The organism is Mycolicibacterium flavescens, from assembly GCF_001722335.1.
In the GTDB taxonomy this organism is placed as follows: Bacteria; Actinomycetota; Actinomycetes; order Mycobacteriales; family Mycobacteriaceae; genus Mycobacterium; species Mycobacterium flavescens.
The window spans coordinates 113,694-169,739 of sequence record NZ_MIHA01000006.1; the positions used below are offsets into that span (position 1 = coordinate 113,694).

Here is a 56,046-nt window from a genome sequence, read left to right on the forward strand (position 1 = left end):
GCCGACGCAACGCCACCTCCCGGCCAGTGGTGCGCCACCGGGCGCGCTGAACTGGCGTTGTTAGGCTGACCGAATGGCCGAGAGCACGTCTGAGGGGAAGCCGACGCCGACGGCAACCAGTTGGGCGCTGCTGGGCATGCTGTCCTACGAACACGAATTGTCGGGATACGACATCCGCAAATGGATCGAATGGAGCATGCGGTTCTTCTACGGCAGCCCCGCATACAGCCAGATCTACTCCGAGCTGAAGAAGCTGGAGCGGCTGGGACTGCTGTCCTCGCGGGTGGAGAACACCGGCGCGACCCGCAACCGGCGGCTGTACAAGATCACGCAGACCGGTCTGGACGCGGTGCGGCGATGGGCCAATGAGGCGCCCGTCGATCCGCCCGTGCTCAAGCACAACCCGATGCTGAGGGTCACGTTCGGGCACATGACGGATCCGGCCCGGCTCAAAGAGATTCTCCAGGAGCACATCGCCTACGCCGACGACATGGCGCGCCAGGCGGCCAAGGATGCGAAGTGGGCGGGCGTCGAACCGTCGTGGGCGTACGCGAAAGTGGCACTGCGGTGGGCGGAACGGTACTACGCCGCCGAGCGCGAGTTGGCGACGTCGATGCTCGAGGAACTCGACGAGGCCGAAGCCGCTTTCGTCGCCGCGGGAATCGAGCCGGGCACCCAGATCCCGTGGCCGGCGCTCGACTACTGGTACGAGATCGAGAAGAAGGCCGACGCCGACGACTGACCGGCTGTCGCGACAGTCCTACTTCTGCTCGGCGGCATCGTTGGCGGCGATGTAGCCGTACACCAGGCCCTGCGCGATGGTGGCCCCGGCGCCGGGATAGGTGGCGCCGAAGGCGTTGCCGGCGTTGTTGCCGACCGCATACAGGCCCGGGATGGCGCTGCCGTCCTCGCGGAGCACCCGCGCGCGGTCGTCGGCACGCAGACCGCCGCAGGTTCCCAGGTCGCTCAACACCATCTTCACGGCGTAGAACGGACCACGGTCGAGCGCGCGCAAGTTGGGGTTCGGTGTGACGGTCGGATCGCCGTAGTAGCGGTCGTATGCGCTCGCGCCTCGCTGGAAGTCGAGATCAACTCCGGCAGCCGAACTTTCGTTGAGTCGTTGGATCGTCGACGTGAGGGCTGACGGGTCGACTCCCATATCCGCGGCGAGCGCGGTGAAGGTGTCTGCACGGTGCGCAATCCCGGCCTGGTACCAGGCATCGGGGATCGGCATCCGCGGGAACAGTTCGGCGGCAAGGACATAGCTGTTGCGGTACTTCTGGTCGAACACCAGCCACATCGATTCGACAGGGTCGCCGGCACGTTCACGCTCCAACACGCGCTGGCCGAACGACATGTAGTCGCTGGCCTCGTTGACGAACCGGCTTCCGCTCTGGTCCACGATGATCGAACCGGGCAGCGACCGCTCCGCGAGCATGACCTTGGGATCTGCTCCGGGCACTGCCGCGAAGGCAGGGAACCACCACGACTGGTCCATGAGATCGATTGCCGCACCCAGATCCTGGGCGATCCGCATCCCGTCACCGGTGTTGGAGTCGGCGCCGAGGCTGGCATGCTCGCCGAGCCTCTCCGACTGGAACTTCCAACGCATGTCCATGTTGTGGTCGAAACCGCCCGCGGCCAGCACGACACCGCGGCGCGCGGTCACGGTGATCTCGGCGCCGCCGTGGCGCACCACCGCGGCGCTGACCCGGTCACCGTCGGTGACGAGACGCTGCAACGCGGTGTCCGTCCAGATCGGAATGCCGGCGCGTAGCACCCCGGCGAACAGTCCGGCCGCCAGGGCCTGACCACCCGCGGCGTACCGGCGGCCGAGCAGCAGTCCGCCCACCCCCTGTCCCAGACGCTTGGCCACCACCGGCAGCCCCTTTCGGGGCACCCGCGACATCAGGTTCAGCCACCGGTAGTCCGCGCCGGTGGTCGGCATCGGGATCTTGACCTCCATCACGCCGGGCCGCAGCCGTGACCGGTACTCGCCCAGCACCGCGGTGTCCAGCGGCCGGCATTCGCACGTGCGGCCCACAGCGGTACCGCCCGGGGCTTCGGGATGGTAATCGGAGTAATCCTTGGCCCAGAACAGGCGCATCGGGGTGGCGCGGTGCAACAGGTCGACGGTCGCGCCAACGTTGGCGACGAAGGCGTCGGACCGCTGTCCCGGGGCCGTGCCGTCGACCACGGCGTCGAGATAGGTCTTCGCGCGTTCGGCGGTGTCGGCTCCGCCACCGTTGTCGATGACCGTGCTGGCGGGCAACCACAGGGCACCGCCGGAGCGGGCGGTCGAACCCCCGACATAGCAGGATTTCTCGACGATCAGCACCGAGAGGCCGCGTTCGTGCGCGGCCAGCGCGGCGGCCATACCCGTGCCCGACCCGACCACGAGCAGATCGACCTCGGTGTCGGTCATGGGCAACTCGTGGGGGATCGTCGCCCCGGGTGCGCTTGTCACAAGCGATCAAGTTAGAGGGGATCGGCCCGGTCCGGAACCGCTGTCCTGATGAGCGGAACAGAACCGGTCCCGCACGTCCCGCTGACTGCTACAACGGCCCTATGACGTTGAACACCGACACCGAGGTTCGTCAGATCGAAGCCGACGCCGCGCCGTCGCGGTTCGCTCGTGGCTGGCACTGTCTGGGCTTGGTCAGGGAGTTCGGCGACGGCAACCCGCACCAGGTCTTCGCGTTCGGCAAGAAGTTGGTGGTGTTCCGCAGCGGCGACGGCCGGATCAACGTCCTCGACGGGTACTGCCGCCACATGGGCGGCGACCTGTCGCAGGGACGAGTCAAGGGCGACGAGATCGCCTGCCCCTTCCACGACTGGCGCTGGGGCGGCGACGGCAGATGCAAGAAGGTGCCGTACAGCAGGCGGGTGCCCCGGCTGGCCCGGACCGCGACCTGGACCACGCTGGAGCAGGACGGCATGCTGTTCGTGTGGAACGACCCGGAAGGTAACCCGCCTCCGCCGGAGGTCACCATCCCGCGCATCGAAGGTGCCACCAGCGACGACTGGACCGACTGGCACTGGTACACCACGGTCGTCAACACCAATTGCCGCGAGATCATCGACAACGTCGTCGACATGGCGCACTTCTTCTACATCCACGGCTCACTGCCGACGCAGTTCAAGAACATCTTCGAAGGGCACGTGGCGACGCAGTTCATGAGCAGCGCCGGACGGCCGGATCTCGGCTCCGCCGAGGGTGGTGTGAAGATGCTCGGAACGACGTCGTTGGCGTCTTATCACGGTCCGTCGTTCATGATCGACGATCTGACCTACCACTACGAACATGGCGACACCCGCACTGTCCTGATCAACTGCCACTACCCGATCGACGCGAATTCGTTTGTCCTGCAGTACGGCATCGTTGTGCAGAAGTCGGCCGAGCTGCCCGACGATCTGGCGATGCAGACGGCGGTAGCGCTCGGCGACTTCGTCAAGATGGGTTTCGAGCAGGACGTCGAGATCTGGCGCAACAAGGCACGCATCGACAACCCCCTGCTGGTCGAGGAGGATGGCCCGGTCTACCAGCTACGGCGGTGGTACGAGCAGTTCTACGTCGATATCGCCGATGTGACACCGGACATGACCGACCGTTTCGAGTTCGAGATCGACACCAGCCGACCGCGCGAGTCGTGGATGAAGGAAGTCGAGGAGAACATCGCCGCGGGGCGGATACCGAAACTGACGTCGGGAACTGCCTGATGCCGATCCGCCCGGACAATCGGCTCGCCGACGCCCCGATGGTCGCGGTGCGATGCCGTCGTTGCGCCGCAACTGTTCTCGCCCGTAAGAGCAGTTGGCACCAGACCAGTGTGCAATGGGACGCCGCGGCGGTGGCGCGGTGCGAGGAACGCCACGACGCGCAGAAGCTGGCGAGCCACGGGCAGCGGATCTTCCTGGCCTGCTCGACGCTGAGCGACTCCATCGCCGACGCGGTGGTGCGCGGCGAATTGACCACACTCGACTGATACCGCCGCCGGATCAGGTCAACCGCTGGCCGCGGGTTCCCGCAGTCTGCCGGCGGCGTCGGCACCGGCACGCCGGCCGCTGAAAATGCAGTCCGACAGTGACAATCCGCTGACGTAGCTGTTCGAGCAGATCCCCACCGCGGTGCGACCGGCGGCGTACAGGCCGGGCACGGTTCCGCCGTCGCGATGCGCCACGGCCCCGGTCCGCTCGTCGACGACCAGCCCGCCGAGGGTGAGCCCGGGAATCGGGTAGAACACCGACGACGCCGCCGAGATGTCGATCGAGTAGAACGGCCCGTTCGCCATCGGCGGGCACAGCTCGGGCGTCTTGTGCGCCGGGTCGCCGGCGCCGGACCGCAGACCGGCGCGGTACGCGTCGACGGTGCGTCGCAGACCGGCGGGGTCGATGCCGTTCTTGCGCGCCAGACCCTCGATGGTGCGGCTCTTCCTGTGCCCGAGGGTGAACAGGTAGATCAACTGCAGTCGCTGGAAGATCTGGGTCTGGGTGCGGATCTGCGTCTTGACCTTCTTCCAGGTGCGCGCGTCGTAGACGGCCCACCCCTCACCGTCGAACTCACGCATCATGACGTTGCCGTGTGTGGCGCCGTAGAGGTCCTCGTTGGCGATGCGACGGCCGTCGGCGCCGACGGTCAGGCCCTCGAGAAAAGCACTGGGCGGGGCCAGGAAACGCCACGCCGTGACGTTGCCCATCTTGTCGGTCATCCCGCCGGCTTCGAGGCCGAGCTTGATTCCGGCGCCGTCGTCGCCGGGCGTGCCCAGCGGCGAGATCTTCAGGAACTTCGGCGCGTGGTCGCGCACCCAGTCGCGGTTGTAGATGAAACCGCCCGCGGCCAGGATCACCGCCGTGGCCCGCGCCTCGCCGGCGACGGCGCCGTCCTCCCACAACCGCTCGGCCCGCGCCACCGCACCGCGGACCAGACCGGGCATCCAGGTGCCCGCCTTGGCGGTTGCCTTGCTCAGCGCCGCATGCTGCCGTGCGTTGCGATGACCGAGATCCATTGCCCGGTAGCGCACGCCGACGACGCGGCGGTCTTCGATGATCAGATCGTGCACCCGCGCGAGCGGAAGAACATCGACGCCTCTGGCCCGGGCGGACGAACTGAGCCGCTCGAACAACACTCGGCCCGAACTCATCCCGGGCGCCAGCACCCGATGACCGCGGGGAGCGGGCCTGGCGTGCTGACTGTAGGGGTGGGCCTTCTCGTTCCCGCTGTAGTAGAGGTAGTACTCGTCGGTGGGGTAGGAGGTCTTGTACGACGACACCGGCCCGCCCCGGAACTCGACGCCCTGCTGCTTGAGCCAGGCGATCAGATCCGGGCTCTGCGCGCAGAACCGGTCCAGAGTTTCGGCGCTGACCGCGTCGCCGACCTCCTGACGCAGATAGGCGCGCAGGTCCTCGATGGTGTCGACATGTCCGCCTACGCGCTGTTCGTCGGTGCCGCCGCCGGCGTAGATGATCCCACCGGACAGTGCGGTGGCGCCGCCGCCGTAGCCGCGGTCGAGCACCAGCACCCGGGCGCCGCGATCGGCCGCCTCGATCGCGGCGGCCGCGCCTGCCGCTCCGAAGCCGACCACGATGACGTCGTACTCGCGATCCGATGACTTGGCGTTCACAGCACCGACTTGATCTGTTTGGCAACGAATCTGGTGCTCAGCTTTGCCGAGACGCGGCTCAACGCGTCGAGGAAGCGCGCGTCGGTGCCGATCACCACCCGGAAGCTGTCTCGGGCGATTCCGTCGACGATCCGCCGTCCGGCGACCTCCGGTGTCGTCGCGCGCACCGTGCGCCCGCCCGCGTCGAGCATCTGCACACCGGAGTTCCCGGTCAGGTTCGTGCTGATGTTGCCGGGAAACAGCGTTACGACCCGGACCGTGGTGTCGAGAAGTTCGGCGTACAGCCCCTCGCTGAACTGTTTGACCGCGCCCTTGCTGGCGCCGTAGAAGGTCTGGCTGGCGAAGGGGAGCAACGCCGACAGGCTCGACATGTTGGTCAGGTTGGCCTCCGGCCGCTCGAGCAGTTCGGGCAGGAACGTGCGGCACATGTTGACCGTGCCCCCGAAATTGACACTCATGACCCGGTCGGTCTCGTCGGCCGACAGTTCGGTGAACGTACAGAAGCGGTGGATGATGCCTGCGATGTTGACGACTCCGTCGACCACGCCGTGTACGGCGCGAACCTGTCCGGCCAGCACCTCGACCGCCCCGCGGTCGGTGACGTCCACCGCATGGGTCGACACGGCATCCCACGCGGCGCAGAGCCTTTTCGTCTCGCCGAGACCGTCCTCGTCGAGGTCGACGGCGGCGACCCGGGCACCGCGACGGACCAGTCCCAGCGCGACCTGTCTGCCCATCCCGTTCGCCGCTCCGGTGACGACGAAGACCTTGTCCGCGATCTGCACCATCAGGTGAGCCGAACTCTTTCTACGCGAACTGGAACGCGCTCAGCGGCGCTTCGTCGGGGTAGCTGGCGGGTCCGCCGAAGTCGTACGCCGCGTTGAGCGCGCCGATGAACTCGGCGTCGTGCAGTGGTGCGCTCGGGATGTCGAGCTTGACGCCTTTGGCGTTGAGGTTGTCGACGAGCATGTCGATGGCCTTGTCGACGGTCAGGTCGTCGGACCCGTCCATGTTCTTCTTGAGTTCGTCGAAGTCGGTGAACACCTCGGCCGACCAGTGCACCAGGAAGCGCAGTTCGTCGGTGCGGTGGCGCGCGATCACCTGCTCGCCGTTCTTCAGCAGCCAGGCGTCGCGGTCGTCGGGGTCGCCGGTGAACACGGTGTCGAACGCCAACCCCGCGGGCGTCTGCTGATCGAGCGGTCCGTTGGCCTCACCGCGGTGCACCATCATCTCGTTCTGCACCACGACGCCGCGGTTGTTGATCGGTGGCAGCACCCGTTTGGGAGGCTTGAGCGGACCGTCCGGCCAGTAGGTGAAGCCGCTGCCCGGGTCCAGTGAGAACCAGGTGATGACCTGAGCCATCTTGATCAGGTAGTCGGTGAACAGACCGGACTTGCCCATCACACTGCACAACCAGGTGGGCGCGTTTTCGTGGCGCACGCCGCGGAAGCTCGGTGAGTCCAGGTGCCCGGGATCGCGGTTCGCGCAGGGGCCGTTGATGTTGAACAGCATCAACTCCGGTTTGGCGTACTGGGCACCCCAGTAGCTCTTGGCATGGTCGAGGAAGCGCTCGTTGTAGAACACGTCGTGCAGTTCGGGGTAGAGCACGGCGCCGTAGTTGGCGAGGTAGCCGCGGAACGTCGGGGTGAGGAACATGTCCAGCGACGGCGTGAAACCCTCCGGGAAGGCGCCGCTCATGGTGGCCATCAATTCCTCGGCGGACGCGAAGTGCTGAGCGATGATCAGCTTCCACGGCCCCTGCGTACGCACCACGTTCAGCAGGCGCTCACGTTGGTCGTCGGTGTAGACGTTGTCGATCTCCACGGGCGGTGAAGCGGGGCGCAAGACGTCGGACAGCTCTATCCGCCGTTCGTCGGTCAGCATGCGGTCTCCTCTGGTCATTCCGGTGCCTTGATTGTCTGGCGAGTTTCATTGCGGCGGAGGGGGAGTGCCCGGTGATCGGGACACCGGCGCAGAACGCATCGGGTGGGCGAACTTCGCACGCAGCAGCGCGCCCACCTCGGCGACGGCCAGCCGACCGCGCGCGGTCGCGTCCGAGCGCATCAGAAATCCGTGGTACACACCGGGATAGCGGGTCGACGTGGTCTGAACACCTGAGTCGCGCAGCCGCGCCGCATAACGTTCACCCCAGTCGCGGATCGGATCGCATTCACCGGTGACCACGATCGCCGGCGGCAGTCCGGACAGATCCCTGGCATATGCGGGCACCCGGTACGCGTCGTGCGGCGGTGTTCCGCAGTCGGCGAGTTCGTGCATGTAGACGATGTCGTCGTGGCCGAGCATCGGCGCGTCGGGCATCGCGGTGATCGACGGTGCGCCCATGTCGCGGTCCAGCCCCGGGTAGAGCAGCACCTGGGCGCACAACGGCGGCCCCCCGCGGTCCCTGGCCGCGAGCGCCACCGCCGCGGCCAATGAGCCACCCGCGCTGTCACCGACGACCGCGATCCGGGTGGGATCCACCCCGAATTCGGTTGCGGTGGCCGCGACGAACGCGGTGGCCGCGTAGGCGTCGTCGAACTGCGCTGGCGGGGCGGACTCCGGTGCCAGCCGGTACTCGACGGAGACGACGACGGCTCCGCTGGCCGCCGCGAGGGTCCGGGCCAGCGGCTCGAAGGAATGATTGGTGCCCATCACCAATCCGCCACCGTGAAAGTACACCAGCACAGGCGGATTCGGTTCATCGGTGGGTCGGTAGCAGCGCAGCGGGATGGGCCCGGCCGGACCCGGTGCGGTGCCGTCGGTGATCGCCGCCATGGTCGGCAGTCCCTCCGGAAGGGGAGCGGCCTCGACGGCGGCGCGCACCGCGACCAGACCCCGCTCACGCATCGGGGCCATCGGTCCGAATGCCGCGACGCGCGCCGCGGCGTCGGGGTCGAGCTGGCCGACGGATGTGGTCACTGTGCCGCGGGGTCGAATCGTCGCTTCGTGCGCAGCATCGGCGCGCGTTGAGTTGCAAGCGTTTCGGCGCGTTCGGCCATCGCGGATCCCACGTAGTCGGGCTGCGTCAGCAGATAGAACCGGTCCTCGGCGGCCTGATCGAACACCACCTCGGCGGCCGCCAGCGGATCCATGGCGTCGGCCTTGATGTCGAGCATGGCCGCGCGTTGGGCCTCGGCGGCGTTGACGTCGCCGCCGGCGACACCGTCGACGCCGCCTGCCGATTCGAAGATGTTGGATGCCACCGCTCCCGGCAGCACGGCCTGCACCCGGATGTGCTCATGTCCGGCCAGCTGAACCTCCAGGCGCAGACATTCGGTCAGAGCCAGGATCGCGTGCTTGCTCATGATGTAGGGCGCCTGCAGTGGGACCACGGCCACTCCGCCGATCGAGGACAGGTTCCAGACCCACGCCGGGGTCGTCGCCTCGATCATCTTCGGCAGGAACGCCCGGATGCCGTGGAAGACCCCGTTGACATTGACGTCCACCACGCGCCGCCAGTTGTCGACGGGGGTGTCCCACAGGTACCCGAACTGTTCGACACCGGCGTTGTTGACCAGCAGCCGCACCGGCCCGAGTCCGGCGTAGGTGCGTTCGGCCAACGCGACCATGGCGTCGGGGTCGCGCACATCGCAGACCGCATGTTCGGCCGTGGCGCCCGAGGCGTTCAGTTCGTCGCGCACGGAGATCACTGCGGTCTCGTCGACGTCGGCGAGCATGACCGACATCCCCAGTCGGCACGCGTGCCGCGCGAGTCCGGCGCCGATGCCCGAACCGGCGCCGGTGATGACGGCCACGCCGCCGCCGAAGGTGTCGCGTGCGCTCACGAAGGCGACGCGGCGGTCTTCGCAGCGTTGTACTCGGCGAGGGGAATCGAGTCCTCGGCGTCGAGCACCACCCTCATCGACGTGAAGACCAGGCCGTGGTCCGCGCGCCGGATTCCGACGTCGACCACTCCGCTGGACACGTCGAAGGGCACGTTGTTGGTGATCTGGTTGACATAGAGGTAGAAGCGGGCGGTGGTGATATCGCCGTCGACGCCGGTGCGGAACACGTTGGTGGCGTGATGGCGCAGCGGGTACGGGTTCTCCAGGCGGTGCTGCGTCAGCCACGCCAATGTCTCCGCGCCGCCGTGCAACTCGGCGGCGAGCAGTTCCTCGAACGGGCAGTTGCCGGAGTCGGAGCGACTCAGATACTCCATGTCGTCGCCGATGCGGACCGCCAGCTCGTCGAAATGGCCCTGGTCGTAGTGGTACCAGAAGCCGGCGATGAACTCCTGGACCTCAGGCAGGGTGATCTCGTTGCTCATGGTGCGAGTCAAACCCATGCGGGCGCGTGATCGACCGGGGTTGTCCGATCAGTGGAACACCGAGGCGAACCGCTCCCGCAGGTCGCGCTTGAGCAGCTTGCCGCTCGGATTCTTCGGCAGCGCGTCGACGAAGAAGATCTGCTTGGGGGTCTTGTATCCGGCGAGGCGGTCGCGGCAGTGGGTGATCAGGTCGGTCTCGGCGACCGCGGCTCCCGCCTTGGGCACCACGGCGGCCACCACCGACTCCACCCAGGTGGGGTGGGGCACACCGAACACCGCGACCTCCTGCACGGCTTCGTGGCTGTACAGCACCTCTTCGACTTCGCGGCTGGCGACGTTCTCACCGCCGGTCTTGATCATGTCCTTCTTGCGGTCGACGACGTGCAGCAGCCCGAACTCGTCGTAGTAGCCGAGGTCGCCGGAGTGAAACCAGCCGCCGCGGAACGCCTCTGCCGTCTTGGCCGGGTCGTCGAGGTAGCCCAGCATCAGATGCGGGCTGCGGTGGGCGATTTCGCCCACGGTGCCCGCGGCGACCGGCGTGTCCGAGTCATCGAGGATCGCGGTCTCGACATTGAGGGCCGGGCGGCCCGCAGCGCCCGCGTGTGCCTCCTGGTCGGCAGGACCGAGCGCTGAGGCCAACGGCGCGATCTCGGTCTGGCCATAGAAGTTCCACAGCTGCAGTGCGGGCAGCCGCTCGCGCAGTTCGTGCAGTATCTCTGTCGGCATGGCCGAGGCGCCGTAGTAGCCCTTGCGCAGGCTCGACAGGTCGACCTCGTCGAACACCGGGCAGCGCAGCAGGCTGATCCACACCGTCGGCGGGGCGAAGTAGTTGGTGACCCGGTGCCGTTCGACGGCGCGCAGTACGGCCTCGGGCTCCGGGCGCGGCAGGATGATGCTGGTGGCGCCGAGGTAGATGTCGGTGGCGAGGAAGTTGTCGAGCTGTGCGCAGTGGTACAGCGGCAACGAGTGCAGTTCGACGTCGTCGTCGCTCATGGAGCCCGCCGTGATCGTGCTGATGTACTGCCACATCAGGCTTCGGCTGCTGTGCATGACGCCCTTGGGCCGGGACTCGGTTCCGCTGGTGTACATCACCCGCAGCAGTTGGTCGTCCGCGACCACGAGGTCGGGCGGTGCGCAGGTGGTGCTCAGCCACGCCGCGAAGTCGGCCCAGCCGTCGGGGGCCGCCCGACCGGGCTCGGTCAGTGCGATCGGCGAGGTGACCAAGCCGCCGAGGCGCATGGCTTCCTCGGCGACCTCGACGAGCGCCGGTTCGACGATGAATCCCGTTGCGCGGCTGTGCCCCAGGATGTAGGCGATCTCCTCGGCGGTCAGCATGAAGTTGACGGGCACCAGCACCACCGCCGCGCGGGCGGTGGCGAAGGCTAGAACGGCGTACTGCCAGCAATTGTGGGCCAGCAGCGCCACGCGGTCGCCGGGCGCTATGCCGTTGTCGTGCAGAGCGGCAGCGGCGCGGTCCACCAGTGCGTCGAACTCCGCGAACGTCAACACCACGTCGCCGTCGATGACAGCCACCTTGTCCGGGAATCTGCGCGCCGAGCGGCGCGGAAGGTCACCCAGCGAGTGCCCGCGGACCCGCGCCACCAGGTCGCCGAGGTCATCTGAGTCGTCACGGTTCATGCCGGTCGCCTCCCGCGGGTCGGGTCCAGATCGAGGTCGCGTCCGATGATCTCGCGCATGATCTCCGAAGTCCCGCCGTACACGCGGGTCACGCGCGCGTCGATCGCCGCGCGGGCGATCGGATACTCCCGCATGTAGCCGTACCCGCCGAAGAGCTGCTGGCAGCTGTCGAGGACTCGGAACTCCATCTCGGTGGCCCACAGCTTGGCCTTGGCGGCGTCGGCGGGCGACAGCCGGCCCGCGTTCAGCTCGACGACGCAGCGGTCGATGAACGACTCGGCCACCGCCACCTCGGTGGCGGCGTCGGCCAGTACGAACCGCGTGTTCTGCAGGGCGCCAATGGGTTTGCCGAAGGCGGTGCGCTCGCGCACGTAGTCAACGGTCCACCGCAGCCCGGCGCGGGCCCGGCCCAGGCTGCCGACGGCGATCTGCATGCGTTCCTGCGGCAGGTTGCGCATCATGTACTCGAAACCGTGCCCGATCTCGCCCAGCAGATTGCGCTTGGGCACCGCGACGTCGGTGAACGACAGCTCGGAGGTGTCCTGGCAGTGCAGGCCCAGCTTCTCGAGGTTGCGTCCGCGCTCGAATCCGGGCATGCCGCGCTCGAGCACCATCAGCGTCAGACCGCGATGACGGTCGGGGGAGGTGCGCACCGCGGTGATCAGCAGGTCGGCGTTCTGCCCGTTCGTGATGAACGTCTTGGCGCCGTTGACCACGAAGTGATCGCCGGCGTCGACCGCGGAGGTCCGGATACCCGCCACATCGGAGCCCGCGCCGGGTTCGGTCATCCCGATGGCCGCGATCAGATCGCCGCTGACGAATCCCGGCAACCACCGGTCCTGCTGTTCGGGTGTGGTCAGATCCGCCAGATACGGCAGGCAGATGTCGTTGTGCACGGCGAAACTCAGACCCACCGCACCGCATCCGGCGTCCATGAACGACTCGATCAGCATCTGGTTGTAGCGGAAATCGCGTACGCCGAGCCCGCCGAACTTCTCGTCGGCCGCGAAGCCCAGCAGCCCCACCGCGCCGGCGCCGGCGAAGACTTCACGGGCGACGATCCCGGCCGTCTCCCAGCCGTCGATGTGGGGGGCGACTTCCTTGGCGGCGAACTGTGTTGCGAGCTCCCCGAACGCGTGATGGTCGTCGTCGTAGTGCACCCGTTGCATGGGCGCACTGTAGGTGAAGATGCGGTGCGCTCTCCGATGCGTGTCCCGCTCAGTAGGCGGGGCGGGGCCAGGTCCGGTCGTGCGGGCCGATACTCGGGTCCGTGACTGCTGACGCCCGAACCCTCCCGGCTGCGAGTGCGGCCGACAGTGACGAACTGGCGAACCATCTCCGTCAGGCCGACCCCGGGGTGCTCGTCGCGGTGCTGGCCCAGATGACGGGCGACCCGTCGGTGGTCGAGCGGTTCGGCCCGAAGATCTCCCACGTCCCCGATCCACCCGAGCGCGCGGGCGTGACCGACACCGACACCCGCGACGAGCTCGTCGCCGCGGTCGTGGCTGCGGTGTCCGCGCCGCGCGCCGACGACGCGATGGCCCCCGACGACATCGGGTTGTTCACCCGCGTACTGCCGGTGGCGCTCGGCTCCGACGTGGAAGACGAGTTCGTCCCGCTCCTGCTCGAGCAGGGCGGCTTTCACCTGTCGCAGCCCACGCTGCCGCGCACGGTGCCGATTCCGGAGACGACGAACGTGGCGATCATCGGCGCCGGTATCGCCGGCATCATCACCGCGCTCGCGGCGGCCGACGCCGGGGTCCGGTACCAGATTTTCGATCGCAACGACGAAGTCGGTGGCACGTGGTTGACCACCCGGTACCCCGGCATCGGTGTGGACACGCCGTCGGCGTACTACTCGTTGTCGCGCGAGGTCAATCCGGACTGGTCGAGCTACTACCCGCAGGGCGCCGAATACCAGCGCTACCTGGTGTCGCTGGCCGACAAGTACGGGCTTCGTCAGCACACCCGGTTCGGCACCGAGGTGCAGGCGCTGTGGTGGGACGACGAGCGTAACCGGTGGCAGATTCACGCGGTGGACCGCGACGGCGCGCGCGACGTCAGCTACGCGCGGGTGGTCGTCACCGCCGCCGGCTATCTCAACCGGCCGCGGTGGCCGGACGTACCCGGTCGGGAATCGTTCGCGGGCACCAGCATTCACTCCGCGCTGTGGGACCCGTCGCTGAACCTCGCCGGTAAGCGGGTGGCCGTGATCGGAGCCGGCTGCACCGCGGTGCAGATCGTCGACGCCTGCGTCGACGAGGTTGAGCACCTGACCGTCTTCCAGCGCCAGCCGCACTGGGTGGCTCCGCGCAAGCGGCTTTCCGACGATGCGCCGGAATACCGCCGCTATCTGGGCAGGCACCTGCCGTACTACGCGAACTGGCACCGGCTCAAGTCGTACTGGGCGACGGCCGACAACAACTACCCCGTCATCCTGCGGGACCCCGAGTGGGCGAAGGACCACCTGTCGATCTCGCAGGCCAACGACGTGCTGCTGCAGATGTGTCTGGAGTACATCAACCGCACCTTCGGTGAAGGCTCGGAGCTCGCGAAGAAGGTCACCCCGGACTTCGCGCCGTACGGCAAGCGGATCATCCGCGACCCCGGCGGCTACTACGCCGCGCTGACCCGCGACCACGTCGACGTCGAGGCCAGTGAACCGGCCGCGGTCAACGCCGACGGCATCGTCACGCAGGACGGCAGGCAGATCGACCTCGACGTGATCGTCTACGCCACCGGCTATCACCTCGACTTCCTGTCCACGATCGACATCCGCGGCCGGGACGGGCGGACACTGCGCGACGAGTGGGGTGACAGCCCACGGGCGTACCGCGGCGGCACAGTGCCGGGCTTTCCGAACCTGTTCATCACCTCGGCGCCGAACTACAGCCCGGGACACGGCGCAGGCGCCAACTTCTCGATGGAGGTGCTCGCGCACTACATCGTGGAATGCCTGCAACTGCTGGCGCTGCGCGGCGCCGACACCATGGAGGTCACCCGCGAGGCCTACGACGAGTACGTCGCGCAGATCGACGACGCGATGTCGCGGACGGTGTGGTGCCACACTCCCAACGCGCACACCTACTACCGTTCCGGATCCGGTCGGGTCGTGGTCGCGACGCCGTACCGGCTCGTCGACGTGTGGAACCAGCACCGCGCCCCGATCGAAGAGCACTTCGTGATCCGATGACGGGACTTCTGGAGGGCAAGACCGCACTGGTCACGGGCAGCAGCCGCGGCATCGGACGCGCTGTGGCGCAACGTTTCGCGGCCGAAGGCGCCACCGTCGTGGTGACCGCGCGCGCGTTCGAACCGTCGGCGTCACTGCGTGCGGGCGCGACCACGGCGCTGCCCGGCACCATCGCGGAGACGATCGAGCTGATCGAGCAGGTCGGCGGCCGGGCGATCGGCGTCGCCGCGGACCTGGAGGATCACGAGCAGCGTGGCAACCTGATCGACCAGGTCGTCGCGCGCGCGGGCGGTATCGACATCCTGGTCAACAACGCGGGTTTCGCCGACTACGCCGTGGTCGAGAAGATGGGCCTGGAGACCTTCGACCGCACCGTCGAGCATTATCTGCGGACCCCGTTCGTCTTGACGAAAGCCGCTGTGCCGCACATGCGTCGACGCGGCGCCGGCTGGATCGTCAACATCGGTTCGGTGACCGGCGTCGCGCCGGTGCGGCCGTACCGCGAGTACAACAAGACATCGGGCGACGTCGTCTACGCGTCCTGTAAAGCCGCGTTGCACCGCTTCACCCAGGGCGTCGCGGCCGAACTGCTCGACGCCAACATCGCCGTGAACTGTGTGGGGCCGTCGACTGCAATCCGCACTCCTGGTGCAGCACAGTTGATTCCGGACACCTTCCCCACCGAGCCGGTGGAGTATCTGGCCGAGACCGTGCTGGCGATGTGCCATCGACCGGCCGCCGAGCGGACCGGGCTTGTGGCGTTCAGCCTGCACTACCCCTGGTCGCAGGGGCTCACGGTGCACAGCCTGGACGGCGCCACCGAACTGCCGCCGCTGGAACCTCCCACCGCCGCGAACCCGAACATCCTGCCCGCCGGCCTCTGAGCGGGAGTGCGCTGAATCACGGGTTGGCGCAGAAGCTGTGGCACACGCGGTCCCGGACGATGACCTCGGGGCACTCCGGGTCGAACCACCGGTCGACGTACGCCCAGTGGATCGGATGCATCAGGTACGGACCGGTCAGCCCGTGTAGATCGCGGAACTCCTGCTCGAAAACGTGCGTCCACGGCGAGGCGCCGACGGCGGACTCCACGCGGCTGAGCTGCCAACTGCTGATCGAGCTGACATAGCGGGGCAGGAGCCGCAGATCGTCCTCGAACCGGGTGAGCGCGGCGTCATCGGTGTCCGGGTGTACCCGCAGCAGCAACGTCCGGTAGACCGCGGCGGGGAGGTCCCGTTCGGCGGTCGGGGCGCCGGGGTAGTCGGCGCCGTTGACCCGCCCGACTTCGGGACGCTCGAGGAGCATATCGAAAGTAGGGGCGGCCGAACGCCATTGGTCGACGTCGTCGAACCACAAGCGCAGGAGGACGTCCCCGCCGTTACGGACGCCGGGCAGCGTGGGCTGCACCAGCGTGCGGGTGGCGCCGCTGTCGGTCACCGCCCGCCGCAGATCCCCGAGCAGGTGGTCGCGGCCCGCCTCTCCGTCGACGTCGACCAGGCGGACGACGTTAAACATCGCAGAGCCGGTCCACATCGGCGGCCGACGCCGCGACACTGCGGGTGCGTTCGGCGACCAGTTCGGCGATACCGTCCCACCACTGACCGAGGCCAGGGTCGGGGCGGCCCTGCCAGGTCATCTCCCACCACGCCTGCGGCGAGGGCAGCGCCCATGTCGCAGTGACGACGTTGGATTGGTCCTCGAACCAGATCGGCGGGCTCACCAGCACGTCGCGCAGCGTCATTCCGCGCTCGTGTGCCCCCGGCGCGTACTCCGACAGGTAGGCATCGACGAACCGCCGGGCGCATCCGGGCCGGGTCACGATCCGGTCGACGACGAACACCTCACCACCGGCCATGGCCGTGAGCGTACGGCCGGCCCGGCGGACATCGAGATGACGCTCCCGGCCATCGGGAGGGTGCCGTTGACCGACGAGGCTGCGGCGCGCACCGTGGCCTGATGGACGTCGAGACCACGCCGGATCCGTTCGCGCCGACCAGGCTCGGGCCGGTGCGGCTGCGCAACCGGGTGATCAAGGCGGCGACATCGGAAGGCCGATCACCCGACGGCCTGGTGACCGACGACCTGATCGACTTCCACGTGGCGTTCGCCGAAGGTGGCGTCGGCATGACGACGGTGGCGTACTGCTGCGTTTCCGAGGAAGGCGCCAGCGCGCCCGGCCAGATCGTGATGAGCCCGGCGGCCATCCCGGGACTGCGCAGGCTCACCGACGCAGTGCACGCCGCCGGTTCGGCGATCTCGGCCCAACTCGGCCACGCCGGGGTGGTGGCGCCGAAGAAGCTCACAGGGGTAACCGCGATCGCGCCGAGCCGGTTCATCAACCCGACCTCGTTCGCCTACTGCCGAGAGATCACCCGCGACGAAATCCGGCAGGTCACCGAACAATTCGCTGCCACCGCGCAGGTGGCCATCGACGCCGGCTTCGACGCCGTCGAACTGCACTTCGGCCATCTCTACCTCCCGAGCTCGTTCCTGAGCGCGCGCATCAACCGGCGTAAGGACGGCTACGGAGGTTCGATCGACAACCGGTCCCGGTTCGTCAGGGAGATCGCGTCGCGGGTCCGCGAGGTCGTCGGCGACCAGATCGGGGTCATCGCCAAGCTCGACATGGACGACGGTCTGCCCGGCAGCATCTGGATCGACGAGGCCCTGCGCACCGCGCAACTGCTCGACGGCGACGCCACACTCGATGCGATCGAGCTGACCCAGGGCTCGTCGGTGTACAAGCCGATGTACCTTTTCCGCGGCGACGTGCCGGTGAAGGAGTTTGCCGCCGTGATGCCCGCCGCGCTGCGGCCGGGGGTCCGGCTGGCGGGCAAGCGAGTGATGGGCAGCTACCCCTATCGGGATCTCTACATGCTCGACGCCGCACGCCAATTCGTCCCGGTCGTCCGCAACACCCAGCTGATTCTGCTGGGCGGCATCACCAACTACGACCACCTCCGGACGGGACTGCGCGAAGGGTTCGACTTCATGGCGCTCGGCAGGGCGCTGCTGCGAGAGCCCGATCTGGTGAATGCCATGATCGCCGACCACGGCACGCGCAGCCGCTGCAACCACAACAACAAGTGCATGGTCACGGTGTTCGGCCGGACGCACTGCGTGCTCGACCCCGTTCAGAGGTACGGGGACGCAACGCGACGCTAGCCGGTCAGATCAAGGCTGCGATCTCGCGGGTCACCTGGCGACGCGCCTCGTGGGCGATGTCGAGCATCGGCATCGTCATGAAGCCGTGAATTCCGCCGTCGAAGCGGCAGCACGACGTGGGCACACCGGCGGCCTCGAGAGCGTCGGCGTAGTCCGCGCCCTCGTCGTGCAGCGGATCGTGCCCCGCCAGCGCCACCACCGCGGGCGGCAAGCCGTCGAGGTGGGCGTGCAGCGGCGAGGCGTACGGGTGGGTGCGGTCAGCGACCGCGGGTACGTACTGGTCCCAGTACCACTGCAGCGCGGGGCGAGGATTGTAGAACCCGTTGCCGTACAACCGGTATGACTCGGTGTCGAAGTTCGCCGCGATCATCGGGTAGAGCAGCAGCTGGGCCCGCAGTGTCGGTCCGCCCCGGTCCCGCGACATCAGCGCGGTGACCGCCGCAAGGTTGCCTCCGGCGCTGTCACCCCCGACAGCCAGTCGGTCCGGATCACCGCCGATTCGGGCGGCATCGTCGGCCGCCCACCGCGTCGCCGCGTACACGTCTTCCGCGGCGGTCGGCCACTGGCTCTCCGGGGCAAGGCGGTAGCCGACCGAAACCACCACGGCGGGAATGAGGTTCGCGATGTTTCGGCAGAGTCCGTCGTGGCTGTCGAGGTCGCAGAACACGAAACCGCCGCCGTGGGCGTACACCAGGACGGGCAGCGGTCCGGTCGCCGTGGGCCGGTAGATCCGCACCGGGACCGTGCCGTCCTCTACGGGGACCGACACCTCGCTGACCGAGCCGATCGGCTCGGGGTGTGCCGGTGGCACGAAACGCGAACGGATCGTCGCCCGCGCCTGGGCACCGGTCATGGTGTGCACCGGCGGGAAGCCCGCGTCCAGCGACTCGATCAGCGCGGCGATCTGCGGGTCGAGTTTCATGCGTACTGCAGTGCCGGTTCGCGGGTAGGGGCGGGGCGAAGGACGGGCGCGTTGCGCAGCGGACGCGCCTGCTGCAGGGTCGGGGCCACCCGCGCGGGGCCGTCCTCGACGTTGCGCCAGATTCCCATCGCGGTCATCCGGACCGGGGCGACGAGTCGCTGGTCGAACATCATGCGGTTCACCGGACCGCACACAGACACCGCCGCCACGGGCTCGCCCTGGCCTCCGATCGGGGCTGCGACGCAACCGAATCCGGCCATCGACTCTTCCCGGTCGAACGCGACGCCGTGCTCACGGGTCTTGGCGAGCTCGCTGCGCAACTGCGCCGGCGAGGCAATCGAGTACCTGGTTCGGCGGTTGGCCAGATCCACCGTGTCGCAGTCCAGGTCCTTCGCATGGGCGAGCAGCGCCTTACCGACGGCCGAGCAGTGTGCGGGATGGCGGCCGCCGACCCGGGTGGGAATCGCCGCGGTCATCCGGTCGCCGATCTTTTCCAGGTAGACCACATCGGAACCGTCGAGGACGGCCAGGTGGACGACGAGCCCGGTCGCGCGATGCAGGTCGTGCAGCAGCGGTACGGCCGCGCGATGCAGGCGGTCCTGGTGCACGGCCAACGAGCCCAGCTCCACCAGCCGCATCCCCAGCTCGTAGTCGCGGCCGTTGCGGCGCAGCCACCGGAGTTGGACCAGGCGCTCGAGCATGCGGTGCGCTGACGACCGCGGCAGACCGGTGCGGCGCACGATCTGCGCCAGGGTCAGCCGGCCCGGCCCGTCGAAGGCATCCAGGACCAGCGACACCCGGTCGAGGACGGCGCTGGGAGTTTCGACGGTCGGGGTCATGGGGGCCTCCAGATGGTCAGCGGTGACAACCAGGCATATGCCTAATAGAAATATGCCTATTTGTAGCACGACGGTGTGCGGGCTGTCACACGAATGCGCGGAATCGGTGGCGGTCACGCCGCGACCTGCGGATATCTCGGTGCGTTGTCCGCCCGGGGCCACGGCGTGACGGCGCTGCTCTGCGGGTCGATGAGGATCTTGGCGTGCGCTTCGGCCGCGCCCAGGACTTCGAAGGCCCGAGCCACGCCGGCCAGGCCCACGGTGCCGGTGACGAGTGCCGAGGCATCCACCTCGCCGTCGGCGAGCAGGTGCAGGGTGTCGCGGAATTCCAGTGGCGTGTAACCGAAGACGAACCGCAGGTCGATGTCCTTACCGTTGGCCACCGCCGGTCGGAAGTGGTCGGTGCCCATGCACACACCGACCACGACGACTCGCGACTGCACGGGCGCCGCGCAGATGATCCCGTCGATGATCCCGGGCACACCGACGCATTCGAAGATCACCGGCCGCTTGGGGCCCGCTGCGCCCACGGTGTCGGCGATCCGGTACAGATGCGACCAGCCGGGCACGCGGCGCAGCTTCTCCATCGAGCCGACGGCGAGCTCGAACAGCTGTTGGGCCTCGGTGACGGTCCCGGACTGCCCGGCGGCCGTGTACGGGGACTCGACGGCGGGGTCGACGACGACGTCGGCGCCACAGCGCCCCGCCATCGCGCGCCGCGTCCCGGAGAAGTCGCTCGCGACTATGGTGTGCACGCCGAGAGACTTGAGATGGCAGATCACCGCCAGTCCGACCGGCCCGCAGCCGATGACGATCGCGACGTCGCGCTTACGGATCTGACTGCGGCGCACCGCATGTAGCGCGACCGCCATCGGTTCGGTCAGGGCGGCGGTGTCGAGGTCCAGCCCGTTCGGGACGACGAAGCTCATCGCGGCTTCGGCCAGGACGTGCTCGGCGTACGCGCCGGGCGCCAGTGGCGAGAGCCCGGTCATGTGCACCCCGCCCGCCGCGCGCACCATCGGAAACGACACCACCGGAGTCCCCAGCTTGAACTCCTTGGCGGCGCCGCGGCCCCGTTCGGCCACTTCGCCCACGAATTCGTGGCCCAGCACGACCGGCGTGTCCTCGCGCATGAAATCCGGGTAACCGACTTCGTCCATCACGTCGGTCAGTTCGTGGGCGTGGTCCTTCGCGTGCAGGTCGGATCCGCAGATGCCGCAGCGGCGCACCTCGAGCAACAGTTGCCCACGTGACGGGACCGGTGTCGGTAGGTCGACGACGGACAGGTTCTTGTTCTGACAGCTGACGGCCTTCATCGGCCCATCCTGTCCCACCGACGGTGACGCGACGCGCCGCCCCGGGCAGGATCAGACCCGGGCCGCGCTCCGTCCGGCCCGCCGGCGGTAGAAGCTGCCGTCGCCCAGCGGGACACCGCTCACGGGCGCATCGCGGCCGGCAGGTCGGAGACCCACTCGTGGCCCCAGTAGCTGTCGGCGGTGATCTCCTCCGCGGTGTAGCAGTTCTCGTCGACCCGCATACCGTCGGTGCCGAACTCGATGTCCCAGTCGCCCGGCGCCCGCACATAGAACGACACCATCTTGTCGTTGGTGTGCCTGCCCAGCGTCGAGGACAGCTGGAACCCGTCCTTGTTCACCCGGTCAAGGGCCTGGCCGACCGCGTCGAGGGTGTCGACCTCCACCATCAGGTGGATCAGGCCCGGGTCGCGCAACGTCATCGCCGGACAGATCGCCAGGCTGTGGTGGCGCGCGTTGATGCCGAGGAACCGGACGCGCAGCGGCCCGAACTCCGGCGGCGTCGGAACCCGGAACGCCCCGCGCGATTTGAAGCCCAACACCTCGGTGTAGAACTGGAACAGCCCGGGGACGTCGAGGGCCGGCAGCACGACATGGCCCAGGCCCTGATCGCCGGTGACGAACCGCGCGCCGAACGGTGTCACCACGGGACTGTGGTCGAGCACCGCGCCGTGGAACACCTCGGTCGAGGTACCGGCAGGGTCGTCGAACGCGATCACCTCCTCGACGCGACGGGCGTCCGCCTCCTGCAGCGAGAGTTCCTTGACCGGGACGCCCGCGCCGTCGAGGGCCGCCTTGACGCGGGTCAGCGCCGCGTGGTCGCGCACCTCCCAACCGACGGTGACGATCTTGTCGACGTCGCCGGGGACCACGATGATGCGGGCCGCGCGCTCGTCCATGCGCAGATACAACGCCTCATTGTCGGGACCGGAGCCTTCGGCGAAGCCGAGCACCCCGAACGCGAAGCGGCGCCACCGGTCCATGTCGGTGGCCTGGACCTTGACGTAGCCGAGGCTTTTCAGATCGCTCATCGCATCCCTCTAGATCATCGCCCGGAGCGGGCCCTGCGGGTCGACGCCCAGTGAGCTCAACGCCGAAGCGTGGAACACGGTGCCCGGCACATGGATTGCGTGCAGCTGACCGACGTGCACATCACGCCAGTACCGCTGCAGGGGCTTGTCCATGCGGGCGGCGTTGCCTCCCGAGCGGGCGAAGATCTCGTCGACGGCGGACACCGCGCGCCACACCGCGCGGATCTGGGTGCGGCGCCCGGCGGCCCGGTCCTCGAAGCTCACATCCTGGCCCGCGGCGACCATGTCGTAGATCCGGTCGGCGTTGGCCAGCAGTTCCTGGCGCGCGGCATTGATATCAGCCGCCGCTTCCCCGACGGCGTACATGACATAGGGGTCGTCCTTGATCGCGACCCCGCTGGAGTTCACCCGCTGGCGCTGATAGTCGAGGTGCGCGGCCAGCGCACCTTCGGCGATGCCGATCGTGGCGGCCGAGATCCCCAGCGGGAACATCGTCGACCACGGCATCAGGTACAGCGGTTCGGTCATGCCGGCCTCGCGCTGGGCGGTTCCGTCCATCACCTTCATCGCGTCCATCGTCCGGTACTCGGGGACGTACGCGTCCTTGACGATGACGTCCTTGGAGCCGGTGCCGCGCAGACCGACGACATCCCAGGAATCCTCGACGATCTCGTAGTCCGAGCGCGGCAGGATCATGTGCAGCATCTGCGGCGGCATCAGTGGTCTGCCGTCAGCGTCGCCGATCATGGCCCCGAGGATGATCCAGTCGCACGCGTCGGTGCCGGAGCTGAACTGCCAGCGCCCGCTGAACAGATATCCGCCGTCGACGGGCCTGGCCACCCCCTGCGGCGCATACGGTGAGGCCATCCAGGTGTCGACGTCGTCGCCCCAGACCTCCTCGCCGACGCGCGGGTCGGCGTAGGCCAACTGGTAGGGGTGGACCCCGACCACGCCGTTGACCCAGCCGGCCGCGGGGTCGAGCGCGGCGGTGGCCATCACCGTCTCGGCGAACTCCCGCGGATGCACCTCGTAGCCGCCGTGCTTCTTGGGTTGCAGCAGACGGATGGACCCGACGGCCTTCATCGACTTGACCGTCGCATCGGTCAGTCGCCCGATCTTCTCGGCCTCGGCTCCCTGGTCTTTGAACTGCTCGGCCAGTTCCATCACCCGGTCGAGTACGCGCTCGCTCATGCTGGTGTCCTCACTGTCTGCTTGCACTGATGGTCTACCGCAGCACACCGCCGGGCGGGGCCGATTCCCGGTCAGCGGACGGGGTTTTGACGTCAGTACTCGATGTGGATGTCGCCGCTGACCGGTCTGGCCTGGCACCCGAGGATCAGCCCGTCCGCCAGGTCGGCCGGCTCGAGGATGTCGCAGTCGGCCATGTCGACGCGGCCGCGCAGCACGGTCGCGACGCAGGAGCCGCAGTGACCCTCGCGGCACGAGTGCGGGACGTCGATGCCGGCGTCGAGCATGATCTCGACAAGGGTCTTGTCGCGGGGCCAGCGCAGGTGGTGGCGGCTCCCGTCGAGGTCGACGTCGACCAGGGCGTGGTCCCCGGGGGTTTCGGCTTCGGCCATGGCGGCGATCCTCACCGCGCCGCGTACAGGGGTCCAGCGGCGATTCCGGTGGCCGGTACGTGCGCGTGCAATTGTCCGGTCACCGGGAAGACGACCCGGTGTCCGGTGCCCGGCGGCCTACCGTGGCGGCGTGGGTATCTCCGGACAGCGGTCGAGCGTGGATGCGGTGGTCGTGGGGGCGGGGTTCGCCGGGCTGTACGCGCTGCACAAGCTGAGGTCACAGGGCCTGTCGGTGCGGGTGTTCGAGGCGGCGCCGGAGATCGGCGGAACGTGGTACTACAACCGCTATCCGGGGGCGCGCTGCGACGTGGAGAGCGTCGACTACTGCTACTCGTTCGACCCCGCGCTGGAACAGGAATGGGACTGGTCGGAGAAGTACGCCGCCCAGGGCGAGATCCTGCGCTACATGAACTGGGTCGCCGACCGGCTCGGCCTGCGCGACGGAATCACGTTCGACACCAGGGTCACCGCGGCGGTGCTCGACGAGGAAAACCTGCGTTGGACGGTGACGACCGATACCGGCGAGGTTGTCGTCGCGCGGTTCTGCGTGATGGCCACCGGTCCGCTGTCGGCGGCGCTGACACCTGACTTCCCGGGCCTGGACGGCTTCGCGGGGGAGCTGTATCACACTGCGCACTGGCCGCACGAAGCCGTCGACTTCACCGGCAAACGGGTCGCGGTGATCGGGACGGGATCGTCGGGCATCCAGTCCATCCCGGTGATCGCCGAACAGGCCGAGCGCCTGTACGTCTTCCAGCGGACCCCGAATTACAGTGTGCCCGCCGGTAATCGACCGTTGACCGACGAGGACCGCGCTCAGATCAAGGCGACATACGCCGAACGGCGCCGGCTGTCGTGGCGCAGCGGCGGCGGCTCACCGCACATCGCGCACCCGAAGCTGACAATGGAGGTCACGCCTGAAGAGCGTCGCGCGGCGTTCGAGAAGCGTTGGGAACTGGGCGGCGTGCTGTTCTCGAAGACGTTCAGCGACCAGATGATCGACCCGGCCGCCAACGAGGAGGCGCGCAAGTTCTACGAGGAGAAGGTCCGCGCGGTGATCGACGACCCCGAGATCGCCGAACTCCTCATCCCGAACGACCATCCGATCGGGACCAAACGGATCTGCACTGACACCAACTACTTTGAGACCTTCAACAAGTCGCATGTCAAGTTGATCAGCGTGCGTGAGACGCCGATCGTGTCGATCGATGCCGACGGGATCAACACCAGCGACGCGCATTACGACGTGGACGCGATCGTGCTCGCCACCGGGTTCGACGCAATGACCGGCGCGCTGGCCAAGATCGACATCGTCGGCCGCGGCAACCGCTCGTTACGCGACGACTGGGCGGGCGGGCCCCGAACCTACCTCGGGCTGGGTGTGGACGGGTTCCCGAACCTGTTTCTGGTCTCGGGGCCCGGCGCACCCGCGGTGCTTGCGAACATGGTGTTGCACGCCGAGGCCCACGTGAACTGGATCGCCGACGCCATCACGTATCTCGACGACCACGGCCACACGGCCATCGAGGCGACCGCGGACGCGGTGGACAACTGGGGCGTCGAACTCCGCCAGCGCGCGGAGGCCACGCTGTTCCCGAAGGCCGACTCCTGGTACACGGGCGCCAACGTACCCGGCAAGCCGCGCGGATTCATGTTGTTCATCGGTGGATTCGGGGCCTACCTCGACATCTGCGCCGACGTAGCCGCCGCCGGCTACAAGGGTTTCCGGCTGATCTAGTCGTACCGGTCACCGACGGCCCAGGAAGGCGAGCACCACACTCTCGAAGGCGTCCTTGGCTTCGATCATCGCCCAGTGTCCACAGTTCGGGAACACGTGGAGTTCGGCGTCGGGGATGGTGCGCATCGGGATCAGCGCCATGTCCAGCGGGCTGACCCGGTCGTCGCGACCCCACGTCAGCAGCGTCGGCGCGGTGACCTTGTGCATCTGCGCCCACGGCAGCGGCGCGTCACTACCGCGCATGAACGCCATCATCTGAGCGAACGCCGCCTTGCCGTACATGCGTCGCGCGGCCGCGAGTGTCTCGGGATCCGTTGCCAGCGCCCAACGTTCCTCGATCAACTGCTCGGTGACCAGCGACTGGTCGTAAACCATCGAGTTGAGCCAGTCGACCAGCCGCTGACGCGTGGGGTCTTCGGTGAACTCCTGCAGCAGACGGATGCCCTCGCTGGGTCCCGGACTGAAGATGTTGGTCCCGATCCCGCCGATCGTGACCAGCCGGCCGATTCGGTCGGGATGATTGATCGCGAAGTTGATCCCCACGCCGCCGCCCATCGAGTTGCCGACGATGTCGACGCGATCGACGCCCAGCGCGTCCAGGAACGGGGCGACCGCGCCCTGCGCGGTGACCATGGGATGGCCACCGACATCGTCGCTGACCCCGAACCCCGGAAATTCCAGGATCAGGCAGCGGTAGCGCTCGGCGAACGCAGGCAGCACACCGCGAAAGTTGCGCCATCCTGTGACCCCGGGGCCGGAGCCGTGCAGGAACAGCAGCACAGGGCCGCTGCCGACGTCGTAGTACCGCAACACCCCGGCAGGCGTGGACGTCTCCCGAAGATCGTTCTCCACGTGGGCATGGTTCGTCACGTGCGCAGGGAAGGCGGATGCGTCCGGCATACGGCCAGCCTGCCATGACCGTTGGGCTGTTCGCTGAAGTGTTCCGCTCACTGGGCGTCCCGGTAAGCGGGACGCTCACTGCGCCGCCCGCGAATTGACTGCGACGCTTGCCCGTCGAGACACGGTGCGCGCGCCGACCGGTGTCCGGTCACACAGTCAGGAGCACGAATGGAGTCATCGGCCAGGGCGGCTGAGGCCCCGGAGCGGTGGTCGGCCGGTCTTCCGCCGTTGCGGAATTTGGCTGGGCCGATGCAGGCGGTCGGGGCGTTGTTCGCGATGTCGGCTGATGCGGTGCGGTTTGTGTTTGTTCGTCCGTTTCAGTGGCGGGAGTTTTTGGAGCAGTGTTGGTTCATTGCGCGGGTGTCGTTGGCGCCGACGTTGTTGGTGGCGATTCCGTTCACGGTGTTGGTGTCGTTCACGCTCAATATTTTGTTGCGGGAGTTGGGTGCTGCTGATCTGTCGGGGGCGGGGGCGGCGTTTGGTGCGGTGACGCAGGTGGGTCCGATCGTGACGGTGTTGATCGTGGCCGGTGCGGGGGCGACGGCGATGTGTGCGGATCTGGGGTCGCGCACGATCCGTGAGGAGATCGACGCGATGGAGGTGCTGGGGATCAACCCGGTGCAGCGGTTGGTGACGCCGCGGATGTTGGCCTCGGGTCTGGTGGCGTTGTTGCTCAACAGTTTGGTGGTGATCATCGGGATTTTGGGGGGTTACACGTTTTCGGTGTTCATCCAGGATGTGAATCCGGGGGCGTTCGCGGCGGGGATCACGTTGTTGACCGGGGTGCCCGAGGTGGTGATCTCGTGTGTGAAGGCGGCGTTGTTCGGGTTGATCGCGGGGTTGGTGGCCTGTTTTCGGGGGTTGACGATTTCTGGTGGTGGGGCCAAGGCGGTCGGTAACGCGGTCAACGAGACGGTGGTGTACGCGTTCATGGCGTTGTTCGTGATCAACGTGGTCGTCACCGCGATCGGTATCCGGATGACGGCGGGATAACGGCACCACATGGGCACCACCACGATCCTGCGGAGCACTTACCCGCGCTTCACCCGCCAGGTCCGGCGACCGGTCGACCTGCTGGGTCGCCTGGGCGACCACATCCTGTTCTACGGGCGAGCGTTGGCCGGTGCGCCGCATGCGGCGATGCATTTCCGTAAGGAGATCGTGCGGTTGATCGCCGAGATCTCGATGGGTGCGGGCACGTTGGCGATGATCGGCGGCACGGTCGCGATCGTCGGGTTCTTGACTTTGGCTGCCGGTGGCACGCTGGCGGTGCAGGGGTATTCGTCGCTGGGCGATATCGGGATCGAGGCGCTGACCGGGTTTTTGGCGGCGTTCATCAATGTGCGTATCGCTGCGCCGGTGGTGGCCGGGATCGGGTTGGCCGCCACGTTCGGTGCCGGGGTGACCGCGCAGCTGGGGGCGATGCGGATCAACGAGGAGATCGACGCGCTCGAATCGATGGGCATCCGGCCGGTGGAGTATCTGGTGTCCACGCGGATCGTGGCCGGGATGGTGGCGATCACCCCGCTGTATTCGATCGCGGTGATCTTGTCGTTCGTGGCCTCCCAGTTCACCACGGTGGTGTTGTTCGGCCAGTCCGGTGGTCTGTATGACCATTACTTCGACACGTTCCTCAACCCGATCGACCTGCTGTGGTCGTTCTTGCAGGCCGTGCTGATGGCGATCACAATCCTGTTGATCCACACCTATTTCGGCTACTTCGCCTCCGGCGGACCCTCAGGGGTCGGGGTGGCCGTCGGCAACGCCGTGCGCACCTCGCTGGTCGTCGTCGTGTCGGTGACCCTGCTGGTCTCCCTTGCCGTCTACGGCTCCAACGGCAACTTCAACCTGTCAGGGTAGGTGTTGACGGTGAAAAGCACCCCCCAGCCGAGCGGCCCACGCGACTATGCCCGCCCGATCGCCGGATTCATCGCGGTCGCGACGATCGTTGCGATCGTTGCGCTCGCCGTCGCGCTCTTCCGCGGCGACTTCACCAAGACCGAACCGTTGACCGTCATCGCGGACCGCGCCGGGTTGGTGATGAACCCGGACGCGCGGGTCAAGCTGCACGGCGCCCAGGTCGGCACCGTTGCGGCCATTGAACCCCTGCCCGACGGACAAGCCGCGATCCATTTGGAGATGGACCCGTCGGCGCTGGCACTGATCCCTGCCAATGTGCGCGTCGACATCACGTCGCCGACCGTGTTCGGGGCGAAATCCGTTGCGCTGATTCCTCCCGTGGATCCGTCTCCCGAACCGGTGCGCCCAGGCCAGGTGCTCGACGCCGACCACGTCACCGTCGAGATCAACACCATCTTCGAACAGTTGGTCGCCGTGTTGGGAAAGATCGAACCCGTCAAGCTCAACGAGACGCTGGGCGCGCTGTCCTCGGGCCTCGCCGGGCGGGGCGAGAAGTTCGGGCAGATGCTGTCTGACCTCGACGCGATGCTCGCCGAGATCAACCCCGGCCTGGGCAACCTGAGCCACGACATCGCAGTACTGCCGCAAGTTCTCGACGCGTACGCCGACGCCGGCCCCGATCTGTTGGCGATCGTCGAGAGCGCAACCCGGGTCAGCGACACCCTCGTCGACAAACAGCAGGACCTGGACCGGATGCTGCTGAGCGCGATCGGGCTGGCCGACATCGGCAACGACGTCGTGGCTGCCAACCGCCCCGCCCTCGCCAAGGTGCTCGACCTGCTTGTCCCGACCACGGACCTGCTCAACCAGTATCACCCGGCGCTGAACTGTGTTCTGGCAGGCATGATTCCGTTGGCCACCGCGGCGCCCTCTCCGGTTCCGGGGGTCCTGCTGCTGGACTCCTTCGTGCTGGGCAGTGAACGGTACCGGTATCCCGGAAACCTGCCCAAGGTCGCGGCCAAGGGTGGTCCGCAATGCGCGGGCCTGCCCGATGTCGGCTACGGGACTCACGCGCCCTACGTGGTCAGCGACATCGACGCCAGTCGTGCGCAGTACGGAAACCAGGGGATCCTGTTGAACTCCGACGCCCTCAAACAGGCCCTGTTCGGGCCGATCGACGGCCCGACTCGCAACACCGCGCAGATCGGGATGCCGGGATGAGCGGCGTCGGCACCGTGATCAAACTGAGCGTGTTCGGCGCGGTGATGCTGCTGCTGACCGCGGCCCTGTTCGCGATCTTCGGCCAGTACCGCACCGGTTCGGCGAACGACTACTCGGCGGTTTTCGACGACGTATCCAGCTTGAAAGCCGGTGACTCGGTGCGGGTCTCGGGGATCCGCGTCGGCACCGTGCACGATGTGTCGCTGCAACCCGACAACACCGTGGTGGTCACCTTCGACGCCGGCAGCGACATCGTGCTCACCACCGGCACCAGGGCCGCGGTCCGCTACCTCAACCTCGTGGGGGATCGCTACCTCGAACTGCTCGACGGCCCAGGCTCCACCAGGATCGCCGGTCCCGGCTCGCAGATCCCCGCCGACCGCACCGAACCGGCGCTGGATCTCGACCTGCTCCTGGGCGGCCTCAAACCGGTGATCCGTGGACTGAACCCCGACGACGTCAACGCGCTCACCAACTCGCTGATCCAGATTCTGCAGGGCCAGAGCGGCAACGTCGAGTCGTTGTTCGCCAAGACCGCCTCGTTCACCACGGCCATCGCCGACAACGGTCAGACCGTGCGCGCGCTCATCGACAACCTCAACACCGTGATCACCACCATCGCCAAGGACGGCGACAAGTTCTCCGGCGCGGTCGACCGCCTCGAGAAATTGATCACCGGCCTGTCGAGCGACCGCGACCCCATCGGCGAAGCCATCACCGCGCTCGACAACGGGACCGCATCTCTGGCCGACCTGATGACCCAGGCCCGACCACCGCTTGCCGGCACCGTCGATCAACTCAACCGCGTCGCACCGCTACTGGAGAAAGATATTCCGCTGCTGGACATCTCGTTGCAGAAGACGCCCCAGAACTACAAGAAGCTGGTCCGCCTCGGCGCGTACGGCAGCTTCCTCAACCAGTACCTGTGCGGGATCTCGGTACGGGTCACCGATCTGCAGGGCCGCACCGCGCACTTCCCCTGGATCATCCAAAACACTGGAAGGTGTGGCGAGCCCTGATGCTGAGATACCGCGGCGCGTCGCTCGTTCGAACCGGATTCATCGGCGTGGTGCTGATCGTCCTCGTCATCGCCGTCGGCCTGCAACCGGAACGGCTGTGGGCGTGGGCCACCGCCATCAGGTACCAGGCGCTGTTCACTGAGGCCGGGGGGATCGCCGCCGGCAACGACGTGAAAGTCTCCGGCACGACGGTCGGTTCCGTCAGCGACGTCACCCTGGACAAGGGCAAGGCGCTGGTGACGTTCACCGTCGAGGGAAAGGTCCGGCTGGGGACACAGACCACCGCGCACATCCGCACCGGAACCCTGCTGGGGGAGCGCATGTTGACGCTCGAACCGGCCGGTGACGAGCCGATGAGGCCGAGCGCGCTCATCCCGGTTTCGCGGACGTCGTCGCCGTACTCGTTGACCGAAGCGGTCAGCGAGTTCACCGCGAACACCGCGGCCACCGACACGGCGTCGGTCAACCAGGCGCTGGACACGCTTTCGGACACCATCGACCGCGTCGCACCGCAACTCGGACCGACCTTCGAGGGGCTGAGCCGGCTTTCGCAGGCCGTGAACGGACGCGATGAATCGCTGGGTAGTCTGCTCGAAAGCGCGGCCGACGTCACCGGCGTGCTGTCCGAACGCAGCGAGCAACTCAACACCCTGCTCCTCAACGCCAATGACCTGATGGGGGTGCTCGAGCGGCGCCGGTACGCCATCGTCACCCTGCTGGCCAACACCTCCGCGGTCGCCCAGCAGCTGACCGGGCTGGTGCACGACAACGAGCAGGAACTCGCACCGACCCTGGACAAGCTCAACGCCGTCTACGAGATGCTCGAACGCAATCGCGACAACATCGCCTCGGCGCTCACCGGATTGGCCAAGTACCAGGTAACTCAGGGCGAAGCGGTCAACAACGGGTTCTACTACAACGCGTTCGTCGGCAACCTGCTGCCCGGACCGGCGCTGCAGCCGTTCCTCGACTACGCACTCGGGTACCGCCGCGGCGTGAACGCGGGCCAGCCGCCGGACAACGCCGGCCCGCGCGCCGAATTCCCGTTCCCCTCCAACGGAATCCCGGGAGGGTCGCGATGACCGCGCGCCGGCCGCTGGCCGTGGCTCTGCTGGTCGGGCTCATCGGACTGCTGACCGCAGGCGTCGCCGTGGTCGTCCGTCAGTCCTACTTCGGGCCCACGAACATCACCGCGTACTTCACCTCGGCGACCGCGATCTATCCGGGCGACGACGTGCGCGTCGCCGGAGTGCGGGTCGGCACCATCGAGTCGATCGAACCGGACGGAGCGCAGACGCGGATGCGGTTGTCGGTCGATCACAGCGTACCGATCCCCGCCGACGCCAAGGCGATAATCGTCGCCCAGAACCTGGTGTCGGCCAGGTACGTTCAACTCACACCGGCCTACGAGAGCACCGGACCGACCATGGCCGACGGCGCGGTCATCGGCATCGACCGCACCGCGGTCCCGGTCGAGTGGGACGAGGTCAAGGAACAGCTGACCCGGCTGGCCGAGGACCTCGGTCCGAGCGGCGACCTCTCGACGACCTCGGTGAGCCGGTTCATCGACACCGCGGCGAACGCGATGAGCGGCAACGGGGACAAGCTGCGCGAGACGATCACCCAGCTGTCGCAGGTCGGCCGCATCCTGGCCGACGGCAGCGGCAACATCGTCGAGGTCATCGAGAACCTGCAGACATTCGTCACCGCGCTGCGCGACAGCAACACCCAGATCGTGCAGTTCCAGGACCGCCTGGCCACGGTCAGCAGCGTCGTCGACGCGAGCCGATCCGACCTCGACGCCGCGCTCACACACCTGTCCGAAGCCGTCGGCGAGGTGCAGCGGTTCATCGCGGGCAGCAGGGACCAGACCGCCGAGCAGATCCAACGGCTCGGCGATGTGACCCAGAACCTCGCCGACAACCGCACAGCGCTCGAGAACGTCCTACATGTCGCGCCCAACGCCATCGGCAACGGCTACAACATCTACAACCCCGACACCGGCACCATGATCGGCGGCTTCGCGTTGTCCAACTTCGCCAATCCGGTGCAACTGGTGTGCTCTTCGATCGCGGCGGTGAAGAATGCGACCGCCGCCGAGGGCTCGAAGGCGTGCGGGGAGTATCTCGGCCCGGCGCTGCGACTGCTCAACTTCAACTACCTGCCGATGCCGTTCAACGCCTACCTGCAGAAGTCACCGAGCCCTGGGAACCTGATCTACGCGGACCCGGCACTGGCGCCCGGCGGCGCCGGTGGGGCGCCGGTCGCACCGGAGACGCCCCCCGCGGTGTCGGCGTACACCGGGGCCGGTGACATGGCGCCGCCACCGGGTTGGACGACGCCGGCGGCTCCGCCCGGCGCCTACGCTCCCACCGGTCTGCCCGCCGCACCCCAACCGGCTCTGTTCCCGGGCGCGCCGATCCCGCCCGGCCCGCAGCCACCGAGCACGCTTCGCGACATGCTGCTGCCCGCCGAAGGGCCCGCGTCATGACCGGCACCAGATCCCTCCGGCGGGCCGTGGCCACGCTGTGCTGCTCCGTGTTCGTCGCGACCGGATGCTCCTTCGACGGCGTGAACTCGCTGCCGCTGCCGGGAACCGTCGGCCGGGGCGCGGACGCCGCGGTGTATCACGTCCAGATCGCCAATGTCGGTTCCCTCGAACCCAACTCGCCGGTGCTACTCGGTGATGTCGTGGTCGGCAGCGTCGGACGGATGAAGGTCAGCAACTGGAGGGCCGACATCGAGGTGTCGGTCCGTCCCGACGTGGTGGTGCCGGCCAACGCGGTGGCGACGGTCGGCCAGACCAGCCTGCTCGGCTCCATGCATCTGGCCCTCGACCCGCCGCTGGGAGAAGCGCCCCGCGGGCGGCTCGAGGCGGGTTCGAGCATCGGACTCGCCCGGTCGTCGACCTACCCGTCCACCGAACAGACACTGTCATCGCTGTCGGTGGTGCTCAACGGCGGCGGGCTCGGCCAGATGGGCGACATCGTGCGCGAATTCAACGCCGCACTGAACGGACGTGAAAGCCAGATCAGGGACCTGCTGGTCCGTCTGAACGACTTCGTCGGCATGCTGGACACCCAACGCGACGACATCAACGCCTCGATCACCGCCATGGATCGGATGGCCGGCACGTTCGCCGCCGAGCGCGAGGTGATCACCACTGCGCTGCAACGGATCCCACCGGCACTCGATGTCCTGGTCAACGAACGTCCCCGCATCACCGAAGCGCTCGACCGGCTGGGCCGATTCAGCGACACGGCCACCGGGCTCATCAACGACACCAAAGACGACCTGGTCCGCAACCTCGCCAACCTCGAACCCGCGCTGCGTGCGCTGGCCGATGTCGGCCCCGACCTGGGCACCGTGCTGGCCTACGCACCGACCTTCCCCTACACGCAGAGCTTCATCGACCGCGCCATCCGCGGCGACTACATGAACCAGTTCATCGTCTTCGACTTCACGATCCCGCGGCTCAAGCGAGGTCTGTTCCTGGGTACCCGGTGGGGCCAGGAAGGTGCGCCGATGGTGCCGGCCCCCGGCGACCCGTGGTACCTGACGTACACCCTCGACCCGTTGAACGCGCCGATCACACCGGTGCCCACCGAGGTCGCCGACATTCCGCCACTTGTCGAAACCGTAGAGCCGGCACCGGGTCCCACACCACACCTCGGGGAAGGGGCGAACTGATGCTGACCCGGTTCATCCGCAACCAGCTGATCATCTTCACGATCGCCTCGGTGGTCGGTGTCACGCTGATGGTGTTCGCTTACATTCAGGCGCCGACGCTTCTCGGAATCGGCCGGATCACGGTGCAACTCGAACTACCCGGCACCGGCGGGCTCTACCGGTTCTCCAACGTCACCTACCGCGGGGTCCAGATGGGCAAGGTGCTCGAGGTGCGCCCCACCCGGGACGGCGCGGTGGCCACGCTGTCGCTGGCGACGTCGCCGAAGGTCCCCGCCGACACCAAGGCCCAGGTGCGCAGCGTCTCGGCGGTCGGCGAGCAGTACGTCGACCTGGTACCCGAGAACGCCGACGGACCGTATCTCGCGGACGGTTCGGTGATCCCGCGGCAGAACACATCCGTTCCGCAAGCCATCGGGCCGATGCTCGATCAGGTCAGCGCACTGGTCGACAGCATCCCCGAGGACAAGATCAGCAGCCTGCTCGACGAATCGTTCGAAGGGCTGAACGGGACCGGATACGACCTCGGCTCGCTTCTGGACTCCTCCGCGCGAATCGTCGGCGACGGCAGCGCGGTTGCCGATCGGACCCGGGCGTTGATCGACGACAGCCGCCCGCTGCTCGACGGGCAGGCACAGTCAGCGGACGCGATCCGCACCTGGGCGCGCAGTGTCGCGGGTATCACCGGACAACTCGCCGACAACGACGCGCAGATGCGCACGATACTCGAGGTCGGTCCCGGCGCGGCCGACGAAGCGTCGCAGTTGTTCAGCCAGGTCAAGGCCACCCTGCCCGTGCTCTTGGCGAACCTGACCGCCGTCGGGGAGGTGGGCGTGACGTATCACGCTGCCCTGGAACAACTTCTGGTGCTGTTCCCGCCGTATGTCGCGGCGACGCAGACCGTCGGTGTCGCACGCAACAACCCCACCGGGATGGCGCTGGGCGACTTCACGCTGGTGATGAACGACCCGCCCGCCTGCACGGTCGGCTTCCTGCCGCCGAACATGTGGCGCTCGCCCGAGGACGAGACCATCGTGGACACCCCCGACGGCCTGTACTGCAAACTGCCGCAGGACTCGCCGATCGGCGTTCGGGGGGCACGCAACTATCCCTGCCTCGACCAACCGGGTAAGCGTGCCCCGACGGTCGAGATGTGCCGCAGCGACCAACCGTTCGAGCCGTTGGCCATGCGCCAGCATGCGCTCGGGCCGTATCCGGTGGACCCGAACCTGATCGCCCAGGGCGTCGGGCCCGACGACCGGGTCGACTTCGGCGAGCGGATCCACGCACCGGTCGAGGGCACCCCGATGCCACCGCCGACGACCCCGCTGCCACCGCCGCATGCGGCGCCGAGTTCATCACACACCGGTGAAACCGGTGGGCCGTCCGTGGGTTTCGCCACCTACGATCCGCAGACCGGGCAGTACGCCGCGCCGGGCGGCGCAGTGTTCCGCAAGGCCGACCTGGTCTCCGGCCCGCAGACGTGGCAGGACCTGCTGGTGGCGCCGGAGTGAGGAGGGTCAGCCGGTTTTGACGAGCTTGAACGGCATCGCGATGAAGACGGGTTTGCTGACGCCGCAGGCGCCGCTGACACCGGTGGTCTGGTCCTCGCCGGCCAACGTCGTCGACGTCGGATCGGTGATGCTGCCGTCCTCGTTGACCGGGACGAACCTGAACACCTGCAGGCCGGGCGCGGCCGTCCCGTCGGGGCACGGCACCCAGTTCTCTACGGTGTGCTTGACGTACCAGACGCCGCCTGTCTTGTAGATCGGTGCGGTCCAACCGAAGTCGCTGACCACGGTCCCGGTGCACTCGGTCGGATAGCTGCAGGTGGTCGAGACCGTCCAGGTGCTGCGAAGGCTGGCTTCGTCGCGGAAGACGTCGTTTCGCTTGGCGTACTCGCCGTTGGAGGTCGCTGTGTAGGTTCCGTTGAGACCCCACTGGTCATCGGAGGCCTGTGCCACTGCGGCAGATCCGAATACGGGCATCGCGACGGCGACCACGCACCACGCCAGCCGGCGACCATTCATGATCTGCTCCTCACGCGTTCAACGCGCACCGTAGAACCGCTCACGAGACCGATGGGGGAGGCTGCCCGCTCAGCGGGACGCCGACGGGAATCCGGCGGTTCTGTTGGAAGGGTGGCGGGGTGGATTCGGCGGTGTCTCACACGCGACAACACGATCGGTCGTCGCTGCGCAGAATCGCGGTGTCCAGCCTGATCGGCACCGCCATCGAGTACTACGACTTCCTCATCTACGCCAGCCTTGCGGCCCTGGTGTTCGGCAAGGTGTTCTTCCCCAACAGCGATCCGGCGGTCGCGACCATCGCATCTTTCGGCACCTTCGCCGCCGGATACCTCGCGCGCCCCATCGGCGGTGTGCTGTTCGGACATTTCGGCGACCGCGTCGGACGCAAGTCGATGCTCGTGCTCACGATGACCCTGATGGGAATCTCGAGCTTCCTGATCGGACTGCTGCCGGGATACGCCCAGATCGGTGTGGCCGCACCGGTTCTCCTGGTCGCGTTGCGAGTCGTGCAGGGTGTCGCACTGGGCGGGGAGTGGGGTGGTGCCACGCTGATGGTGGCCGAACACGCCGACCCCGATCGCCGCGGCTTCTGGAACGGCTTGATGCAGATGGGCTCGCCGGTCGGCTCGCTGCTCGCCACGCTCGTCGTCACGATGGTGACCTGGCTACCCGAGGACGCGATGCTCGACTGGGGTTGGCGGGTGCCCTACCTGTTGAGCGCGGCACTGCTGGCGGCCGGCTTGTACATCAGGCTGCACGTCCCTGAGACGCCCGCCTTCGAGCGGATGGCGGGTCAGCGGCGGCGGTTGCCGTTCGCCGAGGTGCTCCGCCGCCCGGCCAGATTCCTGCTGGCGTGGGCGGTCGGCATCGGCCCGTTCGCGCTGACCGCGTTGCTCAGCACGTACATGATCAGTTACGCGACCGCAATCGGATACGAGACATCCACGGTGATGACCGGGGTGCTGTTCGTCTCGCTCACCGCGCTGGTGGCGATTCCGGTGTTCTCCGCGCTGTCCGACCGCGTGGGCAGGCGCACGGTTGTCTTCGCCGGGGCGCTCGGCATCGTGATCTTCGCTTGGCCGATGTACACGATGGTCGACAGTGGTTCGGTGACAATGCTTTTCGTCGCCCTGACCGTCGGTCAGGTGTTACAGTCGGCGATGTACGCCCCGCTGGGAGCGTTGCTGTCGGAGATGTTCGGCACCACCGTTCGCTACACCGGGGTTTCGATGGGCTACCAGTTCGCGGCACTCGTCGGCGGCGGGTTCACCCCGCTGTTCGCGAGCGTCCTGTTGGCCGCCGACGTGCGCAGCGCGCCGCTGGTGGTGCTCGCCGCGTGCTGCGGCGCCGTGACCATCCTGGCGATCGCCGGAATCCGCGAGACGAAGGGTCTCGATATCACGACGCTCGACGGGAGACCTATATGAAAGCCGCGCTGGCATGCGTCGCCCTCACGGTGGCGGCGGTGATGACCCCCGGGACGGCTCACGCCGACACCGCGTACGGCAACTTCCACCTGGTGATCGAGGGTCGGTACGACTTCCACACCTGGTTGTGGGCGATCTCGCGATGTCCGGGGGAGTGTCTGCGCATCCAAGCGATACCGCAACCCAACGCGAAGGCGTTCCCGTACCGCGGTGACGCGACGCGGGCCGATGGTCGCTACACCCTGACCGTCGACGTGCCTGACGGTTTGCGTTGCGGCAACGTCTATTACGGACCCGTCATCGCCACCAGGGACGTGTACACCTGGGATGCCGCGACACGGTCGGGTGTGCTCGAGTCCACGTTCGGCAGCGGATGCGACGGGGCGCCGGGCGGGACGCTGCGCTATCCGTTCAGCCTGGTGCGGCTGTAGGCAGACCGTTCGGAAATCCGAAACGGTATGTCCGCGGAAATCACGTGGACGCGAACGGTCGTGATCCCGTTCAATGCAGGGATGCTGAGTCAGGCCCGCGCGGGAGCGGCGATGGCGATCGTCGCGATGCTGTGCGTGCAGATCGGCGCCGCCGTCGCGGTCACTTTGATCGACCGCATCGGCGCCGAGGGCGCGGCCTGGCTGCGACTGGCGTGGGCCGGCGTGCTGATGCTGGTCGTCGTCCGGCCCCGGCCGGCGTCGTTCACCTGGGCCACCTTTCGCATGTGCGTGCTCCTCGGTGTGGTGACCGCCGGTATCACCCTGCTGTTCATGGCGTCGCTCGCCCGCATCCCGCTGGGCACCGCGAGCGCGATCGAGTTCCTCGGGCCCCTCGGGGTGGCCGTCGCGCTCGGCACCGGACGCGCCCGCGTGCTGTGGCCCGGCCTCGCCGCGGTCGGTGTCCTGCTGCTGACCGAACCGTGGAGCGGCGCGGTCGACCCTGTCGGCGTGCTGTACGCGCTGGCGTCGGCGGTCTGCTGGGCGCTCTACATCGTGCTGACCCAGCGGGCCGGCGACGCGGTCACCGGGGTCAACGCGCTTGCGGTGTCGATGCCCGTGGCCGGACTGGTCGCGACGCTGACCGTCGGACACCTCGTGCTGCCCCGGCTCACCCCGGATCTGCTGCTCATCGGCATCGGGTTGGCGATCCTGCTGCCGGTGGTGCCGTTCATCCTGGAGTTGCTCGCACTGCGCAAGCTCACCACCGCGGCGTTCGGCACCCTGATGGCGCTCGAACCCGGCTTCGCGATGTTGATCGGGTTCATCGTGCTGCACCAGACCCCGCACCCCATCGGCATTTTCGGCATGTGCTTCGTTGTCGCGGCGGGCATGGGTGCGGCCCGTTCCGGCGCCCGCACCCCGCCGCCGGTCCCGGCTGAGGTCAACAGCTAGCGCGCCGATTTCTGCAGCAGGGTCGCGATCGCCGCCGATTCACGACCCTGGCGTCGATCTCGGCGACATCGGCGACATCGGCGACATCGACGGCGACACCGACGACTAGACGTGGACCCGCTTGCGCCGGTACAGCGTTCCCAGCGCCAGCAGAATCAGGCTGATCACCAGGATCGCGGTCGCGAGCACGTTGATCTGTGGCGGCACCGCCGCCTTGACCGCCGCGTTCACGAACAACGGGTAGGTGACGGTCGAACCGCTGACGAAGTACGTGATGATGAAATCGTCGAGCGACAACGCGAACGACAGCATGCCCGCCGCGACGATGCCCGGCACGATCAGCGGCAGCGTCACCCGGAAGAAGGTGCGGACCGGGCTGGCACCCAGATCCAGCGACGCGTCCTCGAGCGTCCAGTCGAATCCGCGCACCCGCGCGCGCACCGTCATCGCGATAAAGCTCACCTCGAAGGCGATGTGCGCCAACACGATCGTCACATAGCCGGTGGCCCAACCCAGATCCAGGAACAGCACCAGCAGCGCGGCGCCCATCACGACCTCGGGCGCCGTCAGCGGCAGGATCAGGAACGTGTCCACCGCCCGCTGGCCCCGCCACCGCTGCCGCACCAGCGCGATCGCCACCAGCGAGCCCAGCACCAGCGCGACCGCCGTGGACACCGCCGCGACGTTGATGCTCAGCTGCAGCGCCTCGGTCAGCGGCGGGTACTTGAACGGATCGGCCCAGTTGTCCAGCGTGAAGCCCTGCCAGCTGTAGTTGAACTTGCCCTTCGGATCGTTGAACGAGAACAGCACGATCACGAAGATCGGCAGGAACAGGTAGAGCAGCACCAGACCCGCCACGATCCGCAGCAGAATGTCACCCCACTTGGGCGAGCCCTTGACCGATTTGGCCGGCGCGTCGGAGGTGACGTCGGCCATCGCCTGAAGGGTCATACGAGGTCCTCCGTGCCCAGTGCCCGGGTGTAGAGCAGCACCCCGGCGAGGATGATCGCCATCAGCACCATGCTCAACGCCGCCGCGGCCGGGTAGTCCTTGACCACCAGGAACTGCTGCTGAATCACGTTGCCGATCATCGTGGTCTGCGTGCTGCCCAGATACTCGGCGTTGATGAAGTCGCCCGCGGCCGGAATGAACACCAGCAGGCTGCCGGCGAGCAGGCCCGGCATCGACAGCGGCAGAATCACTTTGGTGAAGGCGCGGGTGTTCGACGAGTACAGGTCCTTGGACGCCTCGATCAACCGCGGATCGATCTTCTCCAGGCTGACGTACAGCGGCAGGATCATGAAGATGATCCAGTTGTAGGTCAGCCCGCCGATCACCGCCCAACTCGTCGACAGCAGCCGACCGTCGCTGAGCAGACCCAGTGAATCGAGCGCGCTGACCAGCCAACCGTCGTCGGCCAGAATCGTCTTCCACGCGATGGTGCGGATCAGGAACGTGACGAAGAACGGCAGGATCACCAGCCCGAGGATCAGGTTCTTGAACCGCCCGGCCTTGAACGCGATCACGTACGCCAACGGGAACGACAGCAGCATGCACAGCACCGTCGCGGTGGTGGCGTAGCCGAACGACCGCAGGATCTGGTCGGAGTACTTGCCGAACGCCTCGGTGTAGTTACTGAAGTCCCACGAGAACGTCAGTGTCGGAAGGAAAATCGACCCGCTCGCCGAGGACAGCGACGTGCGCGCCAACGAGAAGAACGGCACGACGAAGAACACCGCGAGGTACGCCATCGCGGGCAGGATCATCAGGTAGGGGGCGATCCTGCTGCGCTGCCGACCACTGCTGGCGACTCCTGCCATGCATCAACCGCCGGTGACCGCGGCGTACATGGTGGCGTACTCCTGCTTCTGCTCGTCCTGAAGCGGCGCCCACGCCTTGATCCGGTCCAGGGTCTCCTGCGGCGGGTTGATCAGGGCGTTGCTGGCGAGGTTCGGGTCGATCTTGTTGAGCTCGTCGGTCATGTCGGCGAGCACCGGCACGAACTGGGTGAACGCCACCAGCTTCGCGTAGTTGGCGCGGTCGTAGACGTAGTCGATGTACGCCTCGGCGGCCTTCTGGTTCTGCGTGGTGTAGGGCACCACCATGGTGTCGAGGAAGTCGGTGCCGCCCGAGTCGGGGACCACGAACTGCAGGTCGGGGTTGTCGGCCTGCAACTGCACCACGTCACCCGAATAGGCCTGGGCGACAACCACGTTGCCGGCCGCCAGGTCGTCGGCGTAGTCGTTGCCGGTGAAACGCCGGATCTGGCCCCGGTCGTTCTGCTCGCGGATCAGATCCACGGCCCGCTGCACCGACTCGGTGGTGGGTGCTGCCGGGTCGCCGCCCTGGGACTGCATGACCATGCCCACACCGTCCTGGAAGTCGCTCAACAGGCTGACGCGGCCCTTGAACGCCGGATCCCACAGGTCGTCGATCCGGGTGATGTCGCGGCCGGTGGCGGCTCGGTTGTAGGCCAAGCCCACCATGCCCGTCATGTACGGCGCGCTCCACTTGCGACCGGGATCCATCTGCGCCTCGAGCATGTCCTTGCGCAGGTTCTTCTTGTTCGGGATGCCGTCGGCACTGAATTCGTTGACCCAGCCCAGGTTGTGGACCTGCGTCGCCATGAACGAGGTCGGCACCACGAGGTCCGCGCCGATGTCCTGCTTGCGCGACAGCGGCTCTTTGACCTTCGCGAACCACTCCTCGTTGTCGTTGTAGTCCTCCTTGTAGTCCACGGTGATCCCGGACGCCTGCTGGAAGGAGGCGATGAAGCCGTCGGCCATGTACAAGGGCCAACTCGAGATTCGCAGCGTGCCGCTGGCCGGCCCGCCCTCGGCGGAGGTGGTGCCGCTGGTGCCGCTCTCGGAGCCGCAGGCGGCCAGGACCGACGGTCCGAGCGCGAGTGCCGCGGCCGCCGCGGCGCCACCGCCGAGGAAGCGGCGACGAGAGGTGCGGTTGGCGGCGAAACGGGCGAGGCGGGGATCCAACTGGGACATCGAGTCTGGGCCTTTCATCGAGGGTGGGGGAGTTGCGGTCGGCGGTTACGAGTCGTCGAGCATCTCCTCGAGATCCTCGGTCGTCGGGATGTCGGCGGCGGGCAGCACCAGCGACGCTTCCGGGGCCCAGCACACATGCACCGGGTCGCCGGGCCGCAGCATCGGCAGCTGCTGTTCGGGGCCGACGTGGGCGACGATCGGGGAGTCGTCGGGCGCGGCCAGCGACAGCCGCACGACCGGCCCCTGGAAGGTCAGATCGGTGACCGTGGCGCGGACCGTGGCCACATCGCCGGTCGGGGCGTCGGTGGACACCCGCACCCGTTCCGGGCGCACCATCAGCGTCGCGTGCCCGCCCGGTTCGATCGTGGTGTCGCCGGGGCGGGCCTTGATCGTGGTGCCGAGCACCTCGACTTCGACGAAATCCCGGTTGGTCCGCCCGGTCTGGGTGCCCGCCCACAGGTTGGCCTGGCCGATGAAGCTGGCGACGAAAACCGTCGACGGCCGGTCGTAGATCTCGGTGGGCGTGCCGATCTGGTCCACGTTGCCGGCGTTCATGACCGCGATGCGGTCGCTCATCGTCAGCGCTTCCTCCTGGTCGTGAGTCACGTAGACGAACGTGATCCCGACCTCGCGCTGGATCCGCTTGAGCTCGAACTGCATCGCGTGCCGCAACTTGAGGTCCAGGGCGCCCAGGGGCTCGTCGAGCAGCAGCGCGCTCGGGTAGTTGACCAGTGCGCGGGCCAGGGCGACCCGCTGCTGCTGACCGCCGGAGAGTTGGCTGGGGCGGCGTTCGGCGAAATCGGAGAGCCGCACGATCTCGAGCAGCTCGTCGACGCGTTTGCGGATCGTGCCCTTTCCGTGGGCCTTGTCCAACTTCTTGCTACGCGGACCGTAGGCGACGTTGTCCCACACCGACATGTGGGGGAACAGCGCGTAGTGCTGGAAGACGGTGTTGACGTTGCGTTTGTGCGGCGGCACGCGCGACACGTCGACGCCCTCGAGCCGGATCGCGCCGTCGGTGGGGCTCTCGAAGCCGGCGATCATCCGCAGCGTGGTGGTCTTGCCGCACCCCGAGGGCCCGAGCATCGAGAAGAACTCTCCGGATGCGATCGAGAAGTCGGCGTCGGCAACCGCGACGTAGTCGCCGAACCGCTTGGTGACATGGTCGATCTCGATGACGGGACCGCCCTTGGGGCGGGCCGCCCCGTCCTGTCCCGCCGACGGGTTGACGGCGGTGGTTCGTGTGCCAGTCAGTGCGGATCCTCCTCGAGCAGCCCCCCAGCTGTGGATAAACAATCGCGGATTGAACCGACCTTCGCAAGCGATTCCGCAACGAATTTACAAAACGACAATGGAATCCTTCGTTGTCGACCCCGTTCGACACCGGAAACGAGTTTCATCTGGGCGCGCTCACCCCGGCCGACTGCGCCAGCCGGCTGCGGTGATCTCGGGCGTCGGACTGATTTTGTCAGCCGGGCTCCGCGCTGAACGGGGGAAACGCCGTTTACCTGCCCCGCGTTGCCGGGTAACGCACAGTGCATGGCAGCAGTCGACGTTTCGGTGTCATCGGAGCTGAGCCCGCAGAAGGCGTGGGCGCTCGCGTCGGATCTGGGGCGATTCGACGAATGGCTCACGATCTTCGGGGGATGGCGAAGTGAGGTGCCCGACGAGATCGAGGTCGGCACCTGCGTGTCGTCGCTGATCAAGGTCAAGGGTTTCCGCAACACGATCCACTGGCACGTCACGCGCTACGACGAGCCCAAGGTGATCGAGATGGTCGGCCGCGGCCGACCCGGCATCCGCATCGCGCTCACGCTGTGTGTGCGCGCGGAGGACAAGGGGTCGACGTTCCAGGTGGTGGCCGACCTGTCCGGCGGGCTGCTGAACACCCGGGTCGGCAACCTGGTCGCCAAGGTGATCGAGTCCGACGTGCGCAGGTCGGTGACGAACCTGGCCGCCCTGCGCTGAGCCGCTACCACGCGCGTCAGCCCCATTCGTGGTTCATCGCGCGGGTTTCGCAGCGTGCCTCGACGGAATCGGTGTGTCGGCGCCGGGGCCGGGACACCGCGATCAACACCATCGCCAGCGCCGCGGTGATCGCCCCGCCGAAGAAGATTGCCTCGAAGCTGCTCTGCATCGGGACGCCGGTGCCCGACACCGTACGGGTGAGCAGCACCGCCACCACGGCCGCGGCGATCGAACTGCCGATGGTCCGGGCGATCGCGTTCATCCCGGTCGCGACCCCGGTCTCCTCGGCGTCGACCTCGCTGACCACCAGCGCGGGCAGCGCGCCGTAGCCGAGGCTGATGTACGCGTTGGCCAGGATGCTCGCGACGATGACCTGCCAGGTGTACGAGTGGGCGAACGCGACGAACAGGAACCCCGCGATCCCGGCCATCGCGGCGACGAGGAGCACCGGCCGCGCCCCGAACCGGTCGATGAACCGGCCGCTGATCAACGCGACCACGAAACCGGTGAACGCGCCGGGCAGCAGGTACACGACGCTGGCCTCCAGCACGGATGCGCCGAAGCCGTAACCGGCGCCGTCCCGGGGGACCTGCACGAACATCGTCAGCCCGAGAAACGCGAAGTACAGGCCCATCCCCACGAAGATGGTGGCGAAGTTGGTGAGCATGATCGGGCGCCGGCTCAGCATCGCCGTCGACACCAGCGGCTGACGGACCCGTCGCTCCCACCACCACCAGCCGGCCAGCACCAGCAGCCCGCCCGCGGCGCACGCGATCGTGGCCGGCGACGTCCATCCCCAGCCCTGCGCCTGGGTGATCGCCAGCAGCAGCGTGGACAGACCCAGCGCCAGGCCGCCCGCGCCCAGCCAGTCGATGGTCCCGTGCACGCTGCGCGGGCGCCGCGGCACGATGAGCACCACGATCGCGATGACGACGACGGTGAACGCGGTGGTCAACCAGAACACCCGGTGATATCCCGCGTCGCCGCTCATCAACAGGCCCACCACGACCAGGCCCATCCCGCCGCCGAACCCCAGGGTCCCGGACAGCACCGCCATCGCCGACATCAACCGGTCCTGCGGCAGTTCCTCGCGCAGGATCGCGATGCTGATCGGATACAGCGCGTACGACGCGGCCTGCAGGACGCGGGCGACGATGAGCAGCGGCAGCGACGACGTCGTCGCCGCGAGCACCGAGCCGACCAGCACCACGGCGAGTACGCCCAGCAGCACACTGTGCTTGCTGCGCAGATCGGCGAGGCGGCCGAGCAGCGGGGTGGCCGCCACGGCGGCGAGCAGGTTGGCGGTGACGGCCCAGCTGACCCCGATGGTCGACGCGTTCAGCTGCTCGGCGATGACCCCGAGCACGGGAACGACCGCGGTCTGCAGCACCGCCACGGTCAACACGACGATCGACAGCCCGGCGACGAGCAGCCGTGGGGAGCGGACCGGCGCGGCGGCCTGCGGTCGCCTCGGTTCGGTGTCGACCACAGCCCACTCCGATCCTTAGCCGATCTTCACTTCCTGTCGATTATCTTCGCTCAGCTGTGAGTTGCCTGCGCGGGGCGGGTGACGGGCGGCTACGACGGGCGTGGCGCCTCGTCGCGCTGCGCGGTGCTGACGATGAAGTCGTCGAGCAGGTCGACCACGTCGCTGGGGCGTTCGACGTGCGGGAAGTGTCCGACCCCTTCGAGGACCTCCAGGCGGCACTCGGGTCGGGCCTCGTGCGCGGCATAGGCGTGGGAGACCGGGATGATGCCGTCGCGGTCGCCCCAGATCGCCATGATCGGCACCTGGGCGGCCACGTGCAGCCGGTTCAGGGCGCTGACCGCCTGACCGCGGTAGTCGACGACGGACCGCAGTGTGCGCAGGAACGCCTGCCGGGTCTGCGCGTCGGCCAGCGACGAGTAGGCGCTCCACATCTCCGCGCCGCGCGGCGACTGGATCCCGGCCGAGGAGAACCAGCCGCGCAGCTTGTTGCCGACCGTCAGCACCGGCCGCGGCGCGAGCACCGGCAGGAGGAACTCCGATCCCGGCGCCGAGAGCAGGCGCAGCGTCCAGCCGACGTCGGGCCCGAGGCCGCCGCTGCTGATCAGCACCAGCCGACGGCAGTACTCGGGATGCTGGTAGACGAACTGCATCGCGACCCCGCCGCCGAGCGACTGCCCGACGATCGTGGCGTTCGACACGTCGAGTTCGTCGAGCAGATCCCGCAGCCAGACGGCGAATGCGCCCAGCGAGTAGTCGCCGCGGGGCTTGTCGGACTGGCCGTGGCCGAGCAGGTCGGGGGCGATCACGCGGTAGCGGCGCGACAACTGCGGGATCACCGCGCGCCACGTCTCGGAGCTGCCCGCCATCCCGTGGATCAGCAGCAACGCCTCGTCACCTGCGCCGACGTCCCGGTACGCGACGCGGTCGCCGTGCAGTTCGAGGTAGTTCAGTTCGCTCACTTGGGGTCCTCCCGCCGGTGCCTGTTCTGTCTACCCGCATCGGACGCGAGGTACCGGTGATCGCCCCCACTTGACGTCACGCCGCTCGCGAGCAGGCTGGCCCTATGAGCGCCGGCGACCTACCGGTCAACCACCACGCCGACCATCCGGGCTTCTCGGGGGTGATGGGCGCGCTCGTCGGGGTGGTCCTGCTGGCGATGGGGCGCTCGGTTGCGCGTTTGGCCGCTGAGTCCACCGCCGTCGGGCCCGAGGACACGGTCGTCGACATCGGCTGCGGTCCCGGTGGGGCAGCCCGGGTGGCGGCCCGCCGCGGTGCCGCCGTCATCGGTGTGGACCCGGCCCCGGTGATGCTGCGGCTGGCGCGCGCCGTCACCCGGCACGGGACGATTGCGTGGACGACGGGCACCGCCGAGAGCGTGCCGCTGCCCGACGCGTCGGCGACGGTGGTGTGGTCGCTGGCGACCGTGCACCACTGGCAGGACGTCGAGGCCGGGTTGCACGAGGCGCGCCGCGTGCTGGCCCCCGGCGGACGGCTGCTTGCCGTCGAACGGCAGATCACCGCGGACGCCACCGGCCTGGCCAGCCACGGGTGGACCCGACAGCAAGCCGATGCTTTTGCCGCACAGTGCATTTCGGCAGGATTTCACGACGTGGAGGTGGCGGGTCGCAGTGCCGGCCGGCGCGAGGTGTGGGCGGTACAGGCTGTGCGGCCCTGACCGCCCACGGCGCGAGGCGACCCGCGTCATATGCGAAGATCCGGCAATGCTGCGCGAACCTTCGTACTTCACGCCGACCGACTGCGGCGGCTTTGAGCCGACGCGGTTTGCGTTGAGCGGCTGGGGCGACGACCAGCTCAACGGGCCGGCGATCGTCGGGTTGGTTGCGCGGACGCTGGAAAAGCATTCGGGGTCAGAGGAGTTCATGCCGGCGAGGCTCACCGTGGACCTGTTCCGGGCGGCGCGCATGACGCTCACGACGGTCGATGTGCGGGTCGTGCGGGACGGCCGCCGGGTGCGCAACGTCGAATGCGATGTGCAGCAGGACGGCCGGGGCGTCGCGCGGGCGACCTTGGTGCAGTACCGCCGGTCGGCGCCACCGGCCGGGCAGGAGTGGGTGCCGCCGGCGCCGGTTCCCGACTTTCCCGATCGCGACGGAGCGTTGTTGCCGTACGTGGGCAGCGACGACAGCGGATGGTCGCGATCGCCTGCCGCGCACCAGAACACCTCGCGCAAACGCTTCTACTTCTCCAGCCCGGATATCGTTGCAGGCGAGAAGGTTTCGCCGTTCACGCGTGCGGTCACCGTCGCGGAGTCGACGAGCTTGGCGACGAACCTGGGCACCGAGGGGATCGGCTACATCAACGGTGACCTGACGGTCGCGCTTTCGCGGCTGCCGGTCGAGGACTGGATCCTCGTGCAGGGTGATTCGCACTGGGCCTCAGACGGGGTCGCCGTCGGTACGGCGACGTTGTTCGACCGTCGCGGACCATTCGGTTCGGGGATGGTGACGGCGGTGGCCAATCCGGCGGCGCAGATCGACTTCACCGATCGGCCGTTCCCATCGGGGTGACCGACGACGAGTGGTCGCTCTAGAACCACCGGCCGCTGCCGCGGCCGTCGCCGGGTTTGCCTTCGCCGGGCCGTGGCGCGCGGACATCCGGCGCGACGCTCATCGGCGGGCGCGTCACCCCGATCTCGGGCTTGTTCTGTGACGGCGGCGAATTCCGCGGGGGGTAGTACGGCTGATAGGCCGGGGCGCTGTTCTCCGCCGGCGGCGGTGGCGGGGGAGGCGGCGGCGGTGGGGGAGGCATCGGCGGCGGCGCCGTTGCGCTCATCGACGGCTCGACCGGTGACGGCGGTGTGTTCTCGGCCGTCGGCTCGGCGCTGGGGGCCACGCCGCTGGGCTCCTCGGAACCCGAGGAACCTTGCACCATCATCATCAGCACGACAGCCAGCAGCAGCACCGCGGCCGCGATCAACCCGATCACGCCGCGTTTCGTCCGGTACCAGGGCACGGGTGCGGACTTGAAGGTCAATGCACCGACAGACGATCCGATCGGCTTACCGGTGAACGCCCGCGTGTAAGCGGGTTCACGCTCGTCGTACCAGTCGTCGGTCTCGGCGGCGGGCTCGGCCACCGGGTCGGGGTCGGCCACCGGCAGTGGTTCGGTGATCGGGTCGTGGTCGGTTTCGACTTCGTTGGGGGGCCGACCGTCGCTCGGCTGCGCCGGGGACTCGTCCAGGTCCCAGCCCCAGAGGGCTTCGCGCTCAGCGGCCATACACCGATGCTAACGCGGTCACGTGGGTCGGCGACTGCACGCGCCAGCGGGCTCCGGGCGTCAGAAGTGGATGGCGCGCGGGCCGCCGCCGCATTGGGGTATGCCGCCGTAGGGCAGACCGCCCTGGATCGAACCGTTGATCAGCACACTGCAGGACGCGGTGTTGTGCCACGCGCCCGGCGCGAACGGGCCGCCCGGACCGAAACTCCAGGTCTGCGAATAGAACGATCCGTCGGGAAACGGTTCGCCGAGGCAGTAGCGCTGTCCACCCTGTCCCGACTTCTGCCCACCCGGGCACCAGTTGGCGGCGCCGTTGGGCACCTTGGGATCCGGCTGCGCGGAGGCGCTCGGAACCCCGATGAATGTCAGGGCAGCCGAAGCTGCCGCGATCGCAAACAGTTTGACCATATCTATCCCCACCGGTTCGCACCGATGGGTCAAAGGTAGCTGGACGGCTCCGGTGTGGTCAGCAAATCGGGCAGATGCCCAGCGCTGTCCGAGGGTTGGTAGGGTCTGCCGCTGAGAGCGGTCGCATCCGTGCTTCATGCGGATGCCAGGGAACCCGGTGAGAGTCCGGGACTGGCGCGCAGCGGTATGGGAGTTGGGCTCGACACAGGTCACTGGAGGCCGCTGAAGGCTTCCGGGAAGGCGTCGAACCCGCAACATCCCGAGTCCGAAGACCTGCCGTTCTCGATAGGTCCACCGGTATCTCGCGTTCAGATGCCCCGGCGTATTGAGGCAAGACTTGTTGATCACCTGGCTCCCGGTGTTGTGCCCGTGACGGTCGCCGAGAAGCTGTCCCGTCGCGCGCACGACACGTCGGTTCCCACCGTTCGGCGGGTCCCGTCGTTCACGCTGACCGTGGTGCTCGCGGCACTCACTGTCGTCAGCGTCGTGGTCTCGGTTGCCTTTGGCGCCGAGGACATTCCGCTCGGTGACGTGTGGCGCGCGGTCGTCGGCCGTCTGACCGGCGCGCCGACGGATGCGGGTTACGACGTGATCGTCTGGGATCTTCGGCTGCCGCGTTCGATTCTGGCCGCAATCGTGGGCGCCGGTCTGGCGCTGGCCGGCGCGCTGATGCAGGCGTTGGTGCGCAACCCGCTGGCCGAGCCGTATCTGCTCGGGGTTTCGGCGGGCGCCGCGGTCGGCGCGACGGCGGTGATGACGCTGGGCGTGCTGTCCGCGCTCGGGATCTGGGCGCTGTCCGGCGGGGCGCTGCTCGGGGCGATGGTCGCGACGCTCACCGTGTACGCGGTGGCCCGCGCGCAGGGTGGGCTGACCGCGCTGCGGCTGATCCTGTCGGGCGTCGTGTTGTCCTCGGCGTTCATGGCGCTGTCGTCGCTGCTGGTGTTCACTGCCGGTGACCCGCACGCCGCCGAGAGCGTGATGTTCTGGTTGCTCGGCAGCGTCGCCGGAGCGACGTGGGCGAAGGTTCCCGTCGCGGCCGCGGTGGTGCTGGCCTCGCTGGTCGGGGCGCTGCTGATCCATTCCTGGTTGGACGCCTACGCCGCCGGCGCCGACACCGCCACCTCGCTCGGTGTGCCGGTACGGGCGCTGCGCAACGCGTTGTTCGTGATGCAGGCGGTGTTGGTCGGCGTGCTGGTGGCCGTCTCCGGCGGCATCGGGTTCGTCGGGCTGATCGTGCCGCACGCCGCGCGGCTGATCGTGGGCGCCACCCACCGCGCGATGCTGCCGGTGACGGTCTGCGCGGGTGCGCTGTTCCTGCTGTGGGTGGACGTGATCTCGCGCGAGCTGGCCGCGCCGCGGGAGATGCCGCTGGGCATCGTCACCGGTCTGATCGGCGCGCCGGTGTTCCTGTTCCTGATGGGGCGACGCCGCTACGAATTCGGGAACAGCTCATGACCGCCGCCACGCTCAGCGCGCACCGCGTCGAGTGCCGCCGCGGCGCGCGAACCATCGTCGCGGACGTGGACCTGCTGGTGCCCGCCGCGACCCGGCTGGCGGTGGTCGGCCCGAACGGCGCCGGTAAGACCACGCTGTTGCGCGCCCTGTCGGGCCTCGACGCTCCGGCGGCCGGACGCGTGCGCATCGACGGCGACGATCTGTATCGGATGCCGGCACGGCGCCGGGCGCGCAGCATCGCGGTGGTCGGGCAGGAGGAGCGGCCGTCGGGTGAACTCACGGTTGCCGAAGCGGTCGGGCTGGGCCGCACGCCGTACCGCAACCCGTGGTCCGGGGCGGTCGTGGGGGAGCAGGACATCATCGACGAGGCACTCGGCGCCGTCGGCCTCTCGGGGGCGGGGGAGCGGTCCTGCGCGCAGCTGTCCGGTGGCGAACGGCACCGTGTCGTGCTTGCGCGGGCGCTGGCGCAGCGGACCGGGATTCTGGTGCTCGACGAACCCACCAACCATCTCGACGCCGCGTGGCGGCTGAGGTTCATGCAGACCCTCGACGAGCTCGAATGCACGGTGGTGGCCGCGATGCACGATCTGGACCTGGTGCTGCGGCACTTCGACGCGGTGGCGGTGATCGCCGACGGCGGCGTGTTCGCGCACGGGCCGCCCGCGGAGGTTCTCGACTCGGACCTGCTGTGGCGGATCTTCGACGTCGCCGGCGACGTCGTCGCGCACCCCACGACGGGGCGATCTCATCTCCTACTCACCCATGCCGACCCGGTATCGGACCGAACAAAAGGAATTTGACTGTGGCACCACAATTCCGCTCTATCGCACCGGCCATCTTCGGTCTGTTGCTGGTGTTGGCCGCCGGGTGTTCGTCGCAGACCTCGGCCGACGCCGGAGCCGACACGGTGACCGTCACCAACTGCGGTGCGGAAGTCACTTTCGACCAGCCGCTCGAGCGGCTGTTCGTCAACGACGGTGGGATGATCGCGATCGCGTTGGCGGCCGGGGCCCGCGAGCAGATGGTTGCGGTCAGCTCGATGGCCCGCGACGTCGACGTGCTGCGTCTGGAATACGGTGCGCAGATCGACGGCCTGAAGGAGGTGGCGCCGGCGCAGCCGACGTTGGAGAACATCGTCGGGGCCAAACCGCAGGTGCTGTTCGCGGGATACCACTACGGGATGGGCGAGGAACGCGGGATCACACCGGAAATCCTTGCCGGACACGGTATCGCCGTCTACCAGTTGTCCGAGGCGTGCCGTCCGGTCGAAGGTGAGGCGGTCCGCGGCACCATGGACCCGTGGGTGGCGATCGACACCGATCTGCGCAACATCGGGATCATCACCGGCAACGCCGAGCAGGGCGCGCAGGCGGCCGACGAGGTCGCGGCCCGTCTGCAAACCCTGCGGGCCGCACCGCAACCCGCCGAGAAGCCGACCGTCTTCGTGTTCGACAGCGGCAGCGACACGATCTTCTCGTCGGGGGCGTTCGGCGGACCGCAGGGGATCATCGACGCCGCCGGTGCGCGCAACGCCACCGAGGACATCCAGGACACCTGGACGACGGTGAGCTGGGAGCGGATCGCCACCGCCGACCCGGATCTGATCGTGTTCGTCGACTACCCGGGTCAGTCCGTCGAGGAGAAGATCGCCGCGCTGCGCAGTAACCCAGCGAGCAGGAACCTCAGGGCTGTGCGGGAGAGCCGGTTCGTCAACCTGCCCTACGCCATGTGGGTGTCCAGCCCGCTGAACATCGACGCCGCGGAGACCTTGCGGTCGGTGCTCGAAAAGCGCGGCCTGGCACCGCAATCCGGTATCACACCCAGCCTCGATGTGGCCCAGCTCGGCCTCGCGGGCAACGATTGGCTGCAGTGACTTCAGCGGCTCGCCGAGTGTGAACTGGTGGCGGTGGATCCCGCCCGCCGACGGCCCTGCCTTCACACTCGAGGTCCGCTGGGCGGTTGGTATGTGTTTCCTATGAGGATCACCGGGGTCGGCAGGCGCCCTGCCTAGGGTTGACACGTCCCAGTTGCCCTGCCGTTCGGAGGACCTCGACGTGACGGATCAATCGCACAACACGCCGTTCCCGGTGCGCAGACGGACCTTCATCGGCGCCTCGGTGGCGGTCGGAGGTGCCCTCGGCGCACTTCCGTACCTGACCGGGTGCGGCGCCGACGAGAGCGAAGCCACGTCACCGTCGACGGTGACCATGCGCATCAACGGCGAACAGCACACGTTCGACGTCGATACCCGCACCTCGCTGCTCGACATGCTGCGCGAACGCGCGGGGCTGACCGGTACGAAGAAGGGCTGTGACCAAGGCGCATGCGGCGCCTGCACGATTCACCTCAACGGTGAGCGGGTGGTGTCGTGCCTGACGCTGGCGGTCATGCACGACGGCGCCGAGATCACGACGATCGAGGGCCTGGAACGCAACGGTCGTCTGCATCCGCTGCAGCAGGCGTTCATCGACCACGACGCGCTGCAGTGCGGCTTCTGCACACCGGGTCAGATCATGTCCGGGGTCGCATGCATTCGCGAAGGCGGCGCGGAGACTCCGGAGCAGATCCGAGAGTCGATGAGCGGCAACCTGTGCCGCTGCGGTGCCTACGTCAACATCGTCGAGGCGGTCGCATCGGTCGCACGGCGCGGGGAGTGAGCGATGTACCCGTTCTCGTTCACCACGGCCGTCGACGAACACGCGGCGCTGGCCGCCGGCCGGTCGGGCGCGCGCTACATCGCGGGCGGCACCACGCTGATCGACCTGATGCGGGAAACCGTCGAACGGCCCGGGTCCGTCGTCGACATCAACGCTCTGCCGTACCGTGACATCGATCTGCAGCCGGACCGGTTGCGCATCGGAGCACTGGTGCGGATGGCGGAACTGGCCGCACACCCCGCGGTCCGCAGCGAGTTCCCGGTCATCGCAGAAGCGTTGAACCTCAGCGCCTCCGCGCAACTGCGGAACATGGCCTCGATCGGAGGGAACCTCATGCAGCGACCGCGCTGCCTGTACTTCCGCGACGTCACATCGCCCTGCAACCGCCGTGAGCCCGGATCGGGCTGTCCGGCGGTCGGCGGACGCAACCGGACGCACGCCATCCTCGGCACCAGCGATCAGTGCGTCGCCACCCATCCGTCCGATCTCGCTGTCGCGCTGGTCGCATTGGATGCTGGGCTTATCGTGCGAGACCCATCCGGGGACAGGGCTATTCGACTCACTGACTTTTTCCGTACACCCGGCTCGGCTCCGGAGCGGGAACACAATCTGCAGCCGGGTGAGTTGATCGTGGCAGTCGAGGTGCCAACGACCCCGCCCGCGCTCAGGTCGGGTTACCTGAAAGTCCGCGACCGCGCGTCGTACGAGTTCGCGATCTGCTCGGCGGCGGTGGTGCTCGACATGCAGGGCCCGACGATCCGGGCAGCGCGGGTGGCCGCCGGCGGGGTCGGCACCGTCCCTTGGCGGCTGGCCGCCGTCGAGCGGGCGCTGATCGGCAGGGCAGCGACCCGAGACGTGATCCGTGCCGCGGCGGAGGTGGCCGGCGAGGGTGCGCGACCGTTGTCGGAGAACGGGTTCAAGGTTGATCTGCTCAAGCGCACTGTCGCCCGGCAGGTCGAGACGATCGCGGGCTTGCGGTGACGGCCCCGCTGGCGCGGCGTGCGCTGGCCGGGCAGGCCGTACCCCGGGTGGACGGCCGCCAGAAGGTGACCGGTCAGGCGCGCTACGCCGCCGACGCCGACGTTGCCGATGCGCAGTTCGCGGTGTTGGTCGGCGCGACCGTGGCGCGGGGAACAGTCGACGCTGTCGACACCGCACCGGCGCGGCGGATACCGGAGGTGGTCGATATCGTCACCGACTTCGCCGGGGTGACGCTGCCGTACGACCCGCGGCAGGTCTCGGCGTTCGGGCAAGCGGTGGCGGTGGTGGTCGCGACGACGCTCGAATCAGCCAGTCACGGGGCGTCATTGGTGACGGTGCGCTACTCGGCGCAGTCGCAGATCACCGACATGGACACCGGCGATGCGTCGGCGTCCGCACGGAGCTACACGCGGGGAGACGCCGACCGGGCGCTGCGAAGCTCTGCTGTCGTCACCGATTTGCGTTATGCGATGGAGCGCCACAACCACAATCCGATGGAGATCAGCGCGACGGTGGCCCGGTGGGAGGGCGACCGGCTCACGGTGTGGGACAAGGTGCAATCGGTCAGCGGCGCGAGCGGACAGTATGCGTCGGCGCTCGGCGTGCCCGCCGGCAACGTGCGGGTGATCTCGCCATTCGTGGGTGGCGCTTTCGGCAACGCGGGACGGGTGTGGCCGCACCAACTGATCGCGGCGCATGTGGCGCGTCGCCTCGGCCGGCCGGTCAAGCTGCTGCTGACGCGGCGGCAGCTCTACGCCGTCACCGGATACCGGCCGCGAAGCCGCCAGCGGGTGGCGATCGGTGCCGACCGGTCGGGCCGCATCGCCGCGATCGTGCACGAGGGCAGCGTCGAGGTGTCGCGCCACAGCCCGTACGTGGACAACGTCACGGGCGGGTCGTCCTCGATGTATCAGGCGCCGAACATGCGCTCAGCGTTGCGGACCGTCGCTCTGGACGTCAATCCGGGAAACCAGATGCGCGGTCCCGGCCACCTGTCGGGGAACTTCGCGCTGGAGACCGCGATGGACGATCTGGCCCACCGGCTCGGTCTCGATCCGATCGAGCTTCGGCTGCGTAACGAACCCACCCGGGATCAGGGGGAGGACCTGCCGTTCTCAACACGGCGGCTGGCCGAGTGTCTGCGCTCCGGCGCGAAGAGGTTCGGGTGGTCGCGGCGAGAGGCCGAGCCCCGGTTGGTGCGCGAGGGCAGTCAACTGATCGGTCTGGGTGTGGCCGCGGCCAGCTTTGTCACTATCGTCAGCCCGTGTGCCGCGTCAGCGCGGGTCCGCGCCGACGGAGCGGTCGAGATTCACTGCGGGGTCAGCGATATCGGTCCCGGCACGTACACGGCGATGAGCCAGGTCGGCGCCGATGCGCTGGGTGTGCCGTTTCATCGGGTCCGGTTCACGTTGGGCGACAGCGAGTTACCGGAGGCGCCGGGGCAGACCGGTTCGCGGACGATGGCCAGCGCCGGGTCCTCGGTACACCACGTCGGCACACTGTTGCGCGACCGGTTCGTGCGGATGGCGGTCACCGATCCGGGGTCGCCGTTGCACGGCCTGGTGCCCGGGGACGTCAATGTGCTCGACGGCCGTATGGTGGCTCGGACAGACGCGTCGCGCGGTGAGCGGTATGAAGAGCTGCTGCGTCGTCGGCGCCTCGCCGACCTCAGCGCCGAACAACAGTGGACCCCGGACGCTGCCAGTGAAGGCTTTTCGATGCATGCCTACGGCGCGGTGTTCGCCGAAGTGGCCGTGGACGAATCGCTGGGGACGGTGCGGGTTCGGCGGATGTTCGCCTCCTATGACGCGGGCCGGATCGTCAATCCGCTGTTGGCGCGCAGCCAGGCCATCGGGGGGATGGTGATGGGTATCGGGGCGGCGCTGCTCGAGGCGACGCATCTCGATCACCGCGACGGGCGGATCGTCAACGCGAACATGGCCGACTATTTGGTGCCGGTCAACGCCGACGTGCCCGAACTCGATGCGGAGTACCTGCCGGGCGAGGACATGATCGCCG

General features: G+C 68.0%; 54 protein-coding genes and 1 riboswitch (1 of these 55 cut by a window edge). Of the genes, 27 read left to right on the plus strand and 27 right to left on the minus strand.

All coding sequences use genetic code 11. From position 1 onward, the window contains the following. Positions 1 to 73 precede the first annotated feature (73 nt). Positions 74 to 742 (plus strand): PadR family transcriptional regulator, encoded by a 669-nt coding sequence (locus tag BHQ18_RS10060; protein ID WP_069413456.1) that lies wholly within the window; start codon positions 74 to 76, stop codon positions 740 to 742. A gap of 18 nt (positions 743 to 760) precedes the next feature. On the opposite strand, the gene BHQ18_RS10065 is transcribed toward BHQ18_RS10060, so the two are convergent. Further along, on the minus strand, positions 761 to 2,467 hold the full coding sequence (locus BHQ18_RS10065; RefSeq protein ID WP_084293992.1) for a 3-ketosteroid-delta-1-dehydrogenase: 1,707 nt from the start codon (positions 2,465 to 2,467) through the stop codon (positions 761 to 763). Between the two features lie 101 nt (positions 2,468 to 2,568). Between BHQ18_RS10065 and BHQ18_RS10070 the strand changes: the two genes are divergently transcribed. Then, complete coding sequence (locus BHQ18_RS10070; protein WP_069413458.1) at positions 2,569 to 3,720, plus strand: 3-ketosteroid-9-alpha-monooxygenase, oxygenase component; 1,152 nt, start codon at positions 2,569 to 2,571, stop codon at positions 3,718 to 3,720. Next, positions 3,720 to 3,986: a ferredoxin gene (locus BHQ18_RS10075; RefSeq protein ID WP_069413459.1), complete on the plus strand. Its 267-nt coding sequence runs from the start codon at positions 3,720 to 3,722 to the stop codon at positions 3,984 to 3,986. The genes BHQ18_RS10070 and BHQ18_RS10075 overlap by 1 nt, the downstream gene beginning before the upstream one ends. Before the next feature lie 18 nt (positions 3,987 to 4,004). Here BHQ18_RS10075 and BHQ18_RS10080 read toward each other — a convergent pair whose 3' ends face one another. From BHQ18_RS10080 to BHQ18_RS10115, 8 genes are read right to left on the minus strand one after another with little or no spacing between them, the layout of a single operon-like run. Then, a complete protein-coding gene (locus tag BHQ18_RS10080; RefSeq protein ID WP_069413460.1) occupies positions 4,005 to 5,621 on the minus strand; it encodes an FAD-binding protein in 1,617 nt (538 codons plus the stop codon). After that, complete coding sequence (locus tag BHQ18_RS10085; RefSeq protein WP_069413627.1) at positions 5,618 to 6,406, minus strand: SDR family NAD(P)-dependent oxidoreductase; 789 nt, start codon at positions 6,404 to 6,406, stop codon at positions 5,618 to 5,620. The genes BHQ18_RS10080 and BHQ18_RS10085 overlap by 4 nt, the downstream gene beginning before the upstream one ends. 22 nt (positions 6,407 to 6,428) lie before the next feature. After that, positions 6,429 to 7,505: a hypothetical protein gene (locus BHQ18_RS10090; RefSeq protein WP_069413461.1), complete on the minus strand. Its 1,077-nt coding sequence runs from the start codon at positions 7,503 to 7,505 to the stop codon at positions 6,429 to 6,431. Between the two features lie 45 nt (positions 7,506 to 7,550). Next, a complete protein-coding gene (locus BHQ18_RS10095) occupies positions 7,551 to 8,477 on the minus strand; it encodes an alpha/beta hydrolase (RefSeq protein ID WP_069413628.1) in 927 nt (308 codons plus the stop codon). A 59-nt stretch (positions 8,478 to 8,536) separates the two neighbouring features. Beyond that, positions 8,537 to 9,406 (minus strand): SDR family oxidoreductase, encoded by an 870-nt coding sequence (locus tag BHQ18_RS10100; protein ID WP_069413462.1) that lies wholly within the window; start codon positions 9,404 to 9,406, stop codon positions 8,537 to 8,539. Next, a complete protein-coding gene (locus BHQ18_RS10105; protein ID WP_069413463.1) occupies positions 9,403 to 9,888 on the minus strand; it encodes a polyketide cyclase in 486 nt (161 codons plus the stop codon). The genes BHQ18_RS10100 and BHQ18_RS10105 overlap by 4 nt, the downstream gene beginning before the upstream one ends. Before the next feature lie 48 nt (positions 9,889 to 9,936). After that, positions 9,937 to 11,526 (minus strand): acyl-CoA synthetase, encoded by a 1,590-nt coding sequence (locus BHQ18_RS10110; protein WP_069413464.1) that lies wholly within the window; start codon positions 11,524 to 11,526, stop codon positions 9,937 to 9,939. Next, positions 11,523 to 12,695, minus strand: coding sequence for an acyl-CoA dehydrogenase family protein (locus BHQ18_RS10115; protein WP_069413465.1), 1,173 nt, complete (start codon positions 12,693 to 12,695; stop codon positions 11,523 to 11,525). Before BHQ18_RS10115 ends, BHQ18_RS10110 begins: the two co-directional genes overlap by 4 nt. 212 nt (positions 12,696 to 12,907) lie before the next feature. Here BHQ18_RS10115 and BHQ18_RS10120 point away from each other — a divergent pair, with 212 nt between their 5' ends. Further along, a complete protein-coding gene (locus tag BHQ18_RS10120) occupies positions 12,908 to 14,719 on the plus strand; it encodes a flavin-containing monooxygenase (RefSeq protein ID WP_084294010.1) in 1,812 nt (603 codons plus the stop codon). Next, the gene (locus tag BHQ18_RS10125) at positions 14,716 to 15,603 is read left to right on the plus strand and encodes an SDR family NAD(P)-dependent oxidoreductase (protein WP_069413467.1); all 888 of its coding nucleotides are present in this window, start codon (positions 14,716 to 14,718) and stop codon (positions 15,601 to 15,603) included. Before BHQ18_RS10120 ends, BHQ18_RS10125 begins: the two co-directional genes overlap by 4 nt. Positions 15,604 to 15,619: 16 nt before the next feature. On the opposite strand, the gene BHQ18_RS10130 is transcribed toward BHQ18_RS10125, so the two are convergent. Together BHQ18_RS10130 and BHQ18_RS10135 are read right to left on the minus strand one after the other, a co-directional pair. Further along, positions 15,620 to 16,234, minus strand: coding sequence for a Dabb family protein (locus tag BHQ18_RS10130; RefSeq protein ID WP_069413468.1), 615 nt, complete (start codon positions 16,232 to 16,234; stop codon positions 15,620 to 15,622). Continuing rightward, positions 16,227 to 16,574, minus strand: a complete 348-nt coding sequence (locus BHQ18_RS10135) for a hypothetical protein (RefSeq protein ID WP_069413469.1) — start codon at positions 16,572 to 16,574, stop codon at positions 16,227 to 16,229. The genes BHQ18_RS10130 and BHQ18_RS10135 overlap by 8 nt, the downstream gene beginning before the upstream one ends. 101 nt (positions 16,575 to 16,675) lie before the next feature. Between BHQ18_RS10135 and BHQ18_RS10140 the strand changes: the two genes are divergently transcribed. After that, on the plus strand, positions 16,676 to 17,884 hold the full coding sequence (locus tag BHQ18_RS10140) for an NADH:flavin oxidoreductase (RefSeq protein ID WP_069413470.1): 1,209 nt from the start codon (positions 16,676 to 16,678) through the stop codon (positions 17,882 to 17,884). Positions 17,885 to 17,888: 4 nt separating this feature from the next. Here the strand turns inward: BHQ18_RS10140 and BHQ18_RS10145 are convergent, their stop codons facing one another. The 6 genes from BHQ18_RS10145 to BHQ18_RS10170 form a co-directional block, all read right to left on the minus strand. Further along, a complete protein-coding gene (locus tag BHQ18_RS10145; RefSeq protein ID WP_069413471.1) occupies positions 17,889 to 18,806 on the minus strand; it encodes a LipP1 family hormone-sensitive lipase in 918 nt (305 codons plus the stop codon). Then, complete coding sequence (locus tag BHQ18_RS10150) at positions 18,803 to 19,645, minus strand: IclR family transcriptional regulator (RefSeq protein ID WP_069413472.1); 843 nt, start codon at positions 19,643 to 19,645, stop codon at positions 18,803 to 18,805. Before BHQ18_RS10150 ends, BHQ18_RS10145 begins: the two co-directional genes overlap by 4 nt. A 113-nt stretch (positions 19,646 to 19,758) precedes the next feature. Continuing rightward, positions 19,759 to 20,961, minus strand: a complete 1,203-nt coding sequence (locus tag BHQ18_RS10155) for a zinc-binding dehydrogenase (protein ID WP_069413473.1) — start codon at positions 20,959 to 20,961, stop codon at positions 19,759 to 19,761. A 119-nt stretch (positions 20,962 to 21,080) separates the two neighbouring features. After that, positions 21,081 to 21,989: a biphenyl-2,3-diol 1,2-dioxygenase gene (bphC, locus tag BHQ18_RS10160; RefSeq protein ID WP_069413474.1), complete on the minus strand. Its 909-nt coding sequence runs from the start codon at positions 21,987 to 21,989 to the stop codon at positions 21,081 to 21,083. A 9-nt stretch (positions 21,990 to 21,998) separates the two neighbouring features. Then, positions 21,999 to 23,180, minus strand: a complete 1,182-nt coding sequence (locus tag BHQ18_RS10165; protein WP_069413629.1) for an acyl-CoA dehydrogenase family protein — start codon at positions 23,178 to 23,180, stop codon at positions 21,999 to 22,001. A gap of 92 nt (positions 23,181 to 23,272) precedes the next feature. Continuing rightward, positions 23,273 to 23,569, minus strand: a complete 297-nt coding sequence (locus BHQ18_RS10170; protein WP_069413475.1) for a 2Fe-2S iron-sulfur cluster-binding protein — start codon at positions 23,567 to 23,569, stop codon at positions 23,273 to 23,275. Between the two features lie 172 nt (positions 23,570 to 23,741). Here BHQ18_RS10170 and BHQ18_RS10175 point away from each other — a divergent pair, with 172 nt between their 5' ends. Further along, a complete protein-coding gene (locus BHQ18_RS10175) occupies positions 23,742 to 25,307 on the plus strand; it encodes a flavin-containing monooxygenase (RefSeq protein ID WP_372516641.1) in 1,566 nt (521 codons plus the stop codon). Positions 25,308 to 25,316: 9 nt separating this feature from the next. Here BHQ18_RS10175 and BHQ18_RS10180 read toward each other — a convergent pair whose 3' ends face one another. Next, complete coding sequence (locus BHQ18_RS10180) at positions 25,317 to 26,207, minus strand: alpha/beta fold hydrolase (protein WP_069413477.1); 891 nt, start codon at positions 26,205 to 26,207, stop codon at positions 25,317 to 25,319. A 168-nt stretch (positions 26,208 to 26,375) separates the two neighbouring features. Between BHQ18_RS10180 and BHQ18_RS10185 the strand changes: the two genes are divergently transcribed. From BHQ18_RS10185 to BHQ18_RS10220, 8 genes are read left to right on the plus strand one after another with little or no spacing between them, the layout of a single operon-like run. Continuing rightward, complete coding sequence (locus BHQ18_RS10185; RefSeq protein ID WP_069413478.1) at positions 26,376 to 27,200, plus strand: MlaE family ABC transporter permease; 825 nt, start codon at positions 26,376 to 26,378, stop codon at positions 27,198 to 27,200. A 9-nt stretch (positions 27,201 to 27,209) separates the two neighbouring features. Beyond that, entirely contained in the window at positions 27,210 to 28,067 is an 858-nt protein-coding gene (locus BHQ18_RS10190; protein ID WP_069413479.1) for an MlaE family ABC transporter permease, read from the plus strand. Positions 28,068 to 28,076: 9 nt separating this feature from the next. Next, positions 28,077 to 29,288, plus strand: coding sequence for an MCE family protein (locus tag BHQ18_RS10195; protein ID WP_069413630.1), 1,212 nt, complete (start codon positions 28,077 to 28,079; stop codon positions 29,286 to 29,288). Then, a complete protein-coding gene (locus tag BHQ18_RS10200; protein ID WP_069413480.1) occupies positions 29,285 to 30,307 on the plus strand; it encodes an MCE family protein in 1,023 nt (340 codons plus the stop codon). Before BHQ18_RS10195 ends, BHQ18_RS10200 begins: the two co-directional genes overlap by 4 nt. Continuing rightward, positions 30,307 to 31,389 (plus strand): MCE family protein, encoded by a 1,083-nt coding sequence (locus BHQ18_RS10205; protein ID WP_069413481.1) that lies wholly within the window; start codon positions 30,307 to 30,309, stop codon positions 31,387 to 31,389. Before BHQ18_RS10200 ends, BHQ18_RS10205 begins: the two co-directional genes overlap by 1 nt. Then, positions 31,386 to 32,798 carry an MCE family protein gene (locus tag BHQ18_RS10210; protein ID WP_069413482.1) on the plus strand — a complete coding sequence of 471 codons (1,413 nt, stop codon included), beginning with the start codon at positions 31,386 to 31,388 and terminating at the stop codon, positions 32,796 to 32,798. The genes BHQ18_RS10205 and BHQ18_RS10210 overlap by 4 nt, the downstream gene beginning before the upstream one ends. After that, positions 32,795 to 33,997: an MCE family protein gene (locus BHQ18_RS10215; protein WP_069413483.1), complete on the plus strand. Its 1,203-nt coding sequence runs from the start codon at positions 32,795 to 32,797 to the stop codon at positions 33,995 to 33,997. The genes BHQ18_RS10210 and BHQ18_RS10215 overlap by 4 nt, the downstream gene beginning before the upstream one ends. Next, on the plus strand, positions 33,997 to 35,508 hold the full coding sequence (locus BHQ18_RS10220; RefSeq protein WP_069413484.1) for an MCE family protein: 1,512 nt from the start codon (positions 33,997 to 33,999) through the stop codon (positions 35,506 to 35,508). The genes BHQ18_RS10215 and BHQ18_RS10220 overlap by 1 nt, the downstream gene beginning before the upstream one ends. 6 nt (positions 35,509 to 35,514) lie before the next feature. Here BHQ18_RS10220 and BHQ18_RS10225 read toward each other — a convergent pair whose 3' ends face one another. Continuing rightward, entirely contained in the window at positions 35,515 to 35,982 is a 468-nt protein-coding gene (locus BHQ18_RS10225) for an Rv2253/PknI dimerization domain-containing protein (protein ID WP_069413631.1), read from the minus strand. Positions 35,983 to 36,203: 221 nt separating this feature from the next. Here BHQ18_RS10225 and BHQ18_RS10230 point away from each other — a divergent pair, with 221 nt between their 5' ends. From BHQ18_RS10230 to BHQ18_RS10240, 3 genes are all read left to right on the plus strand, one after another. Then, entirely contained in the window at positions 36,204 to 37,451 is a 1,248-nt protein-coding gene (locus tag BHQ18_RS10230; protein ID WP_443678408.1) for an MFS transporter, read from the plus strand. Beyond that, entirely contained in the window at positions 37,448 to 37,882 is a 435-nt protein-coding gene (locus BHQ18_RS10235) for a hypothetical protein (protein ID WP_069413486.1), read from the plus strand. The genes BHQ18_RS10230 and BHQ18_RS10235 overlap by 4 nt, the downstream gene beginning before the upstream one ends. An 81-nt stretch (positions 37,883 to 37,963) precedes the next feature. Then, complete coding sequence (locus BHQ18_RS10240) at positions 37,964 to 38,833, plus strand: EamA family transporter (protein WP_069413632.1); 870 nt, start codon at positions 37,964 to 37,966, stop codon at positions 38,831 to 38,833. A gap of 105 nt (positions 38,834 to 38,938) precedes the next feature. On the opposite strand, the gene BHQ18_RS10245 is transcribed toward BHQ18_RS10240, so the two are convergent. The 4 genes from BHQ18_RS10245 to BHQ18_RS10260 are packed head-to-tail and all read right to left on the minus strand — an operon-like array spanning position 38,939 to position 43,086. After that, positions 38,939 to 39,784 (minus strand): ABC transporter permease, encoded by an 846-nt coding sequence (locus tag BHQ18_RS10245; protein WP_069413487.1) that lies wholly within the window; start codon positions 39,782 to 39,784, stop codon positions 38,939 to 38,941. Next, the gene (locus BHQ18_RS10250) at positions 39,781 to 40,653 is read right to left on the minus strand and encodes an ABC transporter permease (protein ID WP_069413488.1); all 873 of its coding nucleotides are present in this window, start codon (positions 40,651 to 40,653) and stop codon (positions 39,781 to 39,783) included. Before BHQ18_RS10250 ends, BHQ18_RS10245 begins: the two co-directional genes overlap by 4 nt. Positions 40,654 to 40,656: 3 nt before the next feature. After that, positions 40,657 to 41,832 carry a polyamine ABC transporter substrate-binding protein gene (locus BHQ18_RS10255; protein ID WP_069413489.1) on the minus strand — a complete coding sequence of 392 codons (1,176 nt, stop codon included), beginning with the start codon at positions 41,830 to 41,832 and terminating at the stop codon, positions 40,657 to 40,659. 45 nt (positions 41,833 to 41,877) lie between these two features. Beyond that, positions 41,878 to 43,086 (minus strand): ABC transporter ATP-binding protein, encoded by a 1,209-nt coding sequence (locus BHQ18_RS10260; RefSeq protein ID WP_084294012.1) that lies wholly within the window; start codon positions 43,084 to 43,086, stop codon positions 41,878 to 41,880. A gap of 285 nt (positions 43,087 to 43,371) precedes the next feature. Between BHQ18_RS10260 and BHQ18_RS10265 the strand changes: the two genes are divergently transcribed. After that, positions 43,372 to 43,800: a type II toxin-antitoxin system Rv0910 family toxin gene (locus BHQ18_RS10265; RefSeq protein WP_069413490.1), complete on the plus strand. Its 429-nt coding sequence runs from the start codon at positions 43,372 to 43,374 to the stop codon at positions 43,798 to 43,800. A gap of 16 nt (positions 43,801 to 43,816) precedes the next feature. Here the strand turns inward: BHQ18_RS10265 and BHQ18_RS10270 are convergent, their stop codons facing one another. After that, entirely contained in the window at positions 43,817 to 45,289 is a 1,473-nt protein-coding gene (locus tag BHQ18_RS10270; RefSeq protein WP_069413491.1) for an MFS transporter, read from the minus strand. Between the two features lie 89 nt (positions 45,290 to 45,378). Further along, entirely contained in the window at positions 45,379 to 46,248 is an 870-nt protein-coding gene (locus BHQ18_RS10275; protein ID WP_069413492.1) for an alpha/beta fold hydrolase, read from the minus strand. Between the two features lie 104 nt (positions 46,249 to 46,352). On the opposite strand from BHQ18_RS10275, the gene BHQ18_RS10280 reads away from it, so the two are divergent. Both BHQ18_RS10280 and BHQ18_RS10285 read left to right on the plus strand, forming a co-directional pair. Next, positions 46,353 to 46,964: a class I SAM-dependent methyltransferase gene (locus tag BHQ18_RS10280; RefSeq protein WP_069413493.1), complete on the plus strand. Its 612-nt coding sequence runs from the start codon at positions 46,353 to 46,355 to the stop codon at positions 46,962 to 46,964. A 46-nt stretch (positions 46,965 to 47,010) separates the two neighbouring features. Next, positions 47,011 to 47,817, plus strand: coding sequence for an acyl-CoA thioesterase domain-containing protein (locus BHQ18_RS10285; protein ID WP_069413494.1), 807 nt, complete (start codon positions 47,011 to 47,013; stop codon positions 47,815 to 47,817). Between the two features lie 19 nt (positions 47,818 to 47,836). Here the strand turns inward: BHQ18_RS10285 and BHQ18_RS10290 are convergent, their stop codons facing one another. Beyond that, entirely contained in the window at positions 47,837 to 48,526 is a 690-nt protein-coding gene (locus BHQ18_RS10290; protein ID WP_069413495.1) for a hypothetical protein, read from the minus strand. Between the two features lie 60 nt (positions 48,527 to 48,586). Next, on the minus strand, positions 48,587 to 48,934 hold the full coding sequence (locus BHQ18_RS10295; protein WP_069413496.1) for a hypothetical protein: 348 nt from the start codon (positions 48,932 to 48,934) through the stop codon (positions 48,587 to 48,589). Between the two features lie 101 nt (positions 48,935 to 49,035). After that, a riboswitch (cobalamin riboswitch) is annotated at positions 49,036 to 49,229 on the plus strand. Positions 49,230 to 49,381: 152 nt separating this feature from the next. On the opposite strand from BHQ18_RS10295, the gene BHQ18_RS10300 reads away from it, so the two are divergent. The 6 genes from BHQ18_RS10300 to BHQ18_RS10325 form a co-directional block, all read left to right on the plus strand. Beyond that, entirely contained in the window at positions 49,382 to 50,389 is a 1,008-nt protein-coding gene (locus BHQ18_RS10300) for a FecCD family ABC transporter permease (RefSeq protein ID WP_069413635.1), read from the plus strand. After that, positions 50,386 to 51,189, plus strand: a complete 804-nt coding sequence (locus tag BHQ18_RS10305) for an ABC transporter ATP-binding protein (protein WP_069413497.1) — start codon at positions 50,386 to 50,388, stop codon at positions 51,187 to 51,189. The genes BHQ18_RS10300 and BHQ18_RS10305 overlap by 4 nt, the downstream gene beginning before the upstream one ends. Before the next feature lie 2 nt (positions 51,190 to 51,191). After that, a complete protein-coding gene (locus BHQ18_RS10310; protein ID WP_372516613.1) occupies positions 51,192 to 52,262 on the plus strand; it encodes an ABC transporter substrate-binding protein in 1,071 nt (356 codons plus the stop codon). A gap of 181 nt (positions 52,263 to 52,443) precedes the next feature. Then, positions 52,444 to 53,046, plus strand: a complete 603-nt coding sequence (locus BHQ18_RS10315; protein ID WP_109789247.1) for a (2Fe-2S)-binding protein — start codon at positions 52,444 to 52,446, stop codon at positions 53,044 to 53,046. A gap of 3 nt (positions 53,047 to 53,049) precedes the next feature. Then, positions 53,050 to 54,027, plus strand: a complete 978-nt coding sequence (locus BHQ18_RS10320) for an FAD binding domain-containing protein (RefSeq protein ID WP_069413498.1) — start codon at positions 53,050 to 53,052, stop codon at positions 54,025 to 54,027. Further along, a protein-coding gene (locus tag BHQ18_RS10325) for a xanthine dehydrogenase family protein molybdopterin-binding subunit (protein ID WP_069413499.1) crosses the window boundary here: on the plus strand, positions 54,024 to 56,046 show its 5' portion. The gene runs 131 nt beyond the window's last position; 2,023 of the gene's 2,154 nt are visible here — the first part of the coding sequence; the start codon lies at positions 54,024 to 54,026; the stop codon falls past the right edge of the window. The genes BHQ18_RS10320 and BHQ18_RS10325 overlap by 4 nt, the downstream gene beginning before the upstream one ends.

Coding starts and splice junctions, on each gene's coding strand:
- BHQ18_RS10200 (WP_069413480.1), top strand. CDS start 29,285: ATGAGCGGCGTCGGCACCGTGATCAAACTGAGCGTGTTCGGCGCGGTG.
- BHQ18_RS10180 (WP_069413477.1), bottom strand. CDS start 26,207: ATGCCGGACGCATCCGCCTTCCCTGCGCACGTGACGAACCATGCCCAC.
- BHQ18_RS10190 (WP_069413479.1), top strand. CDS start 27,210: ATGGGCACCACCACGATCCTGCGGAGCACTTACCCGCGCTTCACCCGC.
- BHQ18_RS10110 (WP_069413464.1), bottom strand. CDS start 11,526: ATGAACCGTGACGACTCAGATGACCTCGGCGACCTGGTGGCGCGGGTC.
- BHQ18_RS10145 (WP_069413471.1), bottom strand. CDS start 18,806: ATGAAACTCGACCCGCAGATCGCCGCGCTGATCGAGTCGCTGGACGCG.
- BHQ18_RS10115 (WP_069413465.1), bottom strand. CDS start 12,695: ATGCAACGGGTGCACTACGACGACGACCATCACGCGTTCGGGGAGCTC.
- BHQ18_RS10185 (WP_069413478.1), top strand. CDS start 26,376: ATGGAGTCATCGGCCAGGGCGGCTGAGGCCCCGGAGCGGTGGTCGGCC.
- BHQ18_RS10240 (WP_069413632.1), top strand. CDS start 37,964: ATGCTGAGTCAGGCCCGCGCGGGAGCGGCGATGGCGATCGTCGCGATG.
- BHQ18_RS10290 (WP_069413495.1), bottom strand. CDS start 48,526: ATGGCCGCTGAGCGCGAAGCCCTCTGGGGCTGGGACCTGGACGAGTCC.
- BHQ18_RS10135 (WP_069413469.1), bottom strand. CDS start 16,574: ATGGCCGGTGGTGAGGTGTTCGTCGTCGACCGGATCGTGACCCGGCCC.
- BHQ18_RS10320 (WP_069413498.1), top strand. CDS start 53,050: ATGTACCCGTTCTCGTTCACCACGGCCGTCGACGAACACGCGGCGCTG.
- BHQ18_RS10095 (WP_069413628.1), bottom strand. CDS start 8,477: ATGGCCCCGATGCGTGAGCGGGGTCTGGTCGCGGTGCGCGCCGCCGTC.
- BHQ18_RS10245 (WP_069413487.1), bottom strand. CDS start 39,784: ATGACCCTTCAGGCGATGGCCGACGTCACCTCCGACGCGCCGGCCAAA.
- BHQ18_RS10255 (WP_069413489.1), bottom strand. CDS start 41,832: ATGTCCCAGTTGGATCCCCGCCTCGCCCGTTTCGCCGCCAACCGCACC.
- BHQ18_RS10120 (WP_084294010.1), top strand. CDS start 12,908: ATGACGGGCGACCCGTCGGTGGTCGAGCGGTTCGGCCCGAAGATCTCC.
- BHQ18_RS10155 (WP_069413473.1), bottom strand. CDS start 20,961: ATGAAGGCCGTCAGCTGTCAGAACAAGAACCTGTCCGTCGTCGACCTA.
- BHQ18_RS10265 (WP_069413490.1), top strand. CDS start 43,372: ATGGCAGCAGTCGACGTTTCGGTGTCATCGGAGCTGAGCCCGCAGAAG.
- BHQ18_RS10170 (WP_069413475.1), bottom strand. CDS start 23,569: ATGGCCGAAGCCGAAACCCCCGGGGACCACGCCCTGGTCGACGTCGAC.
- BHQ18_RS10280 (WP_069413493.1), top strand. CDS start 46,353: ATGAGCGCCGGCGACCTACCGGTCAACCACCACGCCGACCATCCGGGC.
- BHQ18_RS10070 (WP_069413458.1), top strand. CDS start 2,569: ATGACGTTGAACACCGACACCGAGGTTCGTCAGATCGAAGCCGACGCC.
- BHQ18_RS10250 (WP_069413488.1), bottom strand. CDS start 40,653: ATGGCAGGAGTCGCCAGCAGTGGTCGGCAGCGCAGCAGGATCGCCCCC.
- BHQ18_RS10150 (WP_069413472.1), bottom strand. CDS start 19,645: ATGACCCCGACCGTCGAAACTCCCAGCGCCGTCCTCGACCGGGTGTCG.
- BHQ18_RS10140 (WP_069413470.1), top strand. CDS start 16,676: ATGGACGTCGAGACCACGCCGGATCCGTTCGCGCCGACCAGGCTCGGG.
- BHQ18_RS10060 (WP_069413456.1), top strand. CDS start 74: ATGGCCGAGAGCACGTCTGAGGGGAAGCCGACGCCGACGGCAACCAGT.
- BHQ18_RS10130 (WP_069413468.1), bottom strand. CDS start 16,234: ATGTTTAACGTCGTCCGCCTGGTCGACGTCGACGGAGAGGCGGGCCGC.
- BHQ18_RS10205 (WP_069413481.1), top strand. CDS start 30,307: ATGCTGAGATACCGCGGCGCGTCGCTCGTTCGAACCGGATTCATCGGC.
- BHQ18_RS10090 (WP_069413461.1), bottom strand. CDS start 7,505: ATGCTGACCGACGAACGGCGGATAGAGCTGTCCGACGTCTTGCGCCCC.
- BHQ18_RS10220 (WP_069413484.1), top strand. CDS start 33,997: ATGCTGACCCGGTTCATCCGCAACCAGCTGATCATCTTCACGATCGCC.
- BHQ18_RS10125 (WP_069413467.1), top strand. CDS start 14,716: ATGACGGGACTTCTGGAGGGCAAGACCGCACTGGTCACGGGCAGCAGC.
- BHQ18_RS10305 (WP_069413497.1), top strand. CDS start 50,386: ATGACCGCCGCCACGCTCAGCGCGCACCGCGTCGAGTGCCGCCGCGGC.
- BHQ18_RS10215 (WP_069413483.1), top strand. CDS start 32,795: ATGACCGGCACCAGATCCCTCCGGCGGGCCGTGGCCACGCTGTGCTGC.
- BHQ18_RS10295 (WP_069413496.1), bottom strand. CDS start 48,934: ATGGTCAAACTGTTTGCGATCGCGGCAGCTTCGGCTGCCCTGACATTC.
- BHQ18_RS10105 (WP_069413463.1), bottom strand. CDS start 9,888: ATGAGCAACGAGATCACCCTGCCTGAGGTCCAGGAGTTCATCGCCGGC.
- BHQ18_RS10285 (WP_069413494.1), top strand. CDS start 47,011: ATGCTGCGCGAACCTTCGTACTTCACGCCGACCGACTGCGGCGGCTTT.
- BHQ18_RS10235 (WP_069413486.1), top strand. CDS start 37,448: ATGAAAGCCGCGCTGGCATGCGTCGCCCTCACGGTGGCGGCGGTGATG.
- BHQ18_RS10075 (WP_069413459.1), top strand. CDS start 3,720: ATGCCGATCCGCCCGGACAATCGGCTCGCCGACGCCCCGATGGTCGCG.
- BHQ18_RS10165 (WP_069413629.1), bottom strand. CDS start 23,180: ATGAGCGAGCGCGTACTCGACCGGGTGATGGAACTGGCCGAGCAGTTC.
- BHQ18_RS10210 (WP_069413482.1), top strand. CDS start 31,386: ATGACCGCGCGCCGGCCGCTGGCCGTGGCTCTGCTGGTCGGGCTCATC.
- bphC (WP_069413474.1), bottom strand. CDS start 21,989: ATGAGCGATCTGAAAAGCCTCGGCTACGTCAAGGTCCAGGCCACCGAC.
- BHQ18_RS10225 (WP_069413631.1), bottom strand. CDS start 35,982: ATGCCCGTATTCGGATCTGCCGCAGTGGCACAGGCCTCCGATGACCAG.